This window comes from Chryseobacterium sp. AG844 (assembly GCF_003182335.1).
GTDB lineage: Bacteria > Bacteroidota > Bacteroidia > Flavobacteriales > Weeksellaceae > Chryseobacterium > Chryseobacterium cupriresistens.
This window is the reverse complement of record NZ_QGTV01000020.1, coordinates 1-53279: the sequence shown is the minus strand read 5'-3', so window position 1 is coordinate 53279 and position 53279 is coordinate 1. Positions and strand designations below refer to the sequence as shown.

Sequence of the window (53279 nt, the reverse complement as noted above, 5' to 3'; positions counted from 1 at the left end):
ATATCCGGCATATACATTCTTGCTCCATAATCATACATTCTTTTCTCTACTTCATTTCCTGAGATTTACCTGCTTCATTTTTCCTTGCGCGAACGCTTACTTTTTGAACTTTTTCTCTGTCCGCTTTCCAAAAATACAGATTTATTCACTTGAAAAAGAAAAATTTTGATTAATTCGGAGTTTTATCCGCCAACTTTTTTATTTCAATTGAAAAAATAAAATCATTTGTAAATTATTCAAAAAAAATATGCTGTAAATCTTCAGTTGTTTTGTTATTGGCGGTGTTGTAAATGTGGACTTGTGGGAAAAACTGTGGGTGGATTCAGCTTCGGATTTTTCCACAAATCCACATTCTTTTTCCCACTGCAAGTTGTTTTTCGTGATGTCTTTCAGAGGTTTTTCGGCTGAGATTTCATTCTGGGAACGCAGAGCGATGGAAGCGCAGTGGTTTCCACGAAGCAAAGGAAAGCATTTTACATAATCCCAAATTATAGGCACTGATGGACTTTGTGCGTAGTGAAGCAAAGCGGAACGGAGAACAACGTTTTGGCGATGGACGTGCGTATAATTTTGATTATGTAATTTGCTGTGGCTTATTTGGGAGAGTTTGAGAGTTTTAACTGATGTATTTTTCAATTTCCTGTTTCAGATTTTCGAGTTCTGTCTGATTAAAATATTCCAGACTTCTTAAATATCTAAATCCTGCTTTATACTGAACTTCCCGTAAATTATATTGTTTCAGCCATAAATTAATCCTGCTGTTTCTAATGAGCTGTAAACTTTCAATATTAATCTGTTTTCGGATTTCTTTTGTGATACTGCTAAATTTTGTATTTTCTCCAATAATAAATAGTTTTTCGGTTTCTTTTATCGTCTTTGAGATTTGTAATAATTCTGTTCTTGTTTCTGTAATGTATTTGTAAAGCTCTAATATTTGTGATGCTTTGAGTGGTAAAATCCTTTCTTTTAGTCTGTTTTCGGTGGCTTTCGGAACTTTTATCATTCCTTTTTCTAAATCAATATTCTGTACCTGTAATGCTCTTAAACATCCTGAACTTAATCCCTGATAAATCATAAGTCCCAAAATAATCTGATTGCGTTTTCCAAATAAACTGAACTGTCCTTTTTTATATTTCTTTTCTCTAAATTCTTGCTCGATATTCTGTAATTCTTCTTCTGCTAAAAATCCTGTAATTAAAGGTCTTTTTGGTGTTTTTATCCTAAAATCTTTTAACGGATGATCTTTTCTTTTTCCTGTGATCTGTAAGTATTCAAAATACTGTTCTATGGTTCTGATCTGATTATTAACAGTAATTAATGTATATTTTTTCTGTTGTAACTCTACCATTTTTAATAATTCCTGAGTACCCAGTTTATCAAAATTCTGTTTTCGGGAACATAGATTTTTCCATAATATAATCTGCTTTTCTTTTTCTACGAGTGTTCTTTCTGCATAATGATACTGATCTTTCAGATATTTAATAAATCCATTCATCTAATCTTTTAATTTTTAAATCTCTAAATCTTTTAATCTAAATATGTGTGTATCTCTGTGTACTTTCTAAACTTCTGTGTCCTAAAAATCTACTGACTTTCTTTAGTTCCATTCCGTTTTTCAGTAAGTGGGTTGCTATACTGTGTCTTAATAAATGGGGGTAAATTCTTTTTGGTTGTTGGTTGCCGGTTGTTAGTTTTTGGTTGTTTGATGATATTTTTTTGATAATAAATTCTATTCCTGAAGGAGTTAGGTTTCCCTGTAATCCCTGTAAAAAACATTCTCCTTTTTCTTCTCTTATCTGTAAATATTCTGTGAATATTTCCAATGCTTTGCTGTGTATGGGAACTTCTCTCTGATAGCCTGTTTTGGTTTTTCTTATCAGGACTTTTGCATTTTCTAAATCTACGTCCTCTAATAACAGTTCTGCTGATTCTCCAGCTCTTAATCCTAAATAATACAGACAGCATATAACGGCTTTATCTCTTATATGTACAGCACTTTCGATAAGGCTTTGTACTTCTTCCGGACTGAGTATTTCTATGGGTAAATGATTTCTTTTTAAGAGTTTACAGATGATAAGATAGGTTTCTTCTTTCTGCTTAATTTCTTTTTGATAGTTTTTATAGAGTTTTAATGCGTACAGATGATTGTTGATGGTACTAATGCTTATTGTTTTCTCAGGATTGTTTTTGTGTTTTCTTTGCTTCAGATAGCTAATGTATTCTAATGATGGATTTCCTTTTTCTATGTAATGCAGATATTCATTAACCATAGACAGCATATTCCTGATATTCTTCTTCTGATAGTTCCGAAGTTCTAAATACTTTCTAAATTCTTCCATCTATGACTGATTTGCTTTTGTACTATTTTGGATTTTTCCGAACACTAACTAAATTTCCTGTATTTATCGGGTCATAACTGTACTTTAGTGTTCGTTTTGCTTCCGTTTGGTGTTCGCTTGTGTTCGGTAGCGTTCGATTTTAGTTGTTCCAACTGCTTTGTAAAAGCCTCTTTTAAATCTTTCCTAACCTTCTGAATATTATCGCTGTAAGAGATTCTATATTTAAATCCTTTGTTCGCAAAACCGATTTGTTTTAGATATTCTAACCGTACTAATTCATTGAGATAAAATTGTAACTGTGTCTTCTTAAATCCTGTAATCTCCATTGCATTAAACCTTGTAAAATGCTCTTCTTTAAAGGCTTTCTTTAGTTTCTCAAAAAACTGTCTCAGACTGCCGTCTAATTCATCTATTTTTAAAATGATACTCTCGAATAATATTTCTACAGCGTTCTCAATATCTTCAATCTCTGTAACCAAAAAATTGTTTTTAATTTCTCTCTGATATTGATTTAAAAAAGTTACCTGCTTAATTATAGCCTGAAACATTTCGTTTAAACGCCTTTTATTCTTTACATTATTAGGTAACTGTATCTGTGTTGCATAGGGATTTACAACCTCGTAATGTTTTAGATTTCTGACAATACTTTGCATCTGGCTTATGGCTTTTTGCTCTTGGCTCTTATCAATTTCTCCGGCATTTCTGCGGTTCTGATAATGGATGATTCTTTCTGTCTGTTCTTCGCTTTCATTCACTGCTACTATAAAACTACGGTTCATATTATCCTCATACGTTTCTCCTTTCGTTGTTGCAGACAAAGAACTAAATTGTCCTTTTACTATTTTATGGGAAGATTTATTATTTCCTTTTTTATCCTTGATGGTTACAGAACTTCTCAAAACCTGATTGCTTATAAATTCTCGTAATGCATAGAGTGCATCTTCTTTTAATCCGTCTAAATCTTCAATAATAATGATCTTCTGGAATAAATCGAACTCACCCCAATTGTATAAACTGGATTCTGTAATTCGGGTAAATCTCAGTACGTCTTCCTGTGGCATTAAGTCTGCAATTCTTGATATGATATGTGTTTTCCCGCTTCCTGAGCTTCCCTGTACAATTCCATGTAACGGACTTTTATTCAGGTAGCTTATTGTGATTAAAAAGAGTAGTAATCTGCTGTTTTCCTCACCGATTATTCCGGATTGTTCAATTAACTGATTCAGGTTTTTCAGAAGATCCTTTTGGCTTAAAAATTCGGTCGCGGACAAATTCGGGGATGTTTTCGGGGGTATGCTTTTGTTTTCCTCTGTAAAATCAACACTTTTTGTAGTCTTGCCAAGACTCGAACCCTTTTCTTTTTCATCTGAAAAAATAAATTTTCGCTTGTCCAATAATCCTAAAAATATAGTTTCATCATGCAACTGCAACGTTTCATTAACATCATTATTCGGCAATTCAACAAAAGAGATTTTAATTTTTGGATTATAGATTTTAAATTCTTTAGAATACTTTTCTACTGCGGTTTTTCCTGCATCGTCTTGGTCAAAACAAAAAATTATTTCTTTAGATTCTTCGCTGTGCTCGGAATGACACCAGTCTTTTATTGCCTGTAAAATCTCCTCGTTCAATCCATTGGTTCCAAAACAACTTATTAAGCTGTAATTGTCTCGTATTTCTTTGATTTGAAGTAAACTTGCACAATCGATGATCGCTTCTGTAAGAATGAGTTTGAGAGTTTGAGGGTTTGGGTAATGAGGATAAATTCCTTTTCGGTCTTTTAAGTAAAAATGTTTCGCTTTATCATCATTTAAAATGCTTCTTCCGTAAATGCTTACAATTTCATTGTCTTTGTTTTTCAAAGGAAAAATCAAACATTTATTGGCAAAAACCTGATAGCCTTTTTCTTTCGTCCTGTTGTTAATTAAGCCTTTATCTAACAGTAATCCTGTTTCTACTGAATATTTTAATAATTCTTCCGTTTTTCTTTCTCCGTGATGGAACTGACCAGAGTTGTAACCAATCTCTAAAATACTGTTGTCTAAACTTCTCTTCTCTAAATATTCTCTTGCGGGTTTACTGCTATGCAAAGCATTTTTAAAATAGGCGAACATCTTTCCTAAAAAATCTGTCCGCCATTCACCAGTACCTCTCTCTACATCTGCATTTTTATATTGACTTTGTGTTTCTGAAAAAGGAGCAGACTTCTTTCCTGAGAAATTGGTCTGCTCAAGGCTCTCCGCAGTACCTCTAATATTTTCTAAGAAGCTTTCCGCTTTCTTGATCGCTTCGTGTTTGGATATCTTCTCGTAATCTTCTATAAATTGGATAACATCTCCGGTTTTTCCACAACTGTGGCATTTGTAAAAGTTCTTTTCTAAGTTCACCTGAAGACTCGCTGTTTTATCTTCGTGCATAAAACATTTAAGCATTGAGTTTTTAGGTTGCAGGTTGTAATGCTTCAGGACTTCTGATAAACGTAACCGTTCTTTGATGGCGGAGATTTCCATTGATTTTAAAATTTCTAAAAATTTAACATTGTCAACTTTGTTTGGCAAATGTAAACATTACTTTTCTTTCAGACAACAAAAACACATTTCTTTTGTCAAACTATTTTATCTAAATTTGCTCATAATTGGTATTTTAACTTAATATTAGTCAAGTATGTTGAACATTGGAGAACGCATAACACAACTTCGTAAACAGTTTAATCTTTCGCAGGAAGATCTTGCCAAAAGGATTGAAGTTTCCAGAACAATCATCGGGAACTACGAACGTAATGCAAATACTCCCTCCATTGAAGTGCTAATGAAAATGGCAAAAACTTTTAATGTAACAGTTGATTATTTAATCGGTGAAGGTGAGATTTCTTCTTACGATAAAGAAGTAATGAAGCGCATTGAGGATATTGACAAACTCGATCCTGCAACCAAAGAACACCTGTTCTTTCTCGTGGACAACATTATCCAAAATTTTAAAACAAAACAGGCGTTTGCTAAATAACAAAACCCACCGCAATTGCGATGGGTTCTTTATTACTGCTCACGGATTACAAATCCGCAAGATTAGAGAACATTATTTTTTGAACTTCTTAATACACTGTTCAATAAATTGAGGTTGTGTAAATATCACTTTTTTGTCATTTACATACATAAATAATGAATCGTTTTTAACTGCATTGAGTTTTTTATCATGAACCTTTAAAAGAAAGATTGCCTGATAATTACCCGTTCTATCTTTTTTTGGTTCCAGATATCTTACACTTTCTCCAATTCTTATTTCGTGTTTGATACTGTCCTCTACTTTTTTATATTTTAATTCATTTGACTCAAAATCCTTTATAGTTTTAACATTTTCAAGCTCTTTTGTTAACTGTTGTTGTTGTTTATTTAAACGTATCAATTTCTGATTAGAATATTGCAATAAGAGGTCAGCTTCCTGCCATTCCATTAAAGTATCATATTTTATAAGCTGAATGGATTCTAAAGAAGAACCATCTTGTCTAAGTTCTTGTGTAATTTTTTTTTGGAGAGATTGTGTCAATTCTTCTTTAAAACTCTTGGTTTCATCTTTTTTACAAGAAAAAATAATAAATAAAATTACTATACAAATTATTTTAGCTTTCATATTATCTTGATTTCATTATTCTTCTTAATACAGAGTCTTTTTGATTATTACGTTTTATTTCATCAGCGCTAACTCTACTACTCACTGAGTCCCTTTGACTTCTGGATAGACCACTTAGATGAATATCCTGAGTTTTAACTCCGACACCGGTTATTCCGCCTCCAGATCCTCTATAAATATTAAGACCAACTGCCTGGGAACCATGATAACTAAGCGTATCGGGTTCTGCTGCTACAGCATTTGAAGAACTTTTTGTTGATCCCGCTGCTGAAACCGCTAAATCAATTAAAGACATTACATCCACCATAGTATTCATCAAACTTATTCCCTGATCCCCTCTGCTTAAACCATTATGTATTCCTCCAAAATAACCTCCCACATCTACCATTTTGTCTATATCTCCTCTGACGAATGGATTGGTATCTTCACGAGGACCAGATCCTCCAAGATTTGAATAGAAGTCTCCACCCTCATTTCCTAAATGTGATAACCATTTCCCAAGATCAAAACCTGGTTTACTTGTAATGGTTGTTCCAATTAGTGTAGTTGCAGATTCTCCATTATTAAATGTTTGACCACCTGCTGTAAAAGAACCATCAGAGTTTAAATTAAATTCCTGAACTGTTTGTCCATTTTCAACACCGAGTACTCTAGTATTATTTATAGCTGTTAAGTTAGTATAGCCATCTAATTCAGCACTACCATCATGCCATTCAATGTTTTGAGTTAAATTATTTTGATACCAATCTTTTCCTTCTCTTCCATCCGGATCGATAAACATTATTGGATTATTAAATGCATAATTATACGGACTATGACGAGTCATTTTCTCCGCCAGCGGGTCGATTACTCCCCACCTTCCAATATCCGGCATATACATTCTTGCTCCATAATCATACATTCTTTTCTCTACTTCATTTCCTGAGATTTACCTGCTTCATTTTTCCTTGCGCGAACGCTTACTTTTTGAACTTTTTCTCTGTCCGCTTTCCAAAAATACAGATTTATTCACTTGAAAAAGAAAAATTTTGATTAATTCGGAGTTTTATCCGCCAACTTTTTTATTTCAATTGAAAAAATAAAATCATTTGTAAATTATTCAAAAAAAATATGCTGTAAATCTTCAGTTGTTTTGTTATTGGCGGTGTTGTAAATGTGGACTTGTGGGAAAAACTGTGGGTGGATTCAGCTTCGGATTTTTCCACAAATCCACATTCTTTTTCCCACTGCAAGTTGTTTTTCGTGATGTCTTTCAGAGGTTTTTCGGCTGAGATTTCATTCTGGGAACGCAGAGCGATGGAAGCGCAGTGGTTTCCACGAAGCAAAGGAAAGCATTTTACATAATCCCAAATTATAGGCACTGATGGACTTTGTGCGTAGTGATGCAAAGCGGAACGGAGAACAACGTTTTGGCGATGGACGTGCGTATAATTTTGATTATGTAATTTGCTGTGGCTTATTTGGGAGAGTTTGAGAGTTTTAACTGATGTATTTTTCAATTTCCTGTTTCAGATTTTCGAGTTCTGTCTGATTAAAATATTCCAGACTTCTTAAATATCTAAATCCTGCTTTATACTGAACTTCCCGTAAATTATATTGTTTCAGCCATAAATTAATCCTGCTGTTTCTAATGAGCTGTAAACTTTCAATATTAATCTGTTTTCGGATTTCTTTTGTGATACTGCTAAATTTTGTATTTTCTCCAATAATAAATAGTTTTTCGGTTTCTTTTATCGTCTTTGAGATTTGTAATAATTCTGTTCTTGTTTCTGTAATGTATTTGTAAAGCTCTAATATTTGTGATGCTTTGAGTGGTAAAATCCTTTCTTTTAGTCTGTTTTCGGTGGCTTTCGGAACTTTTATCATTCCTTTTTCTAAATCAATATTCTGTACCTGTAATGCTCTTAAACATCCTGAACTTAATCCCTGATAAATCATAAGTCCCAAAATAATCTGATTGCGTTTTCCAAATAAACTGAACTGTCCTTTTTTATATTTCTTTTCTCTAAATTCTTGCTCGATATTCTGTAATTCTTCTTCTGCTAAAAATCCTGTAATTAAAGGTCTTTTTGGTGTTTTTATCCTAAAATCTTTTAACGGATGATCTTTTCTTTTTCCTGTGATCTGTAAGTATTCAAAATACTGTTCTATGGTTCTGATCTGATTATTAACAGTAATTAATGTATATTTTTTCTGTTGTAACTCTACCATTTTTAATAATTCCTGAGTACCCAGTTTATCAAAATTCTGTTTTCGGGAACATAGATTTTTCCATAATATAATCTGCTTTTCTTTTTCTACGAGTGTTCTTTCTGCATAATGATACTGATCTTTCAGATATTTAATAAATCCATTCATCTAATCTTTTAATTTTTAAATCTCTAAATCTTTTAATCTAAATATGTGTGTATCTCTGTGTACTTTCTAAACTTCTGTGTCCTAAAAATCTACTGACTTTCTTTAGTTCCATTCCGTTTTTCAGTAAGTGGGTTGCTATACTGTGTCTTAATAAATGGGGGTAAATTCTTTTTGGTTGTTGGTTGCCGGTTGTTAGTTTTTGGTTGTTTGATGATATTTTTTTGATAATAAATTCTATTCCTGAAGGAGTTAGGTTTCCCTGTAATCCCTGTAAAAAACATTCTCCTTTTTCTTCTCTTATCTGTAAATATTCTGTGAATATTTCCAATGCTTTGCTGTGTATGGGAACTTCTCTCTGATAGCCTGTTTTGGTTTTTCTTATCAGGACTTTTGCATTTTCTAAATCTACGTCCTCTAATAACAGTTCTGCTGATTCTCCAGCTCTTAATCCTAAATAATACAGACAGCATATAACGGCTTTATCTCTTATATGTACAGCACTTTCGATAAGGCTTTGTACTTCTTCCGGACTGAGTATTTCTATGGGTAAATGATTTCTTTTTAAGAGTTTACAGATGATAAGATAGGTTTCTTCTTTCTGCTTAATTTCTTTTTGATAGTTTTTATAGAGTTTTAATGCGTACAGATGATTGTTGATGGTACTAATGCTTATTGTTTTCTCAGGATTGTTTTTGTGTTTTCTTTGCTTCAGATAGCTAATGTATTCTAATGATGGATTTCCTTTTTCTATGTAATGCAGATATTCATTAACCATAGACAGCATATTCCTGATATTCTTCTTCTGATAGTTCCGAAGTTCTAAATACTTTCTAAATTCTTCCATCTATGACTGATTTGCTTTTGTACTATTTTGGATTTTTCCGAACACTAACTAAATTTCCTGTATTTATCGGGTCATAACTGTACTTTAGTGTTCGTTTTGCTTCCGTTTGGTGTTCGCTTGTGTTCGGTAGCGTTCGATTTTAGTTGTTCCAACTGCTTTGTAAAAGCCTCTTTTAAATCTTTCCTAACCTTCTGAATATTATCGCTGTAAGAGATTCTATATTTAAATCCTTTGTTCGCAAAACCGATTTGTTTTAGATATTCTAACCGTACTAATTCATTGAGATAAAATTGTAACTGTGTCTTCTTAAATCCTGTAATCTCCATTGCATTAAACCTTGTAAAATGCTCTTCTTTAAAGGCTTTCTTTAGTTTCTCAAAAAACTGTCTCAGACTGCCGTCTAATTCATCTATTTTTAAAATGATACTCTCGAATAATATTTCTACAGCGTTCTCAATATCTTCAATCTCTGTAACCAAAAAATTGTTTTTAATTTCTCTCTGATATTGATTTAAAAAAGTTACCTGCTTAATTATAGCCTGAAACATTTCGTTTAAACGCCTTTTATTCTTTACATTATTAGGTAACTGTATCTGTGTTGCATAGGGATTTACAACCTCGTAATGTTTTAGATTTCTGACAATACTTTGCATCTGGCTTATGGCTTTTTGCTCTTGGCTCTTATCAATTTCTCCGGCATTTCTGCGGTTCTGATAATGGATGATTCTTTCTGTCTGTTCTTCGCTTTCATTCACTGCTACTATAAAACTACGGTTCATATTATCCTCATACGTTTCTCCTTTCGTTGTTGCAGACAAAGAACTAAATTGTCCTTTTACTATTTTATGGGAAGATTTATTATTTCCTTTTTTATCCTTGATGGTTACAGAACTTCTCAAAACCTGATTGCTTATAAATTCTCGTAATGCATAGAGTGCATCTTCTTTTAATCCGTCTAAATCTTCAATAATAATGATCTTCTGGAATAAATCGAACTCACCCCAATTGTATAAACTGGATTCTGTAATTCGGGTAAATCTCAGTACGTCTTCCTGTGGCATTAAGTCTGCAATTCTTGATATGATATGTGTTTTCCCGCTTCCTGAGCTTCCCTGTACAATTCCATGTAACGGACTTTTATTCAGGTAGCTTATTGTGATTAAAAAGAGTAGTAATCTGCTGTTTTCCTCACCGATTATTCCGGATTGTTCAATTAACTGATTCAGGTTTTTCAGAAGATCCTTTTGGCTTAAAAATTCGGTCGCGGACAAATTCGGGGATGTTTTCGGGGGTATGCTTTTGTTTTCCTCTGTAAAATCAACACTTTTTGTAGTCTTGCCAAGACTCGAACCCTTTTCTTTTTCATCTGAAAAAATAAATTTTCGCTTGTCCAATAATCCTAAAAATATAGTTTCATCATGCAACTGCAACGTTTCATTAACATCATTATTCGGCAATTCAACAAAAGAGATTTTAATTTTTGGATTATAGATTTTAAATTCTTTAGAATACTTTTCTACTGCGGTTTTTCCTGCATCGTCTTGGTCAAAACAAAAAATTATTTCTTTAGATTCTTCGCTGTGCTCGGAATGACACCAGTCTTTTATTGCCTGTAAAATCTCCTCGTTCAATCCATTGGTTCCAAAACAACTTATTAAGCTGTAATTGTCTCGTATTTCTTTGATTTGAAGTAAACTTGCACAATCGATGATCGCTTCTGTAAGAATGAGTTTGAGAGTTTGAGGGTTTGGGTAATGAGGATAAATTCCTTTTCGGTCTTTTAAGTAAAAATGTTTCGCTTTATCATCATTTAAAATGCTTCTTCCGTAAATGCTTACAATTTCATTGTCTTTGTTTTTCAAAGGAAAAATCAAACATTTATTGGCAAAAACCTGATAGCCTTTTTCTTTCGTCCTGTTGTTAATTAAGCCTTTATCTAACAGTAATCCTGTTTCTACTGAATATTTTAATAATTCTTCCGTTTTTCTTTCTCCGTGATGGAACTGACCAGAGTTGTAACCAATCTCTAAAATACTGTTGTCTAAACTTCTCTTCTCTAAATATTCTCTTGCGGGTTTACTGCTATGCAAAGCATTTTTAAAATAGGCGAACATCTTTCCTAAAAAATCTGTCCGCCATTCACCAGTACCTCTCTCTACATCTGCATTTTTATATTGACTTTGTGTTTCTGAAAAAGGAGCAGACTTCTTTCCTGAGAAATTGGTCTGCTCAAGGCTCTCCGCAGTACCTCTAATATTTTCTAAGAAGCTTTCCGCTTTCTTGATCGCTTCGTGTTTGGATATCTTCTCGTAATCTTCTATAAATTGGATAACATCTCCGGTTTTTCCACAACTGTGGCATTTGTAAAAGTTCTTTTCTAAGTTCACCTGAAGACTCGCTGTTTTATCTTCGTGCATAAAACATTTAAGCATTGAGTTTTTAGGTTGCAGGTTGTAATGCTTCAGGACTTCTGATAAACGTAACCGTTCTTTGATGGCGGAGATTTCCATTGATTTTAAAATTTCTAAAAATTTAACATTGTCAACTTTGTTTGGCAAATGTAAACATTACTTTTCTTTCAGACAACAAAAACACATTTCTTTTGTCAAACTATTTTATCTAAATTTGCTCATAATTGGTATTTTAACTTAATATTAGTCAAGTATGTTGAACATTGGAGAACGCATAACACAACTTCGTAAACAGTTTAATCTTTCGCAGGAAGATCTTGCCAAAAGGATTGAAGTTTCCAGAACAATCATCGGGAACTACGAACGTAATGCAAATACTCCCTCCATTGAAGTGCTAATGAAAATGGCAAAAACTTTTAATGTAACAGTTGATTATTTAATCGGTGAAGGTGAGATTTCTTCTTACGATAAAGAAGTAATGAAGCGCATTGAGGATATTGACAAACTCGATCCTGCAACCAAAGAACACCTGTTCTTTCTCGTGGACAACATTATCCAAAATTTTAAAACAAAACAGGCGTTTGCTAAATAACAAAACCCACCGCAATTGCGATGGGTTCTTTATTACTGCTCACGGATTACAAATCCGCAAGATTAGAGAACATTATTTTTTGAACTTCTTAATACACTGTTCAATAAATTGAGGTTGTGTAAATATCACTTTTTTGTCATTTACATACATAAATAATGAATCGTTTTTAACTGCATTGAGTTTTTTATCATGAACCTTTAAAAGAAAGATTGCCTGATAATTACCCGTTCTATCTTTTTTTGGTTCCAGATATCTTACACTTTCTCCAATTCTTATTTCGTGTTTGATACTGTCCTCTACTTTTTTATATTTTAATTCATTTGACTCAAAATCCTTTATAGTTTTAACATTTTCAAGCTCTTTTGTTAACTGTTGTTGTTGTTTATTTAAACGTATCAATTTCTGATTAGAATATTGCAATAAGAGGTCAGCTTCCTGCCATTCCATTAAAGTATCATATTTTATAAGCTGAATGGATTCTAAAGAAGAACCATCTTGTCTAAGTTCTTGTGTAATTTTTTTTTGGAGAGATTGTGTCAATTCTTCTTTAAAACTCTTGGTTTCATCTTTTTTACAAGAAAAAATAATAAATAAAATTACTATACAAATTATTTTAGCTTTCATATTATCTTGATTTCATTATTCTTCTTAATACAGAGTCTTTTTGATTATTACGTTTTATTTCATCAGCGCTAACTCTACTACTCACTGAGTCCCTTTGACTTCTGGATAGACCACTTAGATGAATATCCTGAGTTTTAACTCCGACACCGGTTATTCCGCCTCCAGATCCTCTATAAATATTAAGACCAACTGCCTGGGAACCATGATAACTAAGCGTATCGGGTTCTGCTGCTACAGCATTTGAAGAACTTTTTGTTGATCCCGCTGCTGAAACCGCTAAATCAATTAAAGACATTACATCCACCATAGTATTCATCAAACTTATTCCCTGATCCCCTCTGCTTAAACCATTATGTATTCCTCCAAAATAACCTCCCACATCTACCATTTTGTCTATATCTCCTCTGAAGAATGGATTGGTATCTTCACGAGGACCAGATCCTCCAAGATTTGAATAGAAGTCTCCACCCTCATTTCCTAAATGTGATAACCATTTCCCAAGATCAAAACCTGGTTTACTTGTAATGGTTGTTCCAATTAGTGTAGTTGCAGATTCTCCATTATTAAATGTTTGACCACCTGCTGTAAAAGAACCATCAGAGTTTAAATTAAATTCCTGAACTGTTTGTCCATTTTCAACACCGAGTACTCTAGTATTATTTATAGCTGTTAAGTTAGTATAGCCATCTAATTCAGCACTACCATCATGCCATTCAATGTTTTGAGTTAAATTATTTTGATACCAATCTTTTCCTTCTCTTCCATCCGGATCGATAAACATTATTGGATTATTAAATGCATAATTATACGGACTATGACGAGTCATTTTCTCCGCCAGCGGGTCGATTACTCCCCACCTTCCAATATCCGGCATATAGAATCTCGCCCCATAATCATACATACCAGTCTCTTGCAATTCCTTTCCATTGTACTTATACTTATATGATGGATTTCCAGTTAATACATTATACCCCTCATGCTTCAATCCAAAAGGATAGTAATTACTTTCTTCAATGATCTCTGTTCCTGCTCCATTTTTAGCATAGCTTAATCTTGTATTTCCAAGGTGGTCAGTATAATTATACACGTACTTTCCGGTTTCAACATTAAAATATCCTTCTGCGGTTGGGAAAAACTTTAATATCGAATTGGTATACTGAAAACCATCCAGATAATCGGTTGTTTCTGTTCCGAAAACCTTTTTTACCTTCACTCCGTCTGCTCTGTAAATATAATCCATTACTTTTGAGTTCTGGGTAATCTTTCGTGGTAAATTTAGATAATTATATTGAATGGAGGAAATTCCTTTATCCAATTGGGTCGTCATATTTCCGTTATCGTCATAGCCTATTTCATTTCCTCCTACAGGATATCCTAAACTGTTAAGATAGGCATCGGATACTTTGGTAAGCCTGTTTCCCGTGTAGCTGTAGATCAGATTATCGATCACCATGGCCTCAGTACTTCCCGGGAGAAGTCCCTGGGTTCTTACCAGATTCAGAATATTCCCGTTCAGGTCATAAGCAAAGAGTTCATTGTATTCTTTCCCGGAAGGATTGGTGTCTTTTTGATAGAAACCTGCTGTAAGCCTGTTCAACGGGTCATAAACATATCCGTATCTTCTCACATTATCATTCGCTCCTGTAGAGGTTTTCCAATCAACTTCAGCGATATTGCCGTTGTATTTCGGTTTTACTTTGTGGTTTGGGTAATTGGTATTGGGGACTTCCAGACCTTGTACTTCATTATATTTTATTTTATATCCAAACAGGTCATTTCCAAGGTTGGCAGGATCGTTAATCTGAGTCAGCCACCCACGGATATTGTATTTGTAGTCTATCTGCTGAAGCGGAGAAGAAGCCGTAACTCCTCCCACTTTTTTATTCGTAACCTGGGAAATTTCATTATAGGTATTCTGGGCCAGGATTTCTTCAGCATTATTATCAATCTTATGTTTATGGGTAACCAAGCGGTTCTGACTGTCATAATCAAAGGTTTCTGTGATGACCCTTTCGGTATCCGTACTCAGTCTCTTATGCCTTGTTACAGTCTGTTTCGTGATTCCTGCAAAATCCAGTTTGGATTCTGTTCTTGTATATCCTCCCAAATGATTCACAGAATGACTGCCAATAGCTCTTCCTTTCTGATCGTAATAGGTATAGTTCCTGGTCCAGTTGTCATCCTCAATATTCTTTACAAAACTCATTACAGGTAGTCCTTTGGTACTTCTTCCGTCAGCTGCAGGAGTTTCAGTCAATACAGGTTCTCCCTGAATTGTTGAAGGGAAGGCCGGATTAAAACTGTAAGCAGGATAAGAGTCGTAATAATTAACCGACAAAATACTTTCAGGGATAAAATAGACAGCCGTATAATAAATATTCATTCCATTTCTTACAATACCTGTAGAATGGCGCGCATCATAAATAACCAAATCCTTGATCTGATCCTGTATTGTCGCCCTACTGTCATTTGAACTGAATATTCCTGTATAGGCAACTCTTCCAAACTCGTCATACTTGGTCATCAGCCATTTTCCAGATCCTTTCATATTGGCATCCTGGGTAAGCATCAGCCTGTCGGCTTTATCATATACCATAAATTCCCAGCCTTTTCCGGGAAGCTTTTTTTCCACCAGTCTTCCCCTACCATCATAATGGTACTGATAGCATAAGGTATTGAGAAGATCATCCGTAATAGGCTTATGAACAGCCAGAGGAGGAATGACAAAAGCCAGCTGGTCATATTCATTGTAAACATAATAGGTATCCACATTTTCTGCAGGGCTCATGACTTTCCTTACCAACACAATCTGTCCTCTACCGTTTTTAAATTCTATGGTTTCATTGCCATCCTCATCTTTGACAGAGTTTTTATAAAGCTGGTTTGGGGCATAAACTGTGGCAGGTGATAAGCTCAATACACTTTTAGTAGCCCCATCTACCCAGCTTGTGCTCGTGGTAAACTGATAGACTTCATTCAATCCGTTGGTGTCATAGCTGAACTTTACAGATTTTCCGTTCCAGTCATTACCTACCTGTTTCTGTTCCAGAACCCTGTCCAATGGTGAGCTTTCCAAAACTTTTTCAGAATAGATCTTTTCATTACCATACGTGTTAGGATAAACACCCAAGGGTCCTGAATAATAGTTTCCATTGCTGGTAGAAAGCTGGGGAACAGGTAAATAATCTTTTACCTGTCTTCCGAAAGGATCATATTCTATATGAGTAACTACATCACGTCCCAGTGGTGATGCTTTGACATTCACTACCTGTTTTGGTCTTCCCAACCCGTCAAAATACTGTACGGTTTCTGAGGATTTGGTAGCAGATGTTCCATTATAATCCAGATACGTTTTGGACTGAATATAGTTTTCATTGCTTGAAATCGTGAAAAGCTGCGCATAGGTTATATTGGATAAGAGCAACGCTCCTATTGGTATTATCAATTTTTTCATCAGTTTTAGTTTTTATAGTTGTATTTCATTTCCTTCAACACTTTGCCGTTCACATCGATCACTTTCTGAAGTCTGTTAGCGGAATCATAAACATAGCTTTCTCTGATTCCGGATGGTGGTGTGATGGTTCTTACCCCAATTAATGGGTCATAAGTATAAGTGGTAATCTGATAGTTTGGCAAACTACTTCTGAAGGTATTTAGTACAGATAAAAATGAAGTTTCATCATTATTAGCTGCAGCAGAAGCATCTGTATTAGAAGCATTAATAATGGAATCCATTAAAGACTGCTGGATATCTGTTAATTTGGCTCCTTCTATTTTGGCAATGGGCTGGGTCTGGTTGTAACCCCAGATGATTACTGTAGAAAGGCCGTCCTTGGTAGTGTACTGCTGAAGATTCCCTTTGGAATCGTATTGATCGTAAGTAATTTCTGTGGTTTGGGTATTTTGCAAATCGGTAGACACAACAGAGCTTGGAAGTAAGTTCAACGGGTTATCATATTTCGTTTCTGTTTTAGAAATAATTTTTCCTGTATTATCATTTACATTGTGCTTTTTTACCACAGTTGTTTCCAAAGGAATTCCTATCATGTTAGCATTGATAAGCTTTTGATTGCTTTTTTCGTGAGCATAAGCGTAGGTGGTTTCTGTGATGGTATTATCGGCAAAAGCTGTTTTTTGTTTTATTGGATAATCTCTGGTATTATAGGTAATATCTTCAACTCTTTTCAAAGTCTTCCCATTAAAATATTCTGTAGTTTCAGAATGGATAGGATTTGCTTTTCCTACCACTTCGAGACTAACAAAAATTTTGGGATCTCTATAAAAATTACAACTTGGCATAGGAGTTACACCTCCATCTATGCACATTTGACGATAGTGATCATAACTTATAAATGCACCAGCCGTTGTAAATTCTTTGTAAGGTGAATCCGGATATTGAAATTTGATTCCTGTATATTTATAAACGGAACGAAGTTGATGTAAATTATCACTCACATATAAATCATTATCGGATACATCAACCTTTCTTTCTTTGACTAAAAGACCTCTTTTAAAATCAAAATTTGGATACGATATAAATGGAGGAGCATATGACGAAGGAAAAATAGCATTTGGAGTATCTTCAGGATACGTGTAGGTATAAATAGTTTGTCCTTTATCTAATTCTGAAACCAATACATTTTTATATCCGACATCTCCCCCCTGCGTTTTTTGAACAGGTATAAAATTGTCTGAGGAGAGTATGGTATATCTTTTATCAAAACTTACAGATCCTTCCGAACCAGTAAAAATATTACTGTAATCATAAGTATATTCGTGTAGCGGTTTCGGATAAATTAAAGCCCCTGAACTTTCCATACTGTTTTCTTTGTTATAGGCAAAGTTTACTGACTTTTCAGGCACTAAGCTATTTTCATCAACATAATAGTTGATATTCTTTATTCTGATACCACCTCCATTTACATATTGGGTAAGATTCGTGCTTTTCTTTTCTCTAAACTCCGCAGTTATTTTTACCTGACCATAATTAACATAACTGGTATTAGAAATAACTCGGAATGTTGTATAATAGTCACCTGCATCTAAATTTCTCATATGGGATACCGGAAAATCAGGATCCGGATCAACTGATGGTCCGATAACTGTAACGAGATTATACACACTCCCTACCTTTTTATAAATACTAAGCGTCCAGGTATTGTTTTTAATATCATAATTATCCTCAAGGTCCGGGAACCGGATCTCTATTCGGTGCGCATCGGACAGTGAGAAGAAATAATTCTTTACGTTTTGCTGGGATCCGCTATGCGTGGTCATATAGCTGTTGATATTCCAATTATCCGGATTATCATAAATATCAGCGCGTTCGGAACCTATAAATAAATAAGTATTGCTTTCAAAATCATATTTCTGTACTCCACCTGTCGGTAATTTGATACTTTCCAGGATATTATATTTCATACAGGCAGGAGACGGATTTCTGGCTGAAAGAACATTATCGGTAGGTTTAATACAATTGAACCAACCCCAGTGATCTATATTCAGCTTTGAAGATGATAAGGGTATATTACTTGTATACTTCAATTCATAATCATATTTTTTCTGTTGTGAAGCATCAAAAACACTTATATTATCGAGCTTTAAACGATATTCCTGTTTATCTTGTAAATTAAAACTGAAATTGGAATAATTAAATTTATAGGTATCCATAATATTCCCCGCAGGGTTCAGTACCTGAATATAGTCAAGTTTACTCAATTGGCTGGGAGTACTATAATTGGTATCTATTCTGTTCTGTAAATAGGAAAGGTTAATTTTACCACGCCCTACTACTTCTATATCTTTCAACAATCTTGTTTGAGAATTGATTGTATTAGTAGAAAACTCCTGTGTAGCTGGGATTACATTTCCAAAATTATGTGGAAAAGAATAAGAATTTTCGATCGGAGTTGAACTGCTCCTTGTAATACTGGAATTGATTGTAAAAAAAACCGGGCTTAACGGATAGTAATTAAACTTTATCAACGTATCTCCCAGTACATCCTGAACCTCACCCAGGTGGAAAGCGGATGTAACCGTTCCAATATTATACATATTATCATTAATATACCCATTAAACCCTATTTTATGGCTATAGGATGTAATTGCCGAACTTTCTGTAACATTGAAAATATATTTATTTCCCAATTCATCAATAATAGTAAAGCTACTAACGTCATATGTTTTATTCGGGTTTAGCGAGCTAATTTCAATCTTAAGGTTGTTTTCGTCAAGCTTTTGAACATACAACTGATTGCTCGAATTTTTTTTAATAATGAATCTACCACTAAAACCCATGAAATTATATTGGTACAGGTCATATTCCGTATCAAATAAATTCAGATAACAAGCTTTATATGCAAAATTTAAAAAGCTATTAAAGGTTGGAGACACGAGAATAGGAACATATGTGTCTGCCATTTCAAGAGAATCCAGAAATTTTCTTGTAAGATTCGTTTCAGAACCGGGAGAAAATTCATCATAATAAATTCCAGTTTTTGCCGACTGATGTGAATTTTGAATGACAATATCCCCATCTGGTCCATTAATAACTGTTCGAGAAATAGACCCTCCTGCAAACAAGCTCCAGCCCAGCCCTACTTCTGAAGATTTATCCTCAGGTTTTGCAGTATTCGGATGATAATTTAATGATAAATTAACTTTTATATTAGGAGATTTTGTGGATATGCTTGTAATAGGAATTTTAATATCAGGAATTCCTGTATAATTATTGACAGGTGTTTCTTCAAATTTCATCAAATTATTCACAGCCGGAGAAGCTGGATACATTTGATTGATATTATCCATTGGCTTACTTACTGAAGAACCTGTAGATTGTGAAAAATAAAAGTCAGAAAATAGAAGAAGTAAAATCCTAAATATTATATATGTTTTTCTCATTATTTCTTTATCAATTTAGCATTCGCCGTTTTATTCGTATCAGTTTTTATCGTCACCAGATAAGCTCCCTGCACCAAAGGCTGGGTATTGATCTTAGTCACTTTATTTTTAGTTGTAATACTTTGAAGCTGTCTTCCACTCATATCATATAAGAGAATTTCTGCATCCTTAAAATCAAAACCTATTTCCACGTAAGCATAATCCGAAACTGGGTTCGGATAGATTTTGATATCATATTTTTCAATCCGCTGATCAACCTGTTTATCTCCCAGTTTCACGATTTTCCAGTTTTCTTTGCCCAATTCTTCTGCGCTGGTTCCGGCCAGAACAATTGATCCGTCTCTGTTTAGTTTTAAATCGGAAAGCCTTTCTTCTTTCTTTCTGGATTCTCCTTTGACATGTTTTCTCCACTGCTCATTTCCGTCTTGGTCCAGATATAGCATCCAGAAGGTCTCATCATCAGTTTCTACTCTTCCTTCTGCCTGTGTATAACCTCCTAACAGAATGCCTTTAGACTTCCCGCTTCCATCTTCCTGCTTCCCGCTTATTACACTCATTCCCATCAGGATATCACGGTTCTTGAAATTATAGGATTTTTGCCACTGTTCATCACCTCTTTCGTTTAAAGAAATCAGCCAAAGGTCAGTTCCTTCTTCCAATCCAACCGTTTTATTACCTGATCTCTCTGATCTGGATTCTCCACCAATGATAAAGCCATTTGAAGTTAATGCCAATGCTCTGATATGATCATCGCCTTTTCCACCGAAATTCTTTTCCCATTCTACTTTTCCGTTTTTGTCCAGCTTGACAATCCAATAGTCACCCTCACCAAAATTGTCTGTTGATTTTGCAATTCGGGATACGGGAGTCGGGTTTTGAATGTTTGATGCAGAACCCGCATCCCGCATCCCGGAACCTTTGTCAGATCCCGAAACACGAACATCGGAACTCCTCGAATACATTCCCAGTAATGTCCCACCGTCTTTCGTTGGAATCATCTTTTCTACTTCATCCAAACCTTTTCCTCCTAAGATCAATTGTGAAAGTTCTTTTCCGTCTTTGTCTAATTTTGTGATCAAAACATCTTTAGATCCATAACCTTTTGCAGCGTTCTGTACGTTACCGGCCACAAAGAATCCTAAATCTGTCGTTTGGATAACAGCTCTGGCTTCTTCATCGGAAGAACTTCCTAACGTTTTCTGCCATAGTTCATCTCCAAATTCATTGATTCTGATCAGCCAGATATCTGAGCCTCCTTTGGAATCTTCTTTTTTATCCAGTCCTTTTCCTGAATAAGAAGTTCCGGCTAAGAGAAATCCACCATCCTGCGTGGTAACAGTAGCAGACAGATAATCGTGGTTTTGTCCTGAGAAATATTTCTCCCATGATTCTTTCCCTTGCTGGTCAAGTTTAATTAAGTGAAAATCGTAGCCGTTATTCTGCTTTTGGCCGCTGGCTGCTGGCGACTGGCTTTTAGACTGTATAGAGCTTCCCGAGATCAGGTATTGCTGATCAATGGTTGTGGTGACCTGGCTTAGAAAATCCTGGGTAGAAGATTGTATATCTTTCTGCCATATCACTTCCTGAGCAGATACACCCAGGGCTGTGCATAAAGTAAATGCACCGAAGTAGAATTTTTTCATCCTATGTTTTTTTGAGTTAGTAATTAGTTTCTTAAAACTTCGCGAATTTAACACTTTTTAAGATATGGAAATCATTTTTGTGTGGTATCCTGTAAATCATACTATTTCTAATTATATTCTCTCTATTTATACCAGTTTTTATTTTATTATGATGTAAAAATATCTATCCGCAACGTCAAAACATGTCGTATTAAACCAAATTGATTTTAATTATTGACATAAAAAAACCACCCTTGCGAGTGGTCTGTTATTTCTGGTTTTATTTTACTTATAAATGACTTCATCATTCTTCTTGATCTGATAGCTTTTTTTATAGGGAGTTAAAACATAGCTGTCTTTCACATGAGCTCCGCTTTTCCATATTTTTGCTTTTCCCTGCTTATCCAAAATAATGCTTTTTGCAGCTCCATCCGGAATAAATACTTCGGCTTTAGTCATGCTTTTATTAAAAATAACTGCCGTCATTGAAGTATAGCTTTTGTCTGAATTTACTTCTTTGAGTTTTATTTTCTGATTGAAAGTCTGTATACAATTATTTCTTAATTGTGAATATGTATATCCTGCTGAACCAATACAACCGTGCACATCTCTGTCGCCTCCCAGAACAGGAGTACTTTTTTGCGCAAAAACGAATGAACCAAGGAACATGGCACTGAGTAAAATTATTTTTTTCATAGGTAAAATTTTTGTTTTCTGATGGATTAAAAATATCCCAAAAATGTGATATTAATTAATTTCTCTAAGGTACAAAAAAAACCACTCTTGCGAGCGGTTTTTCTTTTTAAAACCGGATCTTACTGATAGATCACGATATTATCCTTTTTAAGCTGGTATCCGTGCTTTTTGTAAGGAACCAATACATAACCATCCTTTTTCCATGCTTTGGCTTTACCTCCTGCTCTGGTAAGGATGATGCTTCTTTCACCGGCATCTTTTACAAAAACCTCAGCTTGTTTCATGTCTTTACTGAAAATAACTGCAGCTATTGAAGTATAGCTGTCTTTCGGAGCTACTTCTGTTAACTTGATTTTCTGTTCAAACGTTCTTATACAGTCTTTCTTAATTTGAGAATAAGTATATCCTGCAGAACCAATACATCCGTGTGCATCTTTGTCTCCACCTTTTATTGTTCCTTTTTGTGCAAATAGTAAAGAACCCAGGAACATTGTGCTTAATAAAATTGTTTTTTTCATGTCGATTTGTATACTAATAATTACCCGAGGTATTATTAAAAATCATGCCAAAAAAAACATCATAACACAATCCGGTGACTTACTTACTTAGTCCAGTTAATCTTTGAATGCTGAACATTGTCAGAACTGGTTCCGATCATAATATCAAATTCACCTGATTCCCAGTCATATTTCAAATCTCCGTTATAGAACTTAAGGCTTTCAGGAGTGATATCAAAAGTTACTTTTTTAGATTCTCCTTTTTTCAGAAATACTTTCTGGAAGCCTTTTAATTCTTTTACCGGTCTTGTAATACTTCCCACCATATCTCTGATATACAACTGAACAACCTCAGCTCCGTCATAATTTCCTGTATTTGTTACAGTAACGGATGCCTGAACCGTCTGATTTCCTTTCGCGGTAGCAGTGGAAACTGCCATATCAGAATAATTGAATTTGGTGTAGCTTAATCCATATCCGAAAGCATATAAAGGAGTATTACACTCGTCCATATAGTTCGAACGGAATCTTTCATAAGTACATTTGTCTACTTTATCCTGACTCAGCGGGCGGCCTGTATTTTTAGCATTATAATAGATTGGTACTTGTCCAAGGCTTCTTGGGAAAGTCATTGGAAGTTTTCCCGACGGGTTTACTTTTCCGAACAGAACATCTGCAATGGCATTTCCTGCTTCAGATCCTGCAAACCAGGCATTCAATATAGAATCCGGAGTGTCTTTTACATTGGTTAAAGCTAAAGGACGACCTGTGAAAAGAACCATTGCAATTGGTTTTCCCGTCTTCTTTAACTCGTTTAGCAGATCAACCTGAGACTGAGGAATGGTAATTTCTGTTCTTGAAGAAGATTCTCCACTCATTTCAGCAGATTCTCCGATAGCCAGAACAATCACATCTGCTTTGTTGGCTACCTCTACAGCTTCTTTTAACAATTCTTCTTTCGAGCGGTTGTCTCTGTCTGTTTTTTTACCATGAGCTGCATAGATTTCTTCTAATTTGGCATCGTAATCTATATTGGCTCCTTTTGCTGATAAAAACTTAACTTCTTTTCCATAGTTTGACTGTAATCCCTGCATCAAAGAAACTGAAGCAGCATGTTTTGTCGCAACACTCCATGTTCCGGCCATATTCATTGAGTTATTCACCAATGGGCCGATTACAGCCACTGTTCCTGATTTCTTTAAAGGCAATACCTGATTGTCATTTTTCAATAACACCATAGATTGAGCAGCTGTATTTCTTGCTATATTACGGTTTTCCATATTATAGACTTCTTTTGCCGCTAACTTCGCATCTCCATGCTTGTATGGATTATCAAATAAACCAAGATCGTATTTTGCTTCAAGAATTCTTCTTGCTGCCATATCAATTTCAGCTTGTGTAACTTTTCCTTCCTGAAGGGATTTTTTTAAAGTTGTTAAAAAACCTTCTCCCACCATATCCATATCAACTCCAGCTTTTAAAGCCAAAGCAGATACCTGCTGAAGATCTCCCATACCGTGGTCTACCATTTCATTAATACCGGTATAGTCTGTTACTACAAATCCTTTAAATTTCCATAGATTTCTTAATACTTCCGTCTGAAGCCATCTGTTTCCTGTCGCCGGTACTCCGTCCACTTCATTGAAAGAGGCCATTACAGAAGCCACACCAGCATCTACTGCGGCTTTGTAAGGTGGAAAATATTCATTAAACATTCTTACATGGCTCATGTCAACCGTATTGTAATCTCTTCCGGATTCACCTGCTCCATATAGCGCAAAGTGTTTTACACATGCTAAAATATTGGTTCCGTTGGCCAGGTCTTTCCCCTGATAGCCATACACCATATTTTTAGAAATTTCACTTCCTAAATATGGGTCTTCACCAGAACCTTCTGATACTCTACCCCATCTTGGCTCGCGGGAAATATCTACCATAGGAGAGAATGTCCAGTTGATCCCATCAGAAGCAGCTTCTCTCGCAGCTACTTTTGCAGATTGCTGGATAAGATTCATATCCCATGAAGCAGCCAGTCCTAAAGGAATCGGGAAAGTAGTTTCATAGCCGTGAATAACATCCATCCCGAAAATCATAGGAATCTTCAGACGGCTTTTTTCTACAGCCACTTTCTGAACAGCCTTGATCTTATCTGCTCCTTTTATATTGAATAATCCGCCAACTAATCCCTGCTCTACTTTCTTTCCGATATCAGAGCTCTGTGCCTGTCCTGTAGTGAAATCTCCGGAAGTCGGAAGGTTCATCTGGCCAATTTTTTCATCCAATGTCATTTTAGATAAAAGATTGTCTACAAAAGCTTTCTTCTTAGCCTGATACTGAGCTGTCTGGTAAGACTGAACGGGCTTCGTTACCATTTCCTGTGCGGAAAATACAGGTGCCAATGCTAAAGTGGCAATTACAATTAACTTTTTCATAAATCTATCTTCTTAAATTATTGTTTTATATTTTTTGCTTTAATTTGATGGGTTTATTTTTCAATCATTGTGTATTTTGGGATTATTTTTCTTTCTTTTTAGACAGCATCCATTCATACAGAGCTGGATTTGAGTATGCCGAATCCCATGAGTTATGATTATCATTCGGGAAGATAACCAATTCTGCTGAAGGATTTACAGGATGCAGCTTCTGATAAAAATTAAAAGCATTGGCAGGTAGTACAATATCGTCCATTCCGCCATGGAAAATTTTCATGTTCAGATCTTTAAACCGATGAATATTAGCGGTCATTACCTGATCTGTAGGGGCACAAACTGAAGCCACTGCAGCAAACATTTCCGGATGCTCCATGGCCAGCTTTAAGGTTCCCCATCCTCCCATAGAAAGTCCTGTAAGATAAATACGGGAAGCATCAATTTTATATTTCTTCTGAATTTCCTTGATCAGATGATATACGGTAACCGTATCCCACCATGTTCCTTCCGGGCATTGGGGTGCGAGAACAGCTACAGGTTCTTTGATCAGGTTTTTATAGGTAAACGGGCTATGTGCCTTTACCAGATCAAGATTAGCTCCACGCTCTCCTGAACCATGAAGGAAAACTATTAGTGGTACATTTCCTTTAACATTCTGCGGATAATCCAGAATGTAAGACATTTTTTCCTGTCTTCTAATTTCTTTATTGAGTTCTCCTTTTATCTCCTGCGCATTCATTGGTATTGAAAACGGCAGCAGTAAAAGAGGAATATGTTTCAGTTTTAGTTTCATATTGTTATTTAGGTTTTGGCTAAAGCCAGCGGATTTGATTTTTTTTATGTAAACGGATTCCCTTCGACTAAGCTCAGGATAATGGCCCGTTCCTATTAATTTATTTGAGTCCATATTTGGCTGACCGGAAGCTTAGTTTTTTTAATCCCTGCTGAATTTCAGGAGCATTCATAAACAGTTTCCAAAGGAATCCTGATCTGTAATTTTCAATCATGGGTGCTATCGTTCCCTGATCTATCGCCAGATATCTTGGGGTAAACCAATTATTATAATTAATGGAGGTAGCATCATAAGGTCCCGCAGATCCTATGAATTCAGGTTTTTGGGTATACATGAATCTCAGGAAAGCCATTGATTCTTTTGGTGTATAGGGAAAACTGCTCAAGGCAGCTGTAGGAGTAATCACTCCATTATCATTGCCAGGCATGTGAGCGGTATATCCTGTGCTTCCGTCCTCATTTCTGGTATATCCGGCTGTAAGCCCCCAATAGTTGGGGCCATACCCTTTCCATTGTTTTGGATTTTCAACACAGTATTTGTAATCGATAAGGGTTTGATTTTTATTGATGTCAAAGTAGTTTTTGACAAGCTTATCGGATAATCCCGTAGGATCAAGCCCGATATATGAATATTGTGCCCAGAAAAGCGGGCCGCCGTATTCTTCGGCATAGTTGTGTTTTACATACAGAGGTAGTCCGTATTTTGTTTTATCTGTAAGGTAAGTTCCGTTTCTGGTCCAGCCTTTATAGTAGGTTTCTGCATCAATGGAATAAGTCGGTGAAGATGCTGCTAAAATATAAGTGATCAGGCATTCATTATATCCCTCAAGAGGAAAATTCATTTCCCATTGATAATCCGGTGACCAGTGCCAGTAAAGGACTTTCTGTCCTCCTTTGGTATACCAGTTCCATTGGATTCCTTTCCACAGTTCATCACATTTTGCTGCCAGTTTTTTTTCTTCTGCATTTCCGTTTTTAAAGTATTCACGAACCATCAGTATTCCTGAGGTAAGGAAAGCGGTTTCCACAAGGTCACCTCCATTATCTTTTTTCCCGAATGGTACGGTTTTTCCGGTTTCCCCATTGATCCAATGTGACCATGCTCCTTTATGGCGGTCTGCTTTAGCCAGAAAATCCATGATATGAGTAAGCCTTTTCACCGCTTCTTTTCTTGGAACAAATCCTCTTTCTACCCCTACCAGAATAGTTGCCAACCCGAAGCCTGAGCCTCCTGTCGTGATCACGTGCTTATCGTTATCCGGATAGATATTGTCTTCATGGTAGCGCTCTCTTCCCAGCATTGAGTTAGGTTCTGCATAGTCCCAGAAGTACTTTAAAGCATCTTTCTGCACTCTGTCCATCAGTTGTTCATCCGTGATATTGCTTTTTACCGCTTCAGTTTTTCCGGTCTCCTGTTTGGCAACGGGTGCATTTTTACAGGAATACACAAAGAATAATGAAGTAATAGCTATTGATAATACGTTCCTTTTCATGAGATCTCTTTTTTAGGGTTTCTTACTAAAAGAAGAGGAGAACTTTCATTCTCCTCTAAAGTTTTTATTGATTAAATTTTAATAGCCGGGGTTTTGAACAAAGGCACCGTTACTTTGGTTCATGGCATCCAAAGGAATCGGGAATAATTCGTTTTTACCTGCTTTGAATCCATAAGGCGCAAGGACAGCAGCTGCCTCACCTGTTCTTACAAGGTCTACGAAACGGTCACCTTCCATAGCAAGCTCTACTCTACGTTCATGCCAGATTGCTTTTCTAAGAGCAGTCTGTGTTGAGGCTGTAGTACCTGCCAATTGAGCTCTTGTTCTTACCTTATTAAGGTTAGCTGTGGCTGTAGCGGTATTACCTAATTCATTAGCAGCTTCTGCATTGATTAAAAGAATCTCAGCAAATCTTAAAATTCTGATATTCTGTTTTGATCCGTAAGCACAAGCACTGTTGTTTAAAGCTTTCGGAAGATATACTTTTTGGTTAAATGTTGTAACAGAATTTGGGTCTCCCATTGCAATTAAATCACCTTCCGGAGTAGTTTCTCCATTTCTAAGAATCGTAAGTTCTTTTCTGATATCACCAGGTTCAAATGCGTTTTCCAAAGCCTGAGAAGGGGTGAAGAATCCCCATCCGAATTGGTTTCTTACCCCCTGAACTTCTGCATACTGACTTCCTGCCAGCGGATTAAGCTGAGGAGCACAATCACAGTTAACTTCAAATACGGATTCTTTTCCAAATTCTCCAGCGATTCTGAATACACGATTGAAGTCTGACTCTAAGTCATATCCCATTCCTATTAGTTGGTTTGAAGTATCATAAGCCTTCTGCCAGTCTTTCTTGTAAAGATAAACTTTCGATAATAATCCTAATGCAGCACCTTTAGTAACTCTCCCCAGATCTGTAGCAGGATAAGTTTGAGGGAGAATTTCTGCAGCACTGGTAAGATCAGAGATAATAAAATTGTAAACCTCGTTTACAGAATTCCTTGGAATATTATAATTTGTCTGTAATCCGTCAAATATTGGCACACCACCATAGATTCGTACCAAATTAAAATAAAAATAGGCTCTCAACATTTTTGATTCAGCAACAAGTCTGTTTTTAAGCGTTGAATCCATATTTATCTTTGGAACGTTAGTAATAACCTGATTCGCTCTGTTTATAGCCTGCCATTGACCAATCCAATAACTTCTTACTCCGTCATCACTTACCGTAAAGGTAAAATTATCATACACATTGATAAAAGACGCATCTCCCGGATTAGATCCTTTCACCACATCATCTGCCGGAACACCATAAATAAACTGGTAAGGAAATGCTGAATTTTCCCAGCTTCTTAAGAAGTTATACACGGCATTCGTTGCCTGCATAGCATCCTCCTGAGTCTGGAAAAAAGATGTCGCCTCTACTTCTCCTTCCTCTTTGATATCTAGATAATTATTGCAGCTGGTTAAAAGAGAAACCATTGCAATGGATAAAAATATTTTTTTCATTACTTTTCTAATTAAAATGTTAAATTCATACCAAATGTGTAGATTGCAGAGATAGGGTAAATGTTCTGATCTACTCCCATTTGTACTCTATCTGAATTCAAGATTTCAGGTGAGAAGCCATTGTACTTAAAGCTAGTCCATGGATTCTGAGCACTTACATATAATCTTAATTTAGTAATAGACAAAGATTTTGCAAATGTTTTTGGTAAATTATATCCAACCTGGATATTTCTGATTCTGATATAACTTCCATCCTCTACATAGAAACTGTTTGGCAAAATAATCGCCTGGTCATTGGTCACCATAGAGTAAGAATTTGATGTTCCTGCACCATGCCATCTGTTATTGTAGAAATCTAAATCCCAGTTTTCATTTCCATAACGCTGTTCACGGTTGTAGTTATAGATTTTATTACCAAATACTCCCTGGAAATCAATAGCAAAGTCAAAATCATAAATATTCATATTAACTCCAAATCCATAAGATCCTTTTGGAATAGGACTTCCCAGGAATGTTTTATCTCTTGTATCAATAACACCGTTTCCATCTAAATCGGCAAATTTAAATGCTCCGGGTCTTGCTCCATTCTGTGTCGCTGAAGCTGATACCTCATCAGCATTTTGGAATACTCCCACAACCTGATATCCGTAGTAAGAACCAACGGCCTGTCCTTCCTGTAGTCTGATAACAGAATTTCCGAACAAACTAGCTCCTGCTTCCAGGTATGATCCTCCATATACTGAAGTAATTTTATTTTTTAACCCTGTATAATTACCATAAATTCCTAAAGTAATATTCTCATTAATCTTTGTATTATAGTTTACAGCAACTTCAAATCCTTTGTTATTAAAGGAGTAAGCATTTGTTACATAATCTCTCCAGTTACTTGCACCGGAAACAGTACCCTGGAAAATTCCATATACAACATCTTTTGAGTCTTTATTGAAATAATTGGCATCAATTTTTAATTTATTGTTAAATAATGCCATTTCTAAACCTACATCTCCTCCTGAAGTTGTTTCCCATCCGATAGATGGATCAATAATCTGGTCGATTGTTGCCGCAGGATAACCATTATTTCCATAATATGCACCTCCATCAATAATTGTTCTGTTCAGAGTAAACTTTCTTTTCACATTAGGATTTCCAAGTTTACCATAACTTGCTCTAAGCTTTAAAAGGTTAAACAGATTTTGCCCGCTCATAAAGTCCTCTTTTGAGATTACCCAACCTGCACTTACTGCCGGGAAAATCTTAAATCTATCTGTAGAAATCTGTGATGACCCGTCTCTACGAACAGAAGCATTTAAAAGGTATTTTCCTTTGTAATCATAATTTAATCTCGCAAAAAGTGATTCAATACGATATTGATCCTGATTAAGATCCAGTTTAGGTCTGTCATCAGTATAAATTACCAGATCAGTACCATTAAGGATATTTAAAGATTCATTTGTTCCATCATAATATACTTTCTGAGCAGATGCATATGTTTCAGAATAAGAATTTCTCGTTCTTGAGAAACCTCCTAAGATCTCCAGATTATGATCTCCGAAGTTCTTTTTCCAGGTTAATGTATTATCCCAGACATAATTTCTGTTTCTGGAATCTCTTGTTACTAAAACAGGATCTTTCTGATCAGATACCGGAACATAATTAAGTCTTGGTGTATATTCATACTTACTTCTATTGGTGTTATCTGTAGTATAACTAACTCTTACAGTAAAATCATTTAAAAACTTATATTCTGCAAAAACGTTATTCAAAAGTCTTTCTTCCCTGATTTGAGAACGGAACATATCCAATTTCGCTCTTGGATTTGGTATGGAATACCCATTGAAAAACTGATAATCACCAGTTGATGGGTTCATTACCGGAAATATAGGAGGAGCTGTATATGCATCCAGTAAAGGATTTTGAGCTACATCACTACGAATTTTTGAGAATGTAAAATTATTACCAATGGTAAGATTATCCGTTATTTTATATGATAAATTTAACTTGGTATTCATTCTGTTGAAGCCACTTCCAGAGTTAATTCCTCTTCCGGCAGCTAAATTTCCTTCATCCTGTAAGTTTCCAATACTTCCATAATAATTTAATTTCCCGATACTTCCTGATGCTGAGAAATCATTGGCATTTATAATACTGGTTCTAAAAATCTCATCAAGCCACTTTGTATCTGCAGGATAATCAGCTCTGCTCAGAAATTTTGTAGGATCAGTATTTCCTTCATTTCTTAATTTTTCATTATATAATTCAATATACTGATCAGCATTCGCCATTTCCGGAACATTGGTAACCTTTTTGATTCCTAAGTAAGAATTAAGGCTAAAAACAGGCTTCTTACCCCTTCCGGTTTTTGTCTTAATAATTACAGCTCCGTTAGATGCTCTCGCTCCAAAAATTGCTAAACTCGAAGGATCTTTCAATACACTCATTGATTCAATATCCTGAGGATTAAGGAAAGATATATCATCCGTAATGGTTCCGTCAACGATGAAGACAGTTTGTCCTGTTAAAGATCCAATCCCTCGAATATCAACTCTCGGAGAACTTCCTGGGGCTCCTGCATTGGTAATATTCACACCTGCAATTTTTCCCTGAACAGAACTCATAGGGTTTGAATTCGGCTTATCAGCGAGATCCTTTGCAGAAACCATTCCGATACTTCCCGTAACGTTTTCTTTTTTCTGAGATCCATATCCGATCAAAACTACTTCCTCAATCTTCTGCTCTTTGACTGCAGTGTCTTTTGGAGTAGTCTGAGCATTGACGTTCATACCGAAGTATAAAGCAGCAATGAGACATGAATACTTTAAATTACTTTGTTTCATATAGTTTCAATTTTATTCAAATAAATTCAAATTTGCACCTGTCTCTAAATAGTGGAGTTATTTAAAATCTCAAAAAAAGACATTAGCCAAAAATATAAAAAATATCCAACACTGTTAAACTATCTTAAATATTTAAAAATAATTATACTTTATTAAATGAAAAATGCCAAAAATATAGATTTTATAATTTTTAATTTAAAATCAAGATCCTTTATTCATCATATTTACAAATGAAATTTTAACATTTTTGACACAATATTCACCAAAACATGTACTCAATTTAATATTTTGTTAAATTGGGAATAGTAATTACCTTTGGTGCAGTTTTTGACAAATGCATCTTAGAAATACATAATAAAAAAATCAATGAAAAAATATATCATTGCAGCCGCTCTTTTGATTGGAACCGGTGCTGTTATTACCACCACTGTACAATCCTGCACTTCATTGGCAACATCAGACATGGGGCTTTCTATTATCAAAAGAATTCTGCTTAATGGTATTGATAAGGGAATGAGTATCTATGGCAACAAAGAAGCGTTCCTGCAGAATAATATGGTTGATAAAGCCCTTCCCAAAGAGTTGAGAGACATCAATTCCACACTGGAGAAAATTGCTCCTTCACTGGTAGCCAAAGAACGAGATTATATAGCACAGGCAGCAGCTTACACAGTGAATACATCAAAACCTATTTTGCAGGATGCCGTAAACAGCCTGAATGCTCAGGATGTAACGCGAATTATGCAGGGAACCACTGCTACACAGATTCTGAAGGAAAAAACATCCCAACAGCTTATTGCGGCCATTGCTCCTAAAGTAGATGAAAAACTGAATGAATATGGAATTGTAAAAACCATTAATACAGCGCTATCAGGCAGTAATTTTTTGGGCAGTCTTTTAGGGGGAAATAACAACACTGTCAATTCAGGAGGATTGAGTAAACTTGCTTCTGAACAGCTGGTGAATGGATTGTTCAATATCATTGAAGATTATGAACACCAGAACTCCAAGTCCCTGCTGGGACCGTTTGGAAAATAGGAAAATTTTCGCTATTTTTATACTATATTAACAATTGCAGATGGATATATTACAAGGAAATCAACACGCAAGCCCTGAAGACTTTTATCAGTCTTTGAGGGAGAAACTGGAGGATCATCATGATTTTCCGGAGGATTATTTATTTAAATTTATTATTCCTACAGACCAGGCAAAACTTACTGAAATTTACAGAGTTTTTGATGGTATTAAATTTACACTGGGAAACCGCGAAAGCAAAAATGGAAAATACACGGCCTGCAATATCAATGCATTTGTTCTGGATGCCAATCAGGTAGTGAATATTTATAAAGAAGTAGCAAAAATAGAAGGCGTTATTCTATTGTAAAAACAAAGGCCGTTTCATCATGATGAAGCGGTTTTTTATTATTAATACATAAAAACAGAATATGATGAACATCCAACTGATCCTATTTAATGTCATTTTAGCAACCTCTGCTACAAACTGTATGCACAAAAATAACAGCGAAAATAATACCCCAAATATCTCTTCTGCAGTTCAGCAACAAAAGATTGAACAGATCCGCTTAACAGAAAGGACAAGAGGGTTCAGCAGGGACATTGTTTTCACACCCTCTTCAAAAGAGTCCAACATCAATGAAGAGATTACAAATACCAAAATCTCCACCGCCGAATGGCTGGCAGTTTCCAGGCTGGCTCAGAACATTGACCTACCGAAGATATCTGAACTCAAATCTCCAACTACAGGCAGATATTCTGACCAGGCAATGATATCATCTATGATCATTACCGCTGGCGGAAAAGAGTATACCTCCTCAGAATTTGATTCCGGACGTCCTCCAAAAGAACTGGAAGCTTTATATAAGGCGATAAATGGCCCGGTTACTACAAAAACCCCATAACATAAAAGATCCGCTCTTTCATGGACTGCCCCTAAAAAGTGTCTAAACTTTTGGGTGTAGTCTACAACAGAACGGATCTTTTTTATTTATTAAATTTCGTTTATTTTTCAATAAAGAATTTTACATTTTCAATAGGTCTTCCCAGCATTGCTACTGAACCTTTTACCAGAATGGGTCTTTGTATTAAAGATGGGTTTTCGGAAAGGATCTTTATCCATTCCTCTTCCGAATAGTTTTTATCTGCATAGTTCTCAACGTAAAGCTTATCGGTTTTACGGATAATATGAAAAACACTCTGATTCAGTTTCTTCAGCACCGTTCTTATTTCAAGTGGGCTTAACGGATCTTCAACAATATTAATGATCTCAAAAGGCACTCCGTTTTCGTCAAGATACTCCAGTACAGCATTTGACTTTGAACAGTTTCCGTTATGTAAAACTTTAACTACCATGATACATTATTCAAAAATTAAACTTGGTCTTAACAAATTTAAAAAGATTTACCCTGAGTCTGTCTTAATGTTCTGATAAAAATATGTTAAAACAATCCGTGTAGCTCTGCTTCAATCTTCTCCAGAATAAATCCGAAATCTTCAGGTTTTTCAACGAAATCAAGATCATCCACTTCTACAATCAGCAATTTTCCTTCTGTATAGTTGGAGATCCATTTTTCATATTTCTGATTCAGTTTGGAAAGGTATTCAATACTGATAGATGCTTCATATTCACGACCTCTTTTATAGATTTTTTTAACCAGGTTAGGAACATCAGATTTCAAATAGATTAAAAGATCCGGAGCAGACACGAAAGACTTCATGAGATCAAATACTGATGAGTAGTTATTGAAATCCCTGTCTGAAAGAAGGTTCATATCATTCAGGTTTTCCGCAAAAATATGAGCATCTTCATAGATCGTACGATCCTGAATAATGTTTTTCCCGCTTTCTCTGATCTCCTTTACCTGACGGAATCGGCTCCCCAGGAAATACACCTGCAGCGCAAAACTCCATTTGCTCATGTCTGAATAAAAATCTTCCAGATAAGGATTATGATCTACATCTTCAAATTGTGCATCCCATCCGTAATGCTTGGAAAGCATCGTTGTCAAAGTTGTTTTTCCTGCTCCGATGTTTCCTGTAACTGCAATATGCATAATATTCTTTTTCCTTGTATTTACGAATTAGTTGATAAGTTTTTCGACAGCCTCAGTCTGAACCTGAGAAATATCTTCAATCAATTTCTGTAAAGTATTGTCTGAAGGTTTCTCTACTGTATTCTCATCTGGCTTTTCTTCCGTCTTTTCTACTGGCTTTTCTGTAGATGGCGGAGGAGATTCCGGCTGAGTTTCGAGCTGTTTTTGCTGTTGGGCTTTCTTTACTTTTTCAAGGCTGTAAAGATAGAGTTTGTTCCCTTTGATTGCAAAATAAGAGAGGATGTTTTTATCCACAATTTGTGCGTCCTGGTCTTCGAAAATAGTGATCATCCCTTTTTCAGGGACGTATTGTGAAATGAAATTACCGGCAACCACAAGGATCATATCATTCTCTCTTCGAAAACGTTTTCCGTTTTCCAAAGGAGCTTCGAAAAGCTTTTCGAATTTAAGGCTGTAAATCCTGATGTGCTTTCTCGTTAAAATATAGACCTTATTTTCATAGACCAGCATGTCCATTAAATCTTCAAAACTGATATCAAAAGGATATGAGTTGATGGTGGTATCATTTCTGAAATTATATTGTATCAGACGTTTTGTACTGTCGTCCAAAAGCCAGAGCTGCTGCAGATCTTCGGCATAAGCCATTCTGATAAAACCAAATTTCTGTTTAAAATCCAATCGTTGAATCTCATTCATATTCTGGTCTACAAATTTCATTTCCTGGGCATTTTCAGAAAACAATGGCACATTCAGAGGATTTTGTACGGTCTGTACTTTATAGGGTACAGTAAGCATCATTTTTCCGATCTGCTTTCCAAGGGAATCATATTTGGTAAAACTAAAATCTTTGTTTTTATAGATATACAGATTTCCGTAGTCATCGGCAAGCATATCTTTTGCCTCCTTCAGTTTCAAAGTATCTAAAGGAAGTACATCCTGCGCAGAAACTGAGCAGAAAACTAAAAGCAGTATCAGATATAATAATCTCAAATTCTTTTTTACTAAGATAGCGCTCCTGAGGGAACGCTACCAATTTACATACTTTATTTTATTCAGACAGAAATTGTTATTAACTTTTCTTATTTAATAACAATTTCATAAATCTTCGACCAGTTTTTTCCTGTCACCAGCATATTATCTCCTTTGAAGGCAATTCCGTTCAGTACATCATCACTTCCTTTGGTATTCTGTTTTGCGATTTCAGTAAAGTCAAAAGTTCCTACGACTTCTCCATTGGCCGGATTGATCTTTAAAATGATAGGCTTCTGCCATACGTTGGCATAAATAAATCCGTTGTGGTATTCCAGTTCGTTCAACTGATCATATGCCTGTGAACTTCCTGCAACCGCAATATACTTAATCAGTTTTGAAGGATCGTTGACATCAAGGAAATATAAAAGTTTACTTCCGTCAGAAGCGATCAGGTTCTTCCCGTCATACGTTAATCCCCAACCTTCACCCAATACATTAGGATAAGCAAATTCTGAAAGCAGCTTTAATGAACTTTTATCATAAACATATCCTTTTTTGCTTTGCCATGTCAATTGATATACTTTGTCTCCTACGATGGTACTTCCTTCAGAAAAGTCTTCCTGAGCCTGTTTTGTAGAAGCCAGCGGAGTTGTTGTTCCCAGCGTATATTTTAAAATCTGTGAAGATCCGTTCTGCCCGTCACTTTCATAAATGGTATTTCCTTCAATCTGGAAACCCTGTACAAAGTTTTTAGGATCGTGAGGATATTCCGCTACAATCTGATAAGGAATATTTTTTTCAGGATTTTTTGCAAATACATTGATGGTAGCATCCTGATTTAGCACTTCACCTCCTTTTGTTTTAATATTGAATGTAACAGCATTGTCTCCTAAGGTGAAAAATTTAGGATCAATTGTTAAATCTGTTGTTTCTTTATCTCCAAAGCTGATTGTTACGCTTTCTGCATTTTCCGTTACCTCTTTCGGAAGCTCAAGCTTATCTCCGAAATGGTATCCCTTCGCCTCCATTGAAGTATTATAAGTGTTTAATGTATTAAGAATCTCCTTATCCTTATTACAAGACGCCAATAATAAAATCGCTGCGAAACCCGCTATTATACTTTTTTTCATTGAATTTCTAAATATTTCTCCAAAAATAGCAAATTTTATTCCGTATTGCCAATATTATCTGCGGGTTCACCAAATTGTAATATGTACCCATTATTGTCATATATCGCAAATTCTCTCATTCCCCACTCAAAAGTTTCAATCTCGTAGCATATTTTCGCTTTTGTTTTAAGGTCTTCCCAAAGATCATCCACTTTATTTACATTGAAATAAAACGAACCGGAAAAACCAATGGAAGTATTTTTTTCATGTTTGTCAGGCTGAGACAGCATGATGTATATTTCATCTTTACGAAGGGAAGCCCATTGCCATTCGTTATTCCTGTCGATAAGGCTAAACCCAAGAACGCGCATATAGAATCCTATGGTTTCATCAAGATTTTCAGTCCATAAAACAGGGCGAAGTGCGGTAAATTGTGTCATGATTCCTGTAATTCGAAAGTATTTTTATTGATTTTCATATTCAGTGAAACCCATGTTTCCTGACCAATCTTTGCTTCGCTTTTAACGTATGGGTCAAAAGCAAAACCTACTTTTCTGTAACATTCAATAGCTCCGGTATTCCAGTCGTAGACATTCAGCTCTGCTGTTTCTTTATCAAAATGACTGAAGCCATATTTCAAAAGCTCCTGCATCACCTTCTTTCCATAACCTTTTCCCCTGTTATTTTCATCCCAGATCAGAATTCTTCCCAACAGGAATGTTTTTTCTTTCAGAAATATCTGGGCATGCCCGATTGTACGTCCTGTCTCATCTGTAATTTTAAAAAGAGTTCTGTTTTCATTGAACAGATCAGTTTCCAGCTGTTCTTCTGTGAGAGGAAAACGATATGCCGGGCCGGCAAACTGAAGAAGCATTCTTTCGTCTTTTATCTTTGAAATCAGTTGTGGAGCATCTTCTATCGTAAAAGGGTGTAATGTGATCATGATTTATTTTTCTAAAAATTCTTTTAAGCTTTGTCCCAAAATCGTATTCCAGCCCTTTACAAAATTCTCTCTTGAAAAGCCTTCTCCTAAGTCTTTAAAGTTTTCAATATCTTCATGGGTCAGCTTTACTAAAGTTTGACCGTCTTCTGGCAGCAGTTCCCAGGTTACAATGGTCTTCATGGCTGAAAAATCAGGATAAGACCATGTATGCTTTAATTTTTCATTGGGTATTATTTCTAAAATCTGTGCGTGGTGATGGTATTTATTCTCACCTCCCGGTTCATAGAAGTTGAATTCCTTACCTGTTTCCAAAACAAAATCCTGGATATCAAAATACCAGGATTTCATTTCATTTTTATCGGTTAATGCTTTCCAGACTTTTTCAGCCGGAGCATTTATGGTGTACTGAACAGTGATGGGTGTACTCATATTATAGGTTTAATATGTTTAAATGTACACATTTTACCTATAATCTTTAACCACAAAAGTCACAAAGTTTTATCTACTAAATTATTAAGTTTAAATTTCTACTCATGAGAAGTACACGTAAGCCTTTAAAATTTCAGAATTTTCCTTTTGTGAACTTTTTATTCCTGCAAGTTCATTTTAACTTTTATCTTTTGTGACTTTTGTGGTTTATTTTGTAATTACCCATGTGAAAAACCTGTGATCTTGGCTTCGTCAAAATCCAGCTGCATTTCAATGGTTCTCATCACATGATCATCAAAGATCTTTTCTCTTTTCATTCTGTGCAATTCGTTTCTCTGTGCCTGAATGATCTGGCGTAAGACATCTTTATTTTCGTTGATTGCGGACACATAATCTCCTGTGGAAGCCATGCATTGGGCTTTATCTGCCATCAGCATCATTTCATTTTCCAGCTTGTGCTTTTGATGACGTACGAGGCTGTTCGTTACGGCTAATTCAGAAAAGTCATTATCCAGTTTGTGCAAAGCTGTTTCTTTCAGTTTACGCATAAGGATTACCTCCTGTTTTTCTTCCGGCAATTCGCTTCCGGCATCCTGAATATTTAATAATTTCAAGATGGGCGCCAACAATAAACCTTGCCCTACCAGGGTGATCAATATGATCACGAAGGTTACAAACAAAATAATATTCCTGTGTGGAAACGCTTCTCCGTTAGGTAAAAAAGCAGGGATCGATAATGCTGCAGCCAGTGAAACCACTCCTCTCATTGCTGCAAAACTGATGATAAAAGGCTCTCTCCAATCCGGTTTGGGAACTTTTAACCTTAATTCTTTAGAGCAGATTCTTGGGAAGTACATTAATGCGTAACTATACAAAATTCTTGTTCCGATAATAGCTCCACCAATCACTACACTGTAGAAAATACCTTCAGAAATGGTATATTCTTTCATCCCTTCCACTACAATGGGAAGTTCAAGACCAATCAGGATAAAGATGATGGTATTCATCAGGAATATCAGTACACTCCATACATTCCCCGACTGAATCCTGGAGGTATGGCTTAAATAGCAATGTGAATTATAAGACATCAATAAACCTCCGGCAACTACAGCCAATACTCCCGAAAAATGGAAATGTTCTGCTCCCACATACATAATGTAAGGTACGATAAGGGTAATAATGGTATCGATATTGGAATTGGTCGGAATAACTTTTAATAAAGCACCAAACAGAAACCCAACCGCCACTCCTACGGCAATTCCACCGATGGCCATGGTAAAGAAATCCTGAACGGCATCTCTCCAGATAAACTGTCCTGAAATAACGGCGGCCAGTGCAAATTTAAATACAATTAAACTGGAAGCATCATTGATCAAACTTTCTCCTTCCAGAATATTAGTGATCTTTTTAGGAATTTTCATATGTTTCAGAACCGAAGTAGCAGCTACTGCATCCGGCGGAGAATTGACACCTCCCAACAGGAAGCCCATTGCCACAGTAAGTCCGGGAATAATGGAAGATGAAAGATAAGCAACGACTATGGAGGTTAAGAATACCAACCCAAAGGCCATTGAAAAAATCTGTTTTCTCCATTTATGAAAATCCTGCCATGAGGTAAACCAGGCTGCCTCAAACAAAATTGGCGGCAGGAAAATAAGAAAAACAAGATCAGGCTCTATTTCAATACGCGGCATTCCCGGCACAATGCTTATCAGTAATCCTGCAATGACAAGAAAAATCGGGTAAGCTACTTTTAATTTCTGGCCGATCATTACCAATATCATCACAGACAGCAGGACTGCAATGGATATTATAACATAGCTGTGAATCATTTTGAGTTCGTTTTTTTAAGTATTATGTTTATTTTTAGGTATCAAATATTTATTATTTCCCATACCTGATAGGTTCAGATATATTCGAAGTCTGTCATTAATCAATATCTGAGATCATAAAAAGATCAATCTAAAGCACGATATTATTCTTCGGAGTAATGGCTGGCGGAAGATCAGATTCATCCAGCATATCTCTCATATCGATTTCAATCGTACGGCTGATCTGGGTGATGGGAACGTCATTGGGACTTCCTTCAAAGGGGTTTACCGAAGCCTCTCCTACGCTGTCCAATGTATGGAAACACCAGGTTACCAATAAAGAAAACGGAATATTAAACCATAATGTCAAGCCTTCTACCGATGTTCCTTCACCTAATTTATCAAACTCCTTCAATAATCCGAAAGGCACAAAAACAATGAATAAAAGCAATAGATACGTTGTAATTGAAGAGAAATTTCTCGGATAGGGAAAGTTTTTAATTCTTTCAGCTTTTCCCTGATTATCGGTAAATTTCACCAATTGCTGGTTGATCTGTGTCCATTGAAAATCATTGATTCCTCCTTTTTCGTAAACTTCGGATAAAGCTTTACTCTGGCTGGCTATCAGTTGAGTCGCTCTGTTTTTTTTGCTTAGAATATACTGAAGTTCAGATTCTGAAAGATACTTTTTCAATTCTTCATCCAGTTTGGACTGTCTCTCCGGAATGTCATATTTTTTAGCATATTCATCAAACTGATCTGTTCCCATGTTTTCCCATGCTCGCGGTTCACGAAGCTGAAATCTCAATGCAGTAAGCCATGCATAATGACGAAGGAACATTTCTTTTACTTTACCGGAGTCTTTAGAAAGAAGTGCATCTCTCAGGATATATCCAAAGCTGCGGCTGTCATTAATAATAGCTCCGTAAATCTGTCTTGCTTCCCAGAGTCTGCTGTAGCTGGCATTGTTTTTAAATCCAACAATAAAGGCAACTGCTGTTCCCATGATCGCAATCGGCTGCCATGGAACGGAAAGGAACTTCCAGCCCAAAAAGTACAGGACTGTAGGAATAGCTGATAATATAACCAAAGCGTAAATGCTCCGTCTGGTCCAGATAATGAACTCCCGGGCTCCGAATCTTTTTCCTGAATGCATAAGTGTTTATTTTATAGGGTTTATTAAATTTTCAAATAATGATTTCCAGAAGCATTCAGCAACAGTTTTATTAGTTTTTGGTGAACGGGATATTATTATAAAAACCAATCTGAATCTGTCCGCGGTTTCTGTTCTCCTGAATCTGGTTCATATAACCAGCTTCAATCCTCATGTTTTTGTTGATGACATATCCTAACGCTCCATACACTCTGTTTCTGTCGAAAACCGGGCTGTTGAAGTGCAGAAAAATTTCGTTATATACTGATGCGTAAAGGGTTTTCGGAAGTAACTCTTTTTGAGTAATCGGAATATTCAGTCCCAGCATGTAGCGGAATCTCATTCTGAAATCATCCTGAAGAAAACGTTCTTCCAAACGATATCGGTGCTGAAGATAAAAACGTCCGAATTTCTGTTTGGTAATATACTGCTGGAAAATCCTGTGTTCAATATTTTCTTTTTTTTCACCGTATACATAAGGCTGGCTGAGAATGAAGCCGTATCCCAATAAAACATTATTATTGTTCTCTGTAAGATCATATCCGATCCCTGTACGGATCAGTAACTGCTCGAGATCTCCAACCGCATCAAAATTACGGTACTGAATTTCATTGTGCCAGTTCAGCTTCTTGCTGATCTTGTTATTTCCAAAATACATATACCATGCTCCCAGATCGTTTTTTTGAGCAAATGTCAAAATGGATCCCAAACCTAAAACTGTGAACGCCAACTTCGTAAAAACCTTTCTCATATTTACCAATTACTATTATCTATCGTTTTAAACAAAATTAATATTTTAAATCAATAATAGCAAACAATATTTTATAAGTTAGTTTAAAGAAGTACGGATGCAATGTTCTGCATCCGTTTTTTTTGTAAAGGATTATCCTGGAACCTGTTCGGTAAGAACATCTGTTTCATTCTGGTCAAAATAAGTACAGGTCATTGCATGAAGATTCATTGTCCAGCCATTGATTCCGTTTTCTGCACAGTCTTTACAGAAAGTTATATAATCTGTTGCTCCCTGCTGGTGAAGTTTAAGTCTTATTTTAAAATTTTCAAGATTTAAAGTATCGGAAATGGGAAGAGCCTCGTATTTGTTTCCAGTCTGCACAGATTGGTTGTCAGTATTAAAGTACTCAGTATTTCCGTCTGAAACATATGCTTTGTAGTGAGAGACACCTAATGTTTTTATAGCCTGAATATATTGAGGGAAATCGGCTCCGCTTTTTACTTTTTGGTGCTCTGCTTTAATGTTTTCAATAGTAAATTTCATCTTTTGTATTTTCTGTTTTAACTATAAATTATTGTTTTTCAGAAGCAAACTATCGGGCTCTGCTTATCAAAACAAAGGCTAATTTAATCAGAAAATATAAATTTCATTTAATTTTTAATAAAAACAGTTGTAGGAATAGTTATTCGAACCTGTCTTTTAAATAATTCATATCTGCAATTTTACTTTCTATGGCATAGACTACCAGGCCTGCAGTATTTTTAGCTCCTGTTTTAAGCAGAAGGCTGTTACGGTGTCCTTCAACCGTTCTGGAGCTTATAAAAAGCTGATCTGCAATCTCAGAAGTGTTGTATTGTTTGCAGATGAGTTCCAATACCTCTTTTTCTCTTTTGGAAATATGATTGGCATCAAAAATACTGGAAACCTTTTTCTTAGGTTCTGTAAGGTTTTGATGTAAAGCTTCCATGACCTCATTGTTATAAAAGAAACCTTTGCTGTACACTTCCCGGATTGCCGTGAGCAATTCTGCAGGGCTTGAGTTTTTTTTAAGAAAGGAACAGGCCCCGGACTGTATCATATTGACAATAAATGCTTTCGTGTTATAGCTCGTTAAGGCAATAATTTTAATCTGGGGATATTTGATGTGGATCTGTTTGGTAGCTTCTACTCCGTTAATTTCCGGCATATTGAGGTCCATCAGGATAATATCAGGCAGTTTTTCCAGGGTTACAAGCTCATCCAGCAGCTCTTTACCGTTACTGAAATCACTTACCAGTTCAATATCTTTTTCTCTCTGTATCAACAATGAAATTCCCTGACGAAAGAGTGCTTCATCGTCTACAATTATGACACGAATTATATCCTTTTCCATTTTATAACGATTTAAAATGTAAATTCTACGGTAATTCCTTTATTGTTTTCACTTTCAATTTTCAGTGTTCCATTGATCAGTTCTACCCGGCTTCTGATATTTCTTAAGCCTAATCCACCTTTCAATGTATTTTCATTAAGATCAAATCCTTTCCCATCATCTTTATAGATACAGGTATTTTTTCCGTCTTTTCCCAAAAATTCTATATCAATATGCATACTTTCTCCGTGTTTTATGGAATTGTTAATGAGCTCTTGTAGTATTCTAAAGATATGCAAATTTTTTTCTTCTTCCGCTTTTGCAAAGTATAAGCTGTTGGAATAAGTTACCTGCAGGGTTTTGGATAGGTTGATTTCTGAGCACAATGCATCTATTGCAGCATGAAGCCCAAACTTTTCTAATATCGGAGGAAGGAGATCATGTGAGATCTGCCTTGCACTTTCTGCTGTTTTATTAACCAGATGTATGATTTTATTTTTCAGATCGTTGTATTCTTCCCTGTCCAGATTATCAAAATCCAGGAGATGGATATTTAAAGAAACCACACTGAGTTTTGAACTGATGTCATCATGCAGATCCTGGGCAATTCTCAGTCTTTCTTTTTCCTGGGCACTGATAATGGCGTGGGTAAGCTCTTTCTCGTATCTGACCTCCAGCTCCTTTTTCTGAATAAGGTTTCTTGTTATCTTCTTATTAGAAAAATAATAAAATATAATCAGGGTAACGGCCAGTAAGGTAAATGCCAGAAAGGTATAAACGATAGTGGAAATAATTGTATTCTCATTCATTTTGTAAAATCATAACAGTGATTACACATTTTTTTTGCGGGAAGACAGATAGTCTGTCAGAATAAAAATCTGATACACAATAAACATAACAACATTGAAAACCCATATCTCTTTATGCAGTTTTCTGTTCATCACCGTATACAGGTTTCCTGACAAAAATATTACGGTACTGCTTATCAGATAAAGTAAAAGTCCCAGGCTTATATAATTGTATTTCTTTTGGGTATCCAGTATATTATACAAATGAAATAATGCCAGAATTATGATTGAATAAGACGTAACAAAAATTTCAAAAAGATTAAAAACATAATACTTTTCGGGGTATATGATATACTGTATAACAAGAACTACGGGAATGATAATTAAAAGTGTACGTGCTGTTTTTTTCTGGTATTTTTCCGTTACAATTTCATGGAAGAATAACCCCAGTAACAAAAACTGACCTATCAGATAATAATGTGAGAAAAACAGATTATTGATCTTCTGTGAGTTCAATACGTAAAAAACAATTTCACACAGTAATATCCAGGCCAGATAACAGATGAAGAATGTATAGGCTTTTCCTCCTCCGGAAAAACCTATACAGTATACTGCCAGGTTAATCAGCAGAATGCCTTTTCCAATTAACGACAATATTTCAATCCAGTGATCCAATGATCTCTAGTTTACAGGTTCCACCATTTTGCAGTAGAGCATACGCTTGGGCAGGGTGTTGTCATGTCATATACATAATACCCTTTATCATAATCCACAATATCATTGTTATCTGCATCTACGCCCACCAGAAGAAATTTAAATTCACCTTCATCGGTAATGGCATTATATCCTCTGTATCTCTCAAATCCTTTGTCATTAATAAAAATATCATGAACGTCCTTTGCCGGGATAAGGTGGGCCCGGATAGATGTTCCATCGATAATTTTTGTATTCTGCCAATTGCTGATCCATTTTTTAGCGTCATCTAATAAGACTGCATGTTTAGGTAATTCCATAGTTTTTCTCGTTTTAAATTATATAATAGGTTTAGAATAAGTGACTTCAGCTACACATTACAAGTTATGAAAAAAAACTAACCATACTGTGAAATACATTCATTTTAATTAACATAATATCCTTTTTTCAAAATTATAATAATAAAAACCACCAAAATTGCGTATTTCTACCTGTTTTTCAATTCGGCTTTTAATACGCTGTTGTCCTTTTATATTTCTCGCTTGCTTTGTGGTATCCTTTTACGGGAAAAATCCGTGAACATATAAACAGTCATGGAAGCTTATGATCTTATGCTAACATTAAAAACCTGTATCATGAAAACAATTATCTTTTTTGTAATCTTTACTTTCTTAAGTAATATTGCATCAATCAATGCACAGACAACTACTGTAACTTTTGAAACTTCATCTGGCGGAAGCACAAGCTTTACCAGCAGCGGATATACTTTCAATATCGTATCACAGGCCGGAACTTTCAGAATTCAGGGCAATTATCCAAACACCGGCTGGAACGGAACAGCTAATGATAACGTCTATATTGACAACACAGGTACAACCAATATCAGCTCTCCCTCTTTCAGTGTTAAAAGCAATTCTGCATTCACTGTATCAAAGTTTTGGGTATTTTTAAGCAATACTGCTTTAAACCAGTCTACCTCATCAGGAACACTTATTATTACGGGAAAATTAGGGGGAGTTACAAAGTTCACCACCACAAAAACATCCGGATTTAATACTACATTTAATGCAACTACGGGAACGACAGGTATCAACAACGGATTTACCCTGATTGATCTTTCCACCCTAAATAATCAGAATAACAGCAATACTACCATTGATGAAATCCAGCTGCAATCCACCGGAGGGTATGTTTATATGTGCCTGGATGCATTTACATGGACAAAAATTTCCACATTGGCCACCTCAGAAAATGACCTCAAAGGCAAAGGGAATATTTATCCTAACCCAACTTCCGGAATATTCTATATTGACGGTCTGAAGCAAAGTGAAAAAGTTTCTTTATATGACCAGTCTGGGAAACTTTTACAATCGGTAGCAACTGAAAAAGATGAAAACCAATTCGACATTAGCGAACTCCCTGACGGAATTTACCTTATCACAACAGCATCAGGAAGCTACAAAATCATTAAAAAGGAATAAAAAAAGCAACTTATCAGTAAAAAAACCGACAGGCTCCTGTCGGTTTTTTTATTATTTTGAGTGCAAAGATAAATTTTATGAGTGCTGCATTTTAGCTGGATCGTCATAATTTACCATCCAGTTGATTCCGAATTTATCGCTGAACATTCCGAAATAAGCTCCCCAGAAGGTATCAGCCATTGGCATTGTTACCTGCCCGCCTGCAGAAAGACCACCGAATAATTTGTCTGCTTCTTCTTTAGATTCAGCGTTCACAGAAATAGAGAAGTTGTTTCCTGCCTTGAAGTTGGAAGACCACTCTCCTCCTGTATCGCTTCCCATCAAAATCGTTTCTTTAGAGATCGGAAGAGAAACGTGCATAATTTTGTTTTTGTCTTCTTCAGGCATTTCTTTTCCTTCCATTGGAGGCATTTCTCCAAATGTTCCGATATAAGGATATTCTCCTCCGAAAACAGATTTATAAAAATCGAATGCTTCTCTGCAGTTTCCGTTGAATGTCAGGTAAACGTTTACTGTTGCCATAATTGTTTTGTTTTTTTAAGTTGAGTTTGTTTTATTGAGGTTTTTCAGACAGTGCTTTTAATCGTGAAAGCCCTTTCTGATAATCTTTTCCGATAGCATTCTCCATATTCATAAACAGCTTCATCAAGGTAAATGGATAAGGAATCTCAGAAGTAAATCCCCATGTTGCCCTACTTCCGTTTCCTTCCGGAACTACTGTTACGTAAGCATTTGCTTCACTTTCATAAGGGGTAAGAAATTTGATTGCCGTATCTATTCTTTTACCAGCTTCATCTACTTTTTCCAATTCCTGGCAGCCTTTTCCTGCCTGTTTATTTTTACTATCCCAGCAAACTTTTTCTCCGTGCTGGCCGGTTGTTCCCGTCCACTCTTTTTTCATACCCGGATCAAGATCATTCCATGGACTCCATTGATCCATTGCTTTGAGGGTATTGGTATTCTGCCATACTTTTTCCACAGGTGCATTAATGGAAATCGACTTTTCATATTGACAGTCACCCGGAATAAAAGCAGCCCAAATCAGCAAAATGATTAGTAATGTGGCTAATAGTAAAAAAATACGTTTAAATGTTTTCATCATCAATGTGTTTTAATTATTATCTGTGTTGATCTATAAGAATCATATTTCCATCCGGATCTTTCAGATAGATATGTTCCGGCCCGGAGGTGGTTTCATCGGCTTCTCTACCGATTTCTACTCCGCTTTCCTTTAATCTTTTCTGAATTTCACGCACATCATCAAAAGATTCCAGATTCTGTGCATTTTCGTCCCATCCCGGATTGAAGGTAAGCATATTTCCATCAAACATTGCCTGAAAAAGGCCTATCAGCGTAGAACCGTTTTTCATGATCAGATAGTTTTGTGCTTCTGTTCCTGCCATAGTTGTAAACCCAAGCTTCTCATAAAAGTCTTTGGATTTCTGAAGATCTTTTACGCTTAAGCTGATTGAAAATGCGCCTAGTTTCATAATGTTTGTAAGTTTTTAAAGTAAGCCCCCGAGGTCTGGGGTATTGTTAAGTATGATATAGATAATGAGGTTCTTTTACTGATTTTTAAGATGGGTCTTAAATTCAATAGTTCCGTCATAACTTTTCCAATCGCCTGTAAGTTCGATGTACTGCTCTTCAATTTTCTCTGTCTTTCTATTCCATTTGAAATTGTAGACAAACTTCCCTTTGAAAAGTCCGGAATGTTTTCCTTTATTCTCTTCGGCCAGCTCATATTCTCCGTATACTGTTCCCTGTTTTTTGGAATCTTTATATTTTGAAATGGTAATTTTCCCTTCAAATTTTGCATAACTGGTATCTACAAGAGAATATCCTGAAACGAAATATTCCTGATCATTTTTTTTATTCTGCTCAGAGATATTGATCTTCAGTTTCAGTTCCTGGCCTTTATTTCCAATGGTTCCTATATAAGGTTTACTGTTATTCAGCCATGTATTGGAAATATCAGGCATCTGACCCAATACAAAATTGGCAGCCAGAATGAAAAGTAATAAAAGTTTTTTCATACAAAGTGTGTTTAAACGCCAAATTGTGCCAGGTGATGGTTCAGGTGCTTGGCAAACATGTTGTTCCATTCCTGCGAATTCAGTTTACCGAAAGAAAAAGATTCTTTACCGTCGAAAGCATCTGCTCCCAGCTGCTGAGTCTTCTGGATAAAACCAATCAGTCTTGTTTTTTCTTCATGAAAATTCTTTCTGGTGGTAATCAAAAACTGTGGAGCGGTAGGCGAATCTCTTGGATATGCTTTTTCTCCCACTACTTTAGGTTTTACAAAAGTTTTTAATATAAATTTTGCAATCGCTCCCGGCTTTTTGTGTTTTTCCGGTTCATATACCATTTCATAGGTTATGCAGCAGTGAGCCAACATCTGATCAACAGTCATTTTCCCCCATAAACCGTGAGTATCTTCTACTAATTTGTTGATCCTATCTATATAGTTTTGAGCATCTTTCGCATCAAATACATTTTCCATATAATTTCTGTTTTACTATGGACAAATATATCAGTTTTTTTGTTTGATTTTTATCGTTGATTGAAAAAATTGAGGGGTGCTTGTTATGAGATACGAGTTACGGGGTACGGAATTCGAGTTCGAAATTTTTTCGGCTATTTTTCGGGTTATTTTTTACGTATTTTCTCCTGCTCTTTAATTGTCGGGATAGATACTGATCATCTGTCAGCCTATATACTACAAAAGTAACCAGCAAACCAGCATTCTATCAACCTCTAACTTAAAAACCAGCAACAAATTAACCAAAAACTACTCTATCTCTTCCCGAGAAGTATCCTCAATTGTAATTTCCTGGGGTGCAGATTTTTTGAAAATAAACCATAGTTTGATCTTTAAAGCAATCCAGCCTATGATCGCATATATTACTAAAAGGATACTTAGATGTTTCAGATATGGGAAGGTAAGCTCTACCGAACCCTTTTGAATCAATAAGATCTTGAAAGCCTGTAAAAAGGGAGTTAACGGAATAATATTCGCGATAAACTGTACAAAAGCAGGCATTGCATTCAAAGGCCATGTAAAACCACTGATAATGAAAGCCGGCGAAGCAATGACCATAAGAATCTGTGTCGCCTTCAAAGCATCCGGAATCAGAATACTGATGAATACTCCCAGAAACGAAACCGATCCTACAAAAACCGCTGTGAGGAGAATAAAATTGAGTATTCCTTCCGGCATCGGAACATGAAAAATCATGTGCATAAAGTAATAAATACCTACAATAAGAACAGAAAACACCCAGATCGGAATGACTTTTATCAACATGGTCGGGAAGGCCCATTTTTTCATTTTCAGATATTCTTTCACAAAAGATCCTCTTTCGAATTCAGCAGCAAAACTCACTGCCATTGCCAATAAAATAACCTGCTGTAACACTACTGCCAGCATTGCAGGCCACATAAAGATCAGATAGTTTCCTGTAGTATTGAAAAGGGTTATATAATTGGCTTTGAAAGGTTCATATTGTGTTGCAGCCTTTGCAGCTGGCATTCCTGCTTTCTGAAGGGCTTTGATGGAAGCTCCGGCAGAAAATGTTCCGATGGTCAGCTGAAGTGCTTTGGATGCAAAATTGGCCGTTAAAACATTTCCTGTATTGATATACACATTCAGTTCAGGATATTTTTTTTGCAGCATATCTCCTTCAAATCTTGAGGGAATAATAACCACAGCAGCTGCCTCATGCCTGATCACCTCATCTTTTATGCTTAAAGGTTCCTGCAGATATCTGATAATTTTGATGCTTTTATTATCATCCAGCATTTCCGTCAGTTGGTTGGATAACGGTGTATTGTCTCTATCAACAACCAAAACAGGAGTATTTTCAACTTTTCCGCTTTTGTAGACAAACCCCAGCAAGGTGGCATAGAAAACCGGTGCCAAAAAGAACACCGTCCTTAAGGTGGAATTGCCGATAAAAAGTTTGAACTCACGTTTCAAAAGACGGAAAAATTCTTTCATCTGTATATTTTTATAAGTGGAGAACGAAATGAAATTCAGGAAACTTCATCTGTCCTTTCAATTTATTTCAGGATTACATTGGCATTGACTAAAATATTTTTAGCCTTATTCATGTCTTTGGGTTTTACTTTGATCTCGTAGATAGCGTCTTGTAACTGATAGTCCGGGTAAGCCGTAGTGATATCAGCATACTTTGTCAGCTGTTTAATATACACGATAGTTCCTGTCAGGTTTTCTTTGTTATAGACTATCTGCATGGTGACCTCCTGTCCTTTTTTATATTTTGAAATAGCACTTTCCGGGATGGTAAATCTGAAAAAAGTACTCTCAGGAATATATCCGTTGAACAGAGCAAAACCAGCGGTTGCCAGCTCGCCTGTATTCAGGCTGATGGTCTCAATTTCCATATCATTGGTGGCAATGATATACCTTTCGGAATAGGCTACATTTGCTTCCTGTAAAGCGCCTTTAGCCTGTGATGCCTGTCCGGCTGCCATTTCTACTTTTTCGAAACGGGTTCCTCTTTTCACATCATCCAGTTCTGCCACTACAGCATCATATTGTGCTTTTGCACCCTGTAATTTTGCGTAGATTTCGTCATGGGCCTGTGGAGACATTAAACTGTCGCGGAACATATTATTGGCTCTTCTGTAGGATTTCTGAGCAAATTCATATTGTTCCTTCAATCCTTTATATTTGGCCTGAAGCTGTCTCATCTGATCGGCTGTCGCTCCGTTTTTTGCCATTTGCTCCTGAGCTGTTGCGGCACTCACTGCCCCTTGCGCCTGTGCAATTTTTGCAGAAACTTCCGGTACATCAAGTTGCGCCAGTGTATCTCCTTTTTTCACAGTCTGACCTTCAGAAACATATATTTTCAGAATCCTTCCGGTAACTTTAGGGGCAAAAGAGATCACATCCTTTTTGGTTTTTCCTTCCGGATCTTTGATTTTCTCGTTTTTTTTGTCACAGCTCCCCAATAAAAACAGAGCAGCGAAGAGTATAAATATATTTTTATGCATCATTTAAATTTTTAAGGGATTAAATAAAATTTGGTGATATCCAGTTCCTGGGTAGACCTCATCAGTTCTATTCCCGCTCTTCTCTGGTTGAAAATGGCATTCTGATATTCGAGTTCCGCAACTTCAAGATCATTTTCGGCATCAATAAGCTGTGAAGATTTACTCATTCCGTATCTGAATTCTTTTTCTGCCTGTACGAGTGCATTTTTAGCCAGCTCTTTTTCTTTGGCTTTCAGGGTAATCTGCGCAGAAGCGATATCATAATTGGTTTGATTATTAGCCAGATTCAAGGTCAGTTTTTTCAGGGCGTCTTCTTTCTGGTTCTGCAATACTTCTTTGCCAACTTTGGCAGTTTCTTCTGCATGTTTTCCTTCTTTACCATCGAAAATTTCCCATTTAAAACCTACACCTGCTGTAATCAATGGAAACACGTTGATGTTATTAGGTCTCCAGTCCAGTTTTTTTCCTTCATATCCAAGTATAGGAACTGCCGGGATTACATTTTCCGAAGATTTTATCCTGTTCCCGTACAATCCGATATAGTAGGCAGAAGCCATCAGTTGTACTTTAGGAATCATCCACGTTCTTTCTGCTTTTATTTTATAGTCTGCCGCACTGATTCCATGTTCCAGAGCTCTGATTTCAGCTCTCTGCTCAATTCCTTTTTCTGCAGCCAGCAATTCTACAGGAGATAGTACAGGATCAATCATTCTGAGCCTTTCTCTTTGAATCCCTGTCAAAATATATAGCTGGGTAAGAAGAAGTTCTTTTTTCCCTTCATATTCTACCATTTTAGCATCCAGAGTAGCCTGGGCGAGTTCAATTTTCTTATGGTCATAAGGCGTTATCAAACCATAGCCAAGCGCTTTATCAGCCGTTTTTCGGTTGATATCCAATCTTTTTTTACTTTCATCCAGAACCTTTTTAGACTGATGAATCAATGCTAACTGATCATAGGCTTTGGATATGGTGGCAATCACCTCATCTTTTGTTTTTTCCAGAAGGATATCTTCGGACTTTTTCTTTTCTTCCACTGCTTTTTTCATGTACTTCACCTTTCCTCCTGAATACAGCAGCATTTTAGCATCAGCCTTAGCAATACCTGAAAAACCTGATACGTTGAAATTATTGTTGAAAGTCCCTTCAGGAATATTGATAAAGGGAGCGAGATTGAATTCCGGTGACGTCAGTCTTGCTGTTCCGTTGAGATAGCCTGCTTTACCACTTAGTTCCAGGGTTGGAAGAAAGATATCTTTCAGTTTGTGCTCGTCAAGATCGGTAAGTTTGTTTTGGGTAATCTGCATTTTGAGGTTCGAATCGCGAACCATAGCACTATCCAGAAGTTCTTTAAAATCCGGTGCAGACTGTGCCCAGCCAAAAGCGGGGAACGCAAAAAAACTAAACGTAAAAATCAATAAATTGTTTTTCATGGTTTATGTTTATAACAAATATAATGCAAAAATTGTTAAAATCCTTAAAGATAATTCTACAAGATGGTGAATTTAAAGTAAGTTTAAAATATGTTTAAGTTTAAAACCCTGCAAAATAAAGTTTTGAACAAAGCGTTTAAATGTTAATTAAAAACTAAAAACTTTGAAAAAAATATTTAACTCTACTTTTTCCATACAGTTTTCCACCGCATATTTCTTAGAAAATAAAGAGGATAAAGCAATGTTTATTTGAAAAACTAAGTTTGAATATTGGAAGCTGAATTCCCGCGGAACGACAAACGGAGTGATAAACTTTTGATAATACATAATCTGCTCTCTGTCAAATTGAGAGTAAGTTTAGGCTAAAGCCAAAAGAAACTTAAATCTTTTAATTAAATGGGCTAAAGCCCATTTCTATTGAATAAAACCGTACTTATTCCCTTTATATTTTAAATTTTGGAGGCTGGATTTCTGTGGAACGACAAACGGAGTGGATAACCTTTGAAAAACAATCTTTACTGCGAGAGATCATATTCAATAGGAACGGACTTTAGTCCTTTAATAAGAACAAAATTTTCAACGGCTTTAGATTCTGTGTTAACTTCCAAATATTTTTTATACATTTATATTTATAAAAGCGACCTTGAGTTAGCTTGCGTAGGGTGAACGTCTTTGATTTTTACCCTACTTTCTTCAAAATCTATCTGGTAAAAAGTTTTATTTTTAAATAAAATA

At 35.9% G+C, this 53279-nt stretch carries 50 protein-coding genes; 6 read left to right on the top strand and 44 right to left on the bottom strand.

What is annotated here, in order from left to right:
* Positions 1 to 198: 198 nt before the first annotated feature.
* From DEU40_RS17615 to DEU40_RS17600, 4 genes are all read right to left on the bottom strand, one after another.
* Positions 199 to 636, bottom strand: a complete 438-nt coding sequence (locus DEU40_RS17615) for a hypothetical protein (protein ID WP_146207873.1) — start codon at positions 634 to 636, stop codon at positions 199 to 201.
* Positions 617 to 1495, bottom strand: coding sequence for a tyrosine-type recombinase/integrase (locus DEU40_RS17610; protein ID WP_110011049.1), 879 nt, complete (start codon positions 1493 to 1495; stop codon positions 617 to 619). The genes DEU40_RS17615 and DEU40_RS17610 overlap by 20 nt, the downstream gene beginning before the upstream one ends.
* Positions 1496 to 1532: 37 nt before the next feature.
* Positions 1533 to 2339, bottom strand: a complete 807-nt coding sequence (locus DEU40_RS17605; protein ID WP_110011048.1) for a tyrosine-type recombinase/integrase — start codon at positions 2337 to 2339, stop codon at positions 1533 to 1535.
* 71 nt (positions 2340 to 2410) lie between these two features.
* Complete coding sequence (locus DEU40_RS17600; protein ID WP_110011047.1) at positions 2411 to 4849, bottom strand: CHC2 zinc finger domain-containing protein; 2439 nt, start codon at positions 4847 to 4849, stop codon at positions 2411 to 2413.
* A 154-nt stretch (positions 4850 to 5003) separates the two neighbouring features.
* Between DEU40_RS17600 and DEU40_RS17595 the strand changes: the two genes are divergently transcribed.
* The gene (locus DEU40_RS17595; protein WP_110011046.1) at positions 5004 to 5342 is read left to right on the top strand and encodes a helix-turn-helix domain-containing protein; all 339 of its coding nucleotides are present in this window, start codon (positions 5004 to 5006) and stop codon (positions 5340 to 5342) included.
* 72 nt (positions 5343 to 5414) lie between these two features.
* Here DEU40_RS17595 and DEU40_RS17590 read toward each other — a convergent pair whose 3' ends face one another.
* The 6 genes from DEU40_RS17590 to DEU40_RS17565 all read right to left on the bottom strand — a co-directional run bounded on the left by DEU40_RS17590 (position 5415) and on the right by DEU40_RS17565 (position 11678).
* Complete coding sequence (locus DEU40_RS17590; RefSeq protein ID WP_110011045.1) at positions 5415 to 5966, bottom strand: hypothetical protein; 552 nt, start codon at positions 5964 to 5966, stop codon at positions 5415 to 5417.
* Position 5967: 1 nt separating this feature from the next.
* Positions 5968 to 6867: an RHS repeat-associated core domain-containing protein gene (locus DEU40_RS17585; protein ID WP_110011051.1), complete on the bottom strand. Its 900-nt coding sequence runs from the start codon at positions 6865 to 6867 to the stop codon at positions 5968 to 5970.
* A 160-nt stretch (positions 6868 to 7027) separates the two neighbouring features.
* Entirely contained in the window at positions 7028 to 7465 is a 438-nt protein-coding gene (locus DEU40_RS17580) for a hypothetical protein (RefSeq protein WP_146207872.1), read from the bottom strand.
* Positions 7446 to 8324: a tyrosine-type recombinase/integrase gene (locus DEU40_RS17575; protein ID WP_110011049.1), complete on the bottom strand. Its 879-nt coding sequence runs from the start codon at positions 8322 to 8324 to the stop codon at positions 7446 to 7448. The genes DEU40_RS17580 and DEU40_RS17575 overlap by 20 nt, the downstream gene beginning before the upstream one ends.
* A gap of 37 nt (positions 8325 to 8361) precedes the next feature.
* Positions 8362 to 9168 (bottom strand): tyrosine-type recombinase/integrase, encoded by an 807-nt coding sequence (locus DEU40_RS17570; RefSeq protein ID WP_110011048.1) that lies wholly within the window; start codon positions 9166 to 9168, stop codon positions 8362 to 8364.
* 71 nt (positions 9169 to 9239) lie between these two features.
* Positions 9240 to 11678: a CHC2 zinc finger domain-containing protein gene (locus DEU40_RS17565; RefSeq protein WP_110011047.1), complete on the bottom strand. Its 2439-nt coding sequence runs from the start codon at positions 11676 to 11678 to the stop codon at positions 9240 to 9242.
* Between the two features lie 154 nt (positions 11679 to 11832).
* Between DEU40_RS17565 and DEU40_RS17560 the strand changes: the two genes are divergently transcribed.
* Positions 11833 to 12171, top strand: coding sequence for a helix-turn-helix domain-containing protein (locus DEU40_RS17560; protein WP_110011046.1), 339 nt, complete (start codon positions 11833 to 11835; stop codon positions 12169 to 12171).
* 72 nt (positions 12172 to 12243) lie between these two features.
* Here the strand turns inward: DEU40_RS17560 and DEU40_RS17555 are convergent, their stop codons facing one another.
* From DEU40_RS17555 to DEU40_RS17505, 11 genes are all read right to left on the bottom strand, one after another.
* Entirely contained in the window at positions 12244 to 12795 is a 552-nt protein-coding gene (locus DEU40_RS17555) for a hypothetical protein (RefSeq protein ID WP_110011045.1), read from the bottom strand.
* A 1-nt stretch (position 12796) separates the two neighbouring features.
* Positions 12797 to 16249 carry a DUF6443 domain-containing protein gene (locus DEU40_RS17550; protein ID WP_110011044.1) on the bottom strand — a complete coding sequence of 1151 codons (3453 nt, stop codon included), beginning with the start codon at positions 16247 to 16249 and terminating at the stop codon, positions 12797 to 12799.
* A 5-nt stretch (positions 16250 to 16254) separates the two neighbouring features.
* On the bottom strand, positions 16255 to 19584 hold the full coding sequence (locus tag DEU40_RS17545) for a hypothetical protein (RefSeq protein ID WP_181397997.1): 3330 nt from the start codon (positions 19582 to 19584) through the stop codon (positions 16255 to 16257).
* A gap of 110 nt (positions 19585 to 19694) precedes the next feature.
* Positions 19695 to 21338 (bottom strand): T9SS type A sorting domain-containing protein, encoded by a 1644-nt coding sequence (locus DEU40_RS17540; RefSeq protein ID WP_110011042.1) that lies wholly within the window; start codon positions 21336 to 21338, stop codon positions 19695 to 19697.
* A 264-nt stretch (positions 21339 to 21602) separates the two neighbouring features.
* Positions 21603 to 22013 (bottom strand): hypothetical protein, encoded by a 411-nt coding sequence (locus DEU40_RS17535; protein WP_110011041.1) that lies wholly within the window; start codon positions 22011 to 22013, stop codon positions 21603 to 21605.
* A gap of 119 nt (positions 22014 to 22132) precedes the next feature.
* A complete protein-coding gene (locus tag DEU40_RS17530) occupies positions 22133 to 22531 on the bottom strand; it encodes a hypothetical protein (RefSeq protein WP_110011040.1) in 399 nt (132 codons plus the stop codon).
* An 83-nt stretch (positions 22532 to 22614) separates the two neighbouring features.
* Positions 22615 to 24942, bottom strand: coding sequence for a beta-glucosidase BglX (gene bglX, locus DEU40_RS17525; RefSeq protein WP_110011039.1), 2328 nt, complete (start codon positions 24940 to 24942; stop codon positions 22615 to 22617).
* An 82-nt stretch (positions 24943 to 25024) separates the two neighbouring features.
* Positions 25025 to 25732 (bottom strand): prolyl oligopeptidase family serine peptidase, encoded by a 708-nt coding sequence (locus tag DEU40_RS17520; protein ID WP_110011038.1) that lies wholly within the window; start codon positions 25730 to 25732, stop codon positions 25025 to 25027.
* Between the two features lie 100 nt (positions 25733 to 25832).
* Positions 25833 to 27224 carry a glucoamylase family protein gene (locus DEU40_RS17515; RefSeq protein ID WP_110011037.1) on the bottom strand — a complete coding sequence of 464 codons (1392 nt, stop codon included), beginning with the start codon at positions 27222 to 27224 and terminating at the stop codon, positions 25833 to 25835.
* 78 nt (positions 27225 to 27302) lie between these two features.
* A complete protein-coding gene (locus DEU40_RS17510; protein ID WP_110011036.1) occupies positions 27303 to 28727 on the bottom strand; it encodes a RagB/SusD family nutrient uptake outer membrane protein in 1425 nt (474 codons plus the stop codon).
* A gap of 11 nt (positions 28728 to 28738) precedes the next feature.
* Positions 28739 to 31561 carry a SusC/RagA family TonB-linked outer membrane protein gene (locus tag DEU40_RS17505; protein WP_110011035.1) on the bottom strand — a complete coding sequence of 941 codons (2823 nt, stop codon included), beginning with the start codon at positions 31559 to 31561 and terminating at the stop codon, positions 28739 to 28741.
* 366 nt (positions 31562 to 31927) lie between these two features.
* Between DEU40_RS17505 and DEU40_RS17500 the strand changes: the two genes are divergently transcribed.
* From DEU40_RS17500 to DEU40_RS17490, 3 genes are all read left to right on the top strand, one after another.
* Positions 31928 to 32599 (top strand): DUF4197 family protein, encoded by a 672-nt coding sequence (locus tag DEU40_RS17500; protein ID WP_110011034.1) that lies wholly within the window; start codon positions 31928 to 31930, stop codon positions 32597 to 32599.
* A gap of 40 nt (positions 32600 to 32639) precedes the next feature.
* Positions 32640 to 32945, top strand: a complete 306-nt coding sequence (locus DEU40_RS17495) for a DUF493 family protein (protein WP_047433612.1) — start codon at positions 32640 to 32642, stop codon at positions 32943 to 32945.
* Between the two features lie 61 nt (positions 32946 to 33006).
* Complete coding sequence (locus DEU40_RS17490) at positions 33007 to 33480, top strand: hypothetical protein (RefSeq protein ID WP_110011033.1); 474 nt, start codon at positions 33007 to 33009, stop codon at positions 33478 to 33480.
* 100 nt (positions 33481 to 33580) lie between these two features.
* On the opposite strand, the gene DEU40_RS17485 is transcribed toward DEU40_RS17490, so the two are convergent.
* The 15 genes from DEU40_RS17485 to DEU40_RS17415 form a co-directional block, all read right to left on the bottom strand.
* On the bottom strand, positions 33581 to 33931 hold the full coding sequence (locus DEU40_RS17485; protein WP_110011032.1) for an arsenate reductase family protein: 351 nt from the start codon (positions 33929 to 33931) through the stop codon (positions 33581 to 33583).
* Between the two features lie 86 nt (positions 33932 to 34017).
* Positions 34018 to 34632, bottom strand: a complete 615-nt coding sequence (locus DEU40_RS17480) for a deoxynucleoside kinase (protein WP_002977952.1) — start codon at positions 34630 to 34632, stop codon at positions 34018 to 34020.
* A 27-nt stretch (positions 34633 to 34659) separates the two neighbouring features.
* Complete coding sequence (locus tag DEU40_RS17475; RefSeq protein ID WP_202839399.1) at positions 34660 to 35622, bottom strand: hypothetical protein; 963 nt, start codon at positions 35620 to 35622, stop codon at positions 34660 to 34662.
* An 89-nt stretch (positions 35623 to 35711) separates the two neighbouring features.
* On the bottom strand, positions 35712 to 36734 hold the full coding sequence (locus DEU40_RS17470) for a glutaminyl-peptide cyclotransferase (protein ID WP_110011031.1): 1023 nt from the start codon (positions 36732 to 36734) through the stop codon (positions 35712 to 35714).
* Between the two features lie 35 nt (positions 36735 to 36769).
* Positions 36770 to 37153 carry a VOC family protein gene (locus DEU40_RS17465; RefSeq protein ID WP_110011030.1) on the bottom strand — a complete coding sequence of 128 codons (384 nt, stop codon included), beginning with the start codon at positions 37151 to 37153 and terminating at the stop codon, positions 36770 to 36772.
* Positions 37150 to 37656: a GNAT family N-acetyltransferase gene (locus DEU40_RS17460; protein ID WP_110011029.1), complete on the bottom strand. Its 507-nt coding sequence runs from the start codon at positions 37654 to 37656 to the stop codon at positions 37150 to 37152. Before DEU40_RS17460 ends, DEU40_RS17465 begins: the two co-directional genes overlap by 4 nt.
* A 3-nt stretch (positions 37657 to 37659) precedes the next feature.
* The gene (locus tag DEU40_RS17455) at positions 37660 to 38085 is read right to left on the bottom strand and encodes an SRPBCC family protein (protein ID WP_110011028.1); all 426 of its coding nucleotides are present in this window, start codon (positions 38083 to 38085) and stop codon (positions 37660 to 37662) included.
* A 218-nt stretch (positions 38086 to 38303) separates the two neighbouring features.
* Positions 38304 to 39917, bottom strand: coding sequence for a Na+/H+ antiporter (locus tag DEU40_RS17450; protein WP_110011027.1), 1614 nt, complete (start codon positions 39915 to 39917; stop codon positions 38304 to 38306).
* 130 nt (positions 39918 to 40047) lie between these two features.
* On the bottom strand, positions 40048 to 41052 hold the full coding sequence (locus DEU40_RS17445; protein WP_110011026.1) for a bestrophin family protein: 1005 nt from the start codon (positions 41050 to 41052) through the stop codon (positions 40048 to 40050).
* A gap of 70 nt (positions 41053 to 41122) precedes the next feature.
* Positions 41123 to 41800, bottom strand: coding sequence for a DUF2490 domain-containing protein (locus DEU40_RS17440; RefSeq protein ID WP_110011025.1), 678 nt, complete (start codon positions 41798 to 41800; stop codon positions 41123 to 41125).
* 132 nt (positions 41801 to 41932) lie between these two features.
* Positions 41933 to 42325 (bottom strand): DUF1398 domain-containing protein, encoded by a 393-nt coding sequence (locus DEU40_RS17435; protein WP_110011024.1) that lies wholly within the window; start codon positions 42323 to 42325, stop codon positions 41933 to 41935.
* Between the two features lie 139 nt (positions 42326 to 42464).
* Complete coding sequence (locus tag DEU40_RS17430; protein WP_110011023.1) at positions 42465 to 43154, bottom strand: response regulator transcription factor; 690 nt, start codon at positions 43152 to 43154, stop codon at positions 42465 to 42467.
* Between the two features lie 11 nt (positions 43155 to 43165).
* Positions 43166 to 43942 (bottom strand): sensor histidine kinase, encoded by a 777-nt coding sequence (locus DEU40_RS17425; protein ID WP_110011022.1) that lies wholly within the window; start codon positions 43940 to 43942, stop codon positions 43166 to 43168.
* A gap of 21 nt (positions 43943 to 43963) precedes the next feature.
* The gene (locus tag DEU40_RS17420; protein WP_146207871.1) at positions 43964 to 44596 is read right to left on the bottom strand and encodes a hypothetical protein; all 633 of its coding nucleotides are present in this window, start codon (positions 44594 to 44596) and stop codon (positions 43964 to 43966) included.
* Positions 44597 to 44607: 11 nt separating this feature from the next.
* Positions 44608 to 44934, bottom strand: a complete 327-nt coding sequence (locus tag DEU40_RS17415; RefSeq protein ID WP_110011020.1) for a hypothetical protein — start codon at positions 44932 to 44934, stop codon at positions 44608 to 44610.
* A 315-nt stretch (positions 44935 to 45249) separates the two neighbouring features.
* Here DEU40_RS17415 and DEU40_RS17410 point away from each other — a divergent pair, with 315 nt between their 5' ends.
* Positions 45250 to 46095, top strand: coding sequence for a T9SS type A sorting domain-containing protein (locus tag DEU40_RS17410; protein ID WP_110011077.1), 846 nt, complete (start codon positions 45250 to 45252; stop codon positions 46093 to 46095).
* 75 nt (positions 46096 to 46170) lie between these two features.
* On the opposite strand, the gene DEU40_RS17405 is transcribed toward DEU40_RS17410, so the two are convergent.
* From DEU40_RS17405 to DEU40_RS17370, 8 genes are all read right to left on the bottom strand, one after another.
* Complete coding sequence (locus tag DEU40_RS17405; protein WP_110011019.1) at positions 46171 to 46617, bottom strand: VOC family protein; 447 nt, start codon at positions 46615 to 46617, stop codon at positions 46171 to 46173.
* A 31-nt stretch (positions 46618 to 46648) separates the two neighbouring features.
* Complete coding sequence (locus tag DEU40_RS17400) at positions 46649 to 47197, bottom strand: SRPBCC family protein (protein ID WP_228406553.1); 549 nt, start codon at positions 47195 to 47197, stop codon at positions 46649 to 46651.
* Positions 47198 to 47213: 16 nt separating this feature from the next.
* On the bottom strand, positions 47214 to 47585 hold the full coding sequence (locus DEU40_RS17395; RefSeq protein WP_110011018.1) for a VOC family protein: 372 nt from the start codon (positions 47583 to 47585) through the stop codon (positions 47214 to 47216).
* A gap of 75 nt (positions 47586 to 47660) precedes the next feature.
* The gene (locus DEU40_RS17390) at positions 47661 to 48131 is read right to left on the bottom strand and encodes a hypothetical protein (RefSeq protein WP_110011017.1); all 471 of its coding nucleotides are present in this window, start codon (positions 48129 to 48131) and stop codon (positions 47661 to 47663) included.
* Between the two features lie 11 nt (positions 48132 to 48142).
* The gene (locus DEU40_RS17385; protein ID WP_110011016.1) at positions 48143 to 48598 is read right to left on the bottom strand and encodes a DUF1569 domain-containing protein; all 456 of its coding nucleotides are present in this window, start codon (positions 48596 to 48598) and stop codon (positions 48143 to 48145) included.
* A gap of 288 nt (positions 48599 to 48886) precedes the next feature.
* Entirely contained in the window at positions 48887 to 50095 is a 1209-nt protein-coding gene (locus tag DEU40_RS17380) for an ABC transporter permease (RefSeq protein ID WP_110011015.1), read from the bottom strand.
* A gap of 62 nt (positions 50096 to 50157) precedes the next feature.
* Complete coding sequence (locus DEU40_RS17375) at positions 50158 to 51114, bottom strand: HlyD family secretion protein (RefSeq protein ID WP_110011075.1); 957 nt, start codon at positions 51112 to 51114, stop codon at positions 50158 to 50160.
* An 11-nt stretch (positions 51115 to 51125) separates the two neighbouring features.
* Positions 51126 to 52544, bottom strand: coding sequence for a TolC family protein (locus DEU40_RS17370; RefSeq protein WP_110011014.1), 1419 nt, complete (start codon positions 52542 to 52544; stop codon positions 51126 to 51128).
* Between the last annotated feature and the right edge of the window lie 735 nt (positions 52545 to 53279).

Bases quoted from the DNA above. Each gene is read 5' to 3' on its own strand.
- DEU40_RS17370 (WP_110011014.1), bottom strand. From the start codon at position 52,544: ATGAAAAACAATTTATTGATTTTTACGTTTAGTTTTTTTGCGTTCCCC.
- DEU40_RS17495 (WP_047433612.1), top strand. From the start codon at position 32,640: ATGGATATATTACAAGGAAATCAACACGCAAGCCCTGAAGACTTTTAT.
- DEU40_RS17535 (WP_110011041.1), bottom strand. From the start codon at position 22,013: ATGAAAAAAATAATTTTACTCAGTGCCATGTTCCTTGGTTCATTCGTT.
- DEU40_RS17445 (WP_110011026.1), bottom strand. From the start codon at position 41,052: ATGCATTCAGGAAAAAGATTCGGAGCCCGGGAGTTCATTATCTGGACC.
- DEU40_RS17610 (WP_110011049.1), bottom strand. From the start codon at position 1,495: ATGAATGGATTTATTAAATATCTGAAAGATCAGTATCATTATGCAGAA.
- DEU40_RS17590 (WP_110011045.1), bottom strand. From the start codon at position 5,966: ATGAAAGCTAAAATAATTTGTATAGTAATTTTATTTATTATTTTTTCT.
- DEU40_RS17385 (WP_110011016.1), bottom strand. From the start codon at position 48,598: ATGGAAAATGTATTTGATGCGAAAGATGCTCAAAACTATATAGATAGG.
- DEU40_RS17565 (WP_110011047.1), bottom strand. From the start codon at position 11,678: ATGGAAATCTCCGCCATCAAAGAACGGTTACGTTTATCAGAAGTCCTG.
- DEU40_RS17435 (WP_110011024.1), bottom strand. From the start codon at position 42,325: ATGAAATTTACTATTGAAAACATTAAAGCAGAGCACCAAAAAGTAAAA.
- DEU40_RS17425 (WP_110011022.1), bottom strand. From the start codon at position 43,942: ATGAATGAGAATACAATTATTTCCACTATCGTTTATACCTTTCTGGCA.
- DEU40_RS17585 (WP_110011051.1), bottom strand. From the start codon at position 6,867: ATGTATGATTATGGAGCAAGAATGTATATGCCGGATATTGGAAGGTGG.
- DEU40_RS17430 (WP_110011023.1), bottom strand. From the start codon at position 43,154: ATGGAAAAGGATATAATTCGTGTCATAATTGTAGACGATGAAGCACTC.
- DEU40_RS17400 (WP_228406553.1), bottom strand. From the start codon at position 47,197: ATGATGAAAACATTTAAACGTATTTTTTTACTATTAGCCACATTACTA.
- DEU40_RS17555 (WP_110011045.1), bottom strand. From the start codon at position 12,795: ATGAAAGCTAAAATAATTTGTATAGTAATTTTATTTATTATTTTTTCT.
- DEU40_RS17550 (WP_110011044.1), bottom strand. From the start codon at position 16,249: ATGAAAAAATTGATAATACCAATAGGAGCGTTGCTCTTATCCAATATA.
- DEU40_RS17500 (WP_110011034.1), top strand. From the start codon at position 31,928: ATGAAAAAATATATCATTGCAGCCGCTCTTTTGATTGGAACCGGTGCT.
- DEU40_RS17570 (WP_110011048.1), bottom strand. From the start codon at position 9,168: ATGGAAGAATTTAGAAAGTATTTAGAACTTCGGAACTATCAGAAGAAG.
- DEU40_RS17605 (WP_110011048.1), bottom strand. From the start codon at position 2,339: ATGGAAGAATTTAGAAAGTATTTAGAACTTCGGAACTATCAGAAGAAG.
- DEU40_RS17530 (WP_110011040.1), bottom strand. From the start codon at position 22,531: ATGAAAAAAACAATTTTATTAAGCACAATGTTCCTGGGTTCTTTACTA.
- DEU40_RS17465 (WP_110011030.1), bottom strand. From the start codon at position 37,153: ATGACACAATTTACCGCACTTCGCCCTGTTTTATGGACTGAAAATCTT.
- bglX (WP_110011039.1), bottom strand. From the start codon at position 24,942: ATGAAAAAGTTAATTGTAATTGCCACTTTAGCATTGGCACCTGTATTT.
- DEU40_RS17470 (WP_110011031.1), bottom strand. From the start codon at position 36,734: ATGAAAAAAAGTATAATAGCGGGTTTCGCAGCGATTTTATTATTGGCG.
- DEU40_RS17480 (WP_002977952.1), bottom strand. From the start codon at position 34,632: ATGCATATTGCAGTTACAGGAAACATCGGAGCAGGAAAAACAACTTTG.
- DEU40_RS17575 (WP_110011049.1), bottom strand. From the start codon at position 8,324: ATGAATGGATTTATTAAATATCTGAAAGATCAGTATCATTATGCAGAA.
- DEU40_RS17455 (WP_110011028.1), bottom strand. From the start codon at position 38,085: ATGAGTACACCCATCACTGTTCAGTACACCATAAATGCTCCGGCTGAA.
- DEU40_RS17460 (WP_110011029.1), bottom strand. From the start codon at position 37,656: ATGATCACATTACACCCTTTTACGATAGAAGATGCTCCACAACTGATT.
- DEU40_RS17405 (WP_110011019.1), bottom strand. From the start codon at position 46,617: ATGGCAACAGTAAACGTTTACCTGACATTCAACGGAAACTGCAGAGAA.
- DEU40_RS17600 (WP_110011047.1), bottom strand. From the start codon at position 4,849: ATGGAAATCTCCGCCATCAAAGAACGGTTACGTTTATCAGAAGTCCTG.
- DEU40_RS17595 (WP_110011046.1), top strand. From the start codon at position 5,004: ATGTTGAACATTGGAGAACGCATAACACAACTTCGTAAACAGTTTAAT.
- DEU40_RS17410 (WP_110011077.1), top strand. From the start codon at position 45,250: ATGAAAACAATTATCTTTTTTGTAATCTTTACTTTCTTAAGTAATATT.
- DEU40_RS17490 (WP_110011033.1), top strand. From the start codon at position 33,007: ATGATGAACATCCAACTGATCCTATTTAATGTCATTTTAGCAACCTCT.
- DEU40_RS17560 (WP_110011046.1), top strand. From the start codon at position 11,833: ATGTTGAACATTGGAGAACGCATAACACAACTTCGTAAACAGTTTAAT.
- DEU40_RS17440 (WP_110011025.1), bottom strand. From the start codon at position 41,800: ATGAGAAAGGTTTTTACGAAGTTGGCGTTCACAGTTTTAGGTTTGGGA.
- DEU40_RS17450 (WP_110011027.1), bottom strand. From the start codon at position 39,917: ATGATTCACAGCTATGTTATAATATCCATTGCAGTCCTGCTGTCTGTG.
- DEU40_RS17510 (WP_110011036.1), bottom strand. From the start codon at position 28,727: ATGAAAAAAATATTTTTATCCATTGCAATGGTTTCTCTTTTAACCAGC.
- DEU40_RS17375 (WP_110011075.1), bottom strand. From the start codon at position 51,114: ATGCATAAAAATATATTTATACTCTTCGCTGCTCTGTTTTTATTGGGG.
- DEU40_RS17415 (WP_110011020.1), bottom strand. From the start codon at position 44,934: ATGGAATTACCTAAACATGCAGTCTTATTAGATGACGCTAAAAAATGG.
- DEU40_RS17520 (WP_110011038.1), bottom strand. From the start codon at position 25,732: ATGAAACTAAAACTGAAACATATTCCTCTTTTACTGCTGCCGTTTTCA.
- DEU40_RS17515 (WP_110011037.1), bottom strand. From the start codon at position 27,224: ATGAAAAGGAACGTATTATCAATAGCTATTACTTCATTATTCTTTGTG.
- DEU40_RS17505 (WP_110011035.1), bottom strand. From the start codon at position 31,561: ATGAAACAAAGTAATTTAAAGTATTCATGTCTCATTGCTGCTTTATAC.
- DEU40_RS17545 (WP_181397997.1), bottom strand. From the start codon at position 19,584: ATGTATCCAGCTTCTCCGGCTGTGAATAATTTGATGAAATTTGAAGAA.
- DEU40_RS17485 (WP_110011032.1), bottom strand. From the start codon at position 33,931: ATGGTAGTTAAAGTTTTACATAACGGAAACTGTTCAAAGTCAAATGCT.
- DEU40_RS17540 (WP_110011042.1), bottom strand. From the start codon at position 21,338: ATGAAAAAATTCTACTTCGGTGCATTTACTTTATGCACAGCCCTGGGT.
- DEU40_RS17390 (WP_110011017.1), bottom strand. From the start codon at position 48,131: ATGAAAAAACTTTTATTACTTTTCATTCTGGCTGCCAATTTTGTATTG.
- DEU40_RS17395 (WP_110011018.1), bottom strand. From the start codon at position 47,585: ATGAAACTAGGCGCATTTTCAATCAGCTTAAGCGTAAAAGATCTTCAG.
- DEU40_RS17380 (WP_110011015.1), bottom strand. From the start codon at position 50,095: ATGAAAGAATTTTTCCGTCTTTTGAAACGTGAGTTCAAACTTTTTATC.